At 66.4% G+C, this 57,298-nt stretch carries 47 protein-coding genes (1 of these 47 cut by a window edge); 30 read left to right on the top strand and 17 right to left on the bottom strand.

What is annotated here, in order from left to right; translation table 11 throughout:
• Window positions 1–101 precede the first annotated feature (101 nt).
• The gene (locus B0E41_RS12005) at window positions 102–1,286 is read left to right on the top strand and encodes an MFS transporter (protein ID WP_077331389.1); all 1,185 of its coding nucleotides are present in this window, start codon (window positions 102–104) and stop codon (window positions 1,284–1,286) included.
• Window positions 1,287–1,292: 6 nt separating this feature from the next.
• Here B0E41_RS12005 and B0E41_RS12010 read toward each other — a convergent pair whose 3' ends face one another.
• The 3 genes from B0E41_RS12010 to B0E41_RS12020 form a co-directional block, all read right to left on the bottom strand.
• The gene (locus tag B0E41_RS12010; protein WP_171984741.1) at window positions 1,293–2,087 is read right to left on the bottom strand and encodes a cupin-like domain-containing protein; all 795 of its coding nucleotides are present in this window, start codon (window positions 2,085–2,087) and stop codon (window positions 1,293–1,295) included.
• On the bottom strand, window positions 2,084–3,535 hold the full coding sequence (locus B0E41_RS12015) for a metal-dependent hydrolase (protein WP_077331391.1): 1,452 nt from the start codon (window positions 3,533–3,535) through the stop codon (window positions 2,084–2,086). Before B0E41_RS12015 ends, B0E41_RS12010 begins: the two co-directional genes overlap by 4 nt.
• A 114-nt stretch (window positions 3,536–3,649) precedes the next feature.
• Window positions 3,650–5,050, bottom strand: coding sequence for a chloride channel protein (locus tag B0E41_RS12020; protein ID WP_077331392.1), 1,401 nt, complete (start codon window positions 5,048–5,050; stop codon window positions 3,650–3,652).
• 146 nt (window positions 5,051–5,196) lie between these two features.
• Here B0E41_RS12020 and ssb point away from each other — a divergent pair, with 146 nt between their 5' ends.
• Together ssb and B0E41_RS12030 are read left to right on the top strand one after the other, a co-directional pair.
• A complete protein-coding gene (ssb, locus tag B0E41_RS12025) occupies window positions 5,197–5,694 on the top strand; it encodes a single-stranded DNA-binding protein (RefSeq protein ID WP_077331393.1) in 498 nt (165 codons plus the stop codon).
• Window positions 5,695–5,830: 136 nt separating this feature from the next.
• Window positions 5,831–7,150, top strand: coding sequence for a DUF3422 domain-containing protein (locus tag B0E41_RS12030; protein ID WP_077331438.1), 1,320 nt, complete (start codon window positions 5,831–5,833; stop codon window positions 7,148–7,150).
• A 17-nt stretch (window positions 7,151–7,167) separates the two neighbouring features.
• On the opposite strand, the gene B0E41_RS12035 is transcribed toward B0E41_RS12030, so the two are convergent.
• From B0E41_RS12035 to B0E41_RS12050, 4 genes are all read right to left on the bottom strand, one after another.
• Complete coding sequence (locus B0E41_RS12035; RefSeq protein ID WP_077331394.1) at window positions 7,168–11,295, bottom strand: ATP-binding protein; 4,128 nt, start codon at window positions 11,293–11,295, stop codon at window positions 7,168–7,170.
• 2 nt (window positions 11,296–11,297) lie between these two features.
• Window positions 11,298–12,668: an AAA family ATPase gene (locus tag B0E41_RS12040; RefSeq protein ID WP_077331395.1), complete on the bottom strand. Its 1,371-nt coding sequence runs from the start codon at window positions 12,666–12,668 to the stop codon at window positions 11,298–11,300.
• A 73-nt stretch (window positions 12,669–12,741) separates the two neighbouring features.
• Window positions 12,742–14,943 carry a penicillin-binding protein 1C gene (gene pbpC, locus B0E41_RS12045; protein WP_171984742.1) on the bottom strand — a complete coding sequence of 734 codons (2,202 nt, stop codon included), beginning with the start codon at window positions 14,941–14,943 and terminating at the stop codon, window positions 12,742–12,744.
• A complete protein-coding gene (locus B0E41_RS12050; protein WP_077331396.1) occupies window positions 14,940–20,924 on the bottom strand; it encodes an Ig-like domain-containing alpha-2-macroglobulin family protein in 5,985 nt (1,994 codons plus the stop codon). The genes pbpC and B0E41_RS12050 overlap by 4 nt, the downstream gene beginning before the upstream one ends.
• 185 nt (window positions 20,925–21,109) lie before the next feature.
• Here B0E41_RS12050 and B0E41_RS12055 point away from each other — a divergent pair, with 185 nt between their 5' ends.
• The 4 genes from B0E41_RS12055 to B0E41_RS12070 all read left to right on the top strand — a co-directional run bounded on the left by B0E41_RS12055 (window position 21,110) and on the right by B0E41_RS12070 (window position 25,841).
• A complete protein-coding gene (locus B0E41_RS12055) occupies window positions 21,110–22,084 on the top strand; it encodes a LysR substrate-binding domain-containing protein (protein WP_077331397.1) in 975 nt (324 codons plus the stop codon).
• 106 nt (window positions 22,085–22,190) lie between these two features.
• Window positions 22,191–23,624: an FAD-dependent tricarballylate dehydrogenase TcuA gene (gene tcuA / locus B0E41_RS12060; RefSeq protein ID WP_077331398.1), complete on the top strand. Its 1,434-nt coding sequence runs from the start codon at window positions 22,191–22,193 to the stop codon at window positions 23,622–23,624.
• A complete protein-coding gene (gene tcuB, locus B0E41_RS12065; RefSeq protein ID WP_077331399.1) occupies window positions 23,611–24,792 on the top strand; it encodes a tricarballylate utilization 4Fe-4S protein TcuB in 1,182 nt (393 codons plus the stop codon). The genes tcuA and tcuB overlap by 14 nt, the downstream gene beginning before the upstream one ends.
• A gap of 71 nt (window positions 24,793–24,863) precedes the next feature.
• Window positions 24,864–25,841, top strand: coding sequence for a tripartite tricarboxylate transporter substrate binding protein (locus B0E41_RS12070; protein ID WP_077331400.1), 978 nt, complete (start codon window positions 24,864–24,866; stop codon window positions 25,839–25,841).
• 151 nt (window positions 25,842–25,992) lie between these two features.
• On the opposite strand, the gene mnmA is transcribed toward B0E41_RS12070, so the two are convergent.
• Window positions 25,993–27,114, bottom strand: coding sequence for a tRNA 2-thiouridine(34) synthase MnmA (gene mnmA, locus B0E41_RS12075; protein ID WP_077331401.1), 1,122 nt, complete (start codon window positions 27,112–27,114; stop codon window positions 25,993–25,995).
• A gap of 116 nt (window positions 27,115–27,230) precedes the next feature.
• Between mnmA and B0E41_RS12080 the strand changes: the two genes are divergently transcribed.
• The gene (locus B0E41_RS12080) at window positions 27,231–27,497 is read left to right on the top strand and encodes a type II toxin-antitoxin system prevent-host-death family antitoxin (protein ID WP_077331402.1); all 267 of its coding nucleotides are present in this window, start codon (window positions 27,231–27,233) and stop codon (window positions 27,495–27,497) included.
• Window positions 27,481–27,915, top strand: a complete 435-nt coding sequence (locus B0E41_RS12085; protein WP_077331403.1) for a putative toxin-antitoxin system toxin component, PIN family — start codon at window positions 27,481–27,483, stop codon at window positions 27,913–27,915. Before B0E41_RS12080 ends, B0E41_RS12085 begins: the two co-directional genes overlap by 17 nt.
• 162 nt (window positions 27,916–28,077) lie before the next feature.
• On the opposite strand, the gene B0E41_RS12090 is transcribed toward B0E41_RS12085, so the two are convergent.
• Both B0E41_RS12090 and B0E41_RS12095 read right to left on the bottom strand, forming a co-directional pair.
• Entirely contained in the window at window positions 28,078–28,497 is a 420-nt protein-coding gene (locus B0E41_RS12090; protein ID WP_143433801.1) for a hypothetical protein, read from the bottom strand.
• 50 nt (window positions 28,498–28,547) lie between these two features.
• On the bottom strand, window positions 28,548–29,105 hold the full coding sequence (locus tag B0E41_RS12095) for a DUF2127 domain-containing protein (RefSeq protein WP_077331405.1): 558 nt from the start codon (window positions 29,103–29,105) through the stop codon (window positions 28,548–28,550).
• Between the two features lie 274 nt (window positions 29,106–29,379).
• Here B0E41_RS12095 and B0E41_RS12100 point away from each other — a divergent pair, with 274 nt between their 5' ends.
• The 10 genes from B0E41_RS12100 to arfB all read left to right on the top strand — a co-directional run bounded on the left by B0E41_RS12100 (window position 29,380) and on the right by arfB (window position 36,845).
• Entirely contained in the window at window positions 29,380–30,207 is an 828-nt protein-coding gene (locus tag B0E41_RS12100) for a class III extradiol ring-cleavage dioxygenase (protein ID WP_077331406.1), read from the top strand.
• Window positions 30,207–30,851, top strand: coding sequence for an esterase (ypfH, locus tag B0E41_RS12105; RefSeq protein WP_253194808.1), 645 nt, complete (start codon window positions 30,207–30,209; stop codon window positions 30,849–30,851). Before B0E41_RS12100 ends, ypfH begins: the two co-directional genes overlap by 1 nt.
• 15 nt (window positions 30,852–30,866) lie before the next feature.
• Window positions 30,867–31,352, top strand: coding sequence for a hypothetical protein (locus B0E41_RS12110; RefSeq protein WP_077331408.1), 486 nt, complete (start codon window positions 30,867–30,869; stop codon window positions 31,350–31,352).
• Between the two features lie 150 nt (window positions 31,353–31,502).
• Window positions 31,503–32,567, top strand: coding sequence for an extracellular solute-binding protein (locus B0E41_RS12115; RefSeq protein ID WP_077331409.1), 1,065 nt, complete (start codon window positions 31,503–31,505; stop codon window positions 32,565–32,567).
• 4 nt (window positions 32,568–32,571) lie between these two features.
• Window positions 32,572–33,693, top strand: a complete 1,122-nt coding sequence (locus B0E41_RS12120; protein ID WP_077331410.1) for an ABC transporter ATP-binding protein — start codon at window positions 32,572–32,574, stop codon at window positions 33,691–33,693.
• Window positions 33,694–33,697: 4 nt separating this feature from the next.
• The gene (locus B0E41_RS12125) at window positions 33,698–34,570 is read left to right on the top strand and encodes an ABC transporter permease (protein ID WP_077331411.1); all 873 of its coding nucleotides are present in this window, start codon (window positions 33,698–33,700) and stop codon (window positions 34,568–34,570) included.
• Between the two features lie 16 nt (window positions 34,571–34,586).
• Complete coding sequence (locus tag B0E41_RS12130; protein WP_077331412.1) at window positions 34,587–35,456, top strand: ABC transporter permease subunit; 870 nt, start codon at window positions 34,587–34,589, stop codon at window positions 35,454–35,456.
• 139 nt (window positions 35,457–35,595) lie between these two features.
• Entirely contained in the window at window positions 35,596–35,853 is a 258-nt protein-coding gene (locus B0E41_RS12135; RefSeq protein WP_077331413.1) for a PepSY domain-containing protein, read from the top strand.
• Between the two features lie 13 nt (window positions 35,854–35,866).
• Window positions 35,867–36,406 carry a cytochrome b/b6 domain-containing protein gene (locus B0E41_RS12140; RefSeq protein WP_077331414.1) on the top strand — a complete coding sequence of 180 codons (540 nt, stop codon included), beginning with the start codon at window positions 35,867–35,869 and terminating at the stop codon, window positions 36,404–36,406.
• A gap of 37 nt (window positions 36,407–36,443) precedes the next feature.
• Complete coding sequence (gene arfB / locus B0E41_RS12145) at window positions 36,444–36,845, top strand: alternative ribosome rescue aminoacyl-tRNA hydrolase ArfB (RefSeq protein WP_077331415.1); 402 nt, start codon at window positions 36,444–36,446, stop codon at window positions 36,843–36,845.
• Here the strand turns inward: arfB and B0E41_RS12150 are convergent, their stop codons facing one another.
• Window positions 36,846–37,328 carry an NUDIX hydrolase gene (locus B0E41_RS12150; protein WP_077331440.1) on the bottom strand — a complete coding sequence of 161 codons (483 nt, stop codon included), beginning with the start codon at window positions 37,326–37,328 and terminating at the stop codon, window positions 36,846–36,848. It lies immediately after the preceding gene.
• 212 nt (window positions 37,329–37,540) lie between these two features.
• Here B0E41_RS12150 and B0E41_RS12155 point away from each other — a divergent pair, with 212 nt between their 5' ends.
• Window positions 37,541–39,154 carry a Re/Si-specific NAD(P)(+) transhydrogenase subunit alpha gene (locus B0E41_RS12155; RefSeq protein ID WP_077331416.1) on the top strand — a complete coding sequence of 538 codons (1,614 nt, stop codon included), beginning with the start codon at window positions 37,541–37,543 and terminating at the stop codon, window positions 39,152–39,154.
• A 14-nt stretch (window positions 39,155–39,168) separates the two neighbouring features.
• A complete protein-coding gene (gene pntB, locus B0E41_RS12160; protein ID WP_077331417.1) occupies window positions 39,169–40,590 on the top strand; it encodes a Re/Si-specific NAD(P)(+) transhydrogenase subunit beta in 1,422 nt (473 codons plus the stop codon).
• Window positions 40,591–40,758: 168 nt separating this feature from the next.
• Here the strand turns inward: pntB and B0E41_RS12165 are convergent, their stop codons facing one another.
• Entirely contained in the window at window positions 40,759–44,004 is a 3,246-nt protein-coding gene (locus B0E41_RS12165; RefSeq protein WP_077331418.1) for a sensor histidine kinase, read from the bottom strand.
• A gap of 141 nt (window positions 44,005–44,145) precedes the next feature.
• Window positions 44,146–45,546 (bottom strand): ATP-binding protein, encoded by a 1,401-nt coding sequence (locus tag B0E41_RS12170; protein ID WP_077331419.1) that lies wholly within the window; start codon window positions 45,544–45,546, stop codon window positions 44,146–44,148.
• 281 nt (window positions 45,547–45,827) lie between these two features.
• On the opposite strand from B0E41_RS12170, the gene B0E41_RS12175 reads away from it, so the two are divergent.
• The 4 genes from B0E41_RS12175 to B0E41_RS12190 all read left to right on the top strand — a co-directional run bounded on the left by B0E41_RS12175 (window position 45,828) and on the right by B0E41_RS12190 (window position 50,436).
• The gene (locus B0E41_RS12175; protein ID WP_143433802.1) at window positions 45,828–47,066 is read left to right on the top strand and encodes a response regulator; all 1,239 of its coding nucleotides are present in this window, start codon (window positions 45,828–45,830) and stop codon (window positions 47,064–47,066) included.
• A 175-nt stretch (window positions 47,067–47,241) separates the two neighbouring features.
• Complete coding sequence (locus B0E41_RS12180; protein WP_077331421.1) at window positions 47,242–48,939, top strand: long-chain-fatty-acid--CoA ligase; 1,698 nt, start codon at window positions 47,242–47,244, stop codon at window positions 48,937–48,939.
• A 64-nt stretch (window positions 48,940–49,003) separates the two neighbouring features.
• Window positions 49,004–49,753 (top strand): 5'-methylthioadenosine/adenosylhomocysteine nucleosidase, encoded by a 750-nt coding sequence (locus B0E41_RS12185; protein ID WP_077331422.1) that lies wholly within the window; start codon window positions 49,004–49,006, stop codon window positions 49,751–49,753.
• Window positions 49,750–50,436: a dihydrodipicolinate reductase C-terminal domain-containing protein gene (locus B0E41_RS12190; RefSeq protein WP_077331423.1), complete on the top strand. Its 687-nt coding sequence runs from the start codon at window positions 49,750–49,752 to the stop codon at window positions 50,434–50,436. Before B0E41_RS12185 ends, B0E41_RS12190 begins: the two co-directional genes overlap by 4 nt.
• Window positions 50,437–50,457: 21 nt before the next feature.
• Here the strand turns inward: B0E41_RS12190 and corA are convergent, their stop codons facing one another.
• Together corA and B0E41_RS12200 are read right to left on the bottom strand one after the other, a co-directional pair.
• On the bottom strand, window positions 50,458–51,444 hold the full coding sequence (gene corA / locus B0E41_RS12195; protein WP_077331424.1) for a magnesium/cobalt transporter CorA: 987 nt from the start codon (window positions 51,442–51,444) through the stop codon (window positions 50,458–50,460).
• A 183-nt stretch (window positions 51,445–51,627) separates the two neighbouring features.
• The gene (locus tag B0E41_RS12200; protein ID WP_077331425.1) at window positions 51,628–52,896 is read right to left on the bottom strand and encodes a patatin-like phospholipase family protein; all 1,269 of its coding nucleotides are present in this window, start codon (window positions 52,894–52,896) and stop codon (window positions 51,628–51,630) included.
• Between the two features lie 66 nt (window positions 52,897–52,962).
• Between B0E41_RS12200 and B0E41_RS12205 the strand changes: the two genes are divergently transcribed.
• The 4 genes from B0E41_RS12205 (at window position 52,963) to hprK (ending at window position 56,272) form a co-directional block, all read left to right on the top strand.
• A complete protein-coding gene (locus tag B0E41_RS12205) occupies window positions 52,963–54,195 on the top strand; it encodes an MFS transporter (protein ID WP_077331426.1) in 1,233 nt (410 codons plus the stop codon).
• Between the two features lie 151 nt (window positions 54,196–54,346).
• The gene (gene raiA, locus B0E41_RS12210; protein WP_077331427.1) at window positions 54,347–54,676 is read left to right on the top strand and encodes a ribosome-associated translation inhibitor RaiA; all 330 of its coding nucleotides are present in this window, start codon (window positions 54,347–54,349) and stop codon (window positions 54,674–54,676) included.
• A 143-nt stretch (window positions 54,677–54,819) separates the two neighbouring features.
• Window positions 54,820–55,290, top strand: coding sequence for a PTS sugar transporter subunit IIA (locus tag B0E41_RS12215; RefSeq protein WP_077331428.1), 471 nt, complete (start codon window positions 54,820–54,822; stop codon window positions 55,288–55,290).
• A 31-nt stretch (window positions 55,291–55,321) separates the two neighbouring features.
• Window positions 55,322–56,272 carry an HPr(Ser) kinase/phosphatase gene (gene hprK, locus B0E41_RS12220; protein WP_077331429.1) on the top strand — a complete coding sequence of 317 codons (951 nt, stop codon included), beginning with the start codon at window positions 55,322–55,324 and terminating at the stop codon, window positions 56,270–56,272.
• A gap of 21 nt (window positions 56,273–56,293) precedes the next feature.
• Here hprK and fur read toward each other — a convergent pair whose 3' ends face one another.
• Entirely contained in the window at window positions 56,294–56,728 is a 435-nt protein-coding gene (fur, locus tag B0E41_RS12225; protein WP_077331430.1) for a ferric iron uptake transcriptional regulator, read from the bottom strand.
• Window positions 56,725–56,970, bottom strand: coding sequence for a hypothetical protein (locus B0E41_RS26580; protein ID WP_143433803.1), 246 nt, complete (start codon window positions 56,968–56,970; stop codon window positions 56,725–56,727). The genes fur and B0E41_RS26580 overlap by 4 nt, the downstream gene beginning before the upstream one ends.
• Here B0E41_RS26580 and B0E41_RS12230 point away from each other — a divergent pair.
• Window positions 56,969–57,298, top strand: partial view of an outer membrane protein assembly factor BamE gene (locus B0E41_RS12230; RefSeq protein ID WP_143433804.1) — the 5' portion only. It continues 165 nt past the right edge of the window; the window shows 330 of its 495 coding nt (coding positions 1–330); the start codon lies at window positions 56,969–56,971; its stop codon lies beyond the right edge, outside the window. The two genes, B0E41_RS26580 and B0E41_RS12230, sit on opposite strands and share 2 nt — an antisense overlap.

Below are 57,298 nucleotides of genomic sequence, written 5' to 3' on the forward strand. Positions count from 1 at the left end.
GTATGGGCCGGCCCTTCCGGTCGGCGGCGTGCCGCATGACCGTGCCTTCAAGCTCCGCTTCCCCCCTTTCCAGCGAATCCCCCGCCCCCGATGCCCATCGCATGACGGGCGACGAGCGGCGCGCCAGCGGCGCGTTGGCGCTGGTGTTTGCTTTGCGCATGCTGGGCCTGTTCATCGTGTTGCCAGTGTTCGCGCTCGAAGCCGCCCGCTTGCCGGGTGGTGACGACCCGGCGCGGGTGGGGTTCGCCATGGGGCTGTACGGCCTGACGCAGGCCTTCCTGCAAATTCCTTTCGGCATCGCTTCCGACCGCTTCGGCCGCAAGCCCACCATCGTGGCCGGTCTGCTGCTGTTCGCGGCGGGCAGCGCCATCGCCGCCTGGGCGCCCGATCTCACCTGGCTGGCCGTCGGCCGCGCGGTGCAGGGCGCGGGCGCGATCTCGGCCGCGGTCACCGCCTTCCTCGCCGACGTGACGCGCGACAGCGTGCGCACCAAGGCGATGGCGATGGTGGGCGCGAGCATTGCGCTGATGTTCGCGCTCTCGCTTGTGATCGCGCCACTGCTGGCCGGCTGGGTGGGCCTCTCCGGCATCTTCCTCATGACCTGCGCGTTGGCGCTGCTGGGCATCGCCGTGGTGCTGTGGGTGGCGCCGCCCGAGCCACTGGTGCACAAACCGTCGGACATGCAGCAGGTGCGCGGCAGTCTGGGCGAGGTGCTGCGCCACGCCGGGCTGCTGCGGCTGAACCTGGGCGTGTTCGTGCTGCACGCGGTGCAGCTCGCCATGTGGATGGCGCTGCCCGCGATGCTGGTGCAGGCCGGGCTGGCCAAAGCCGAGCACTGGCAGGTGTACCTGCCGGCGGTGCTGGCCTCGCTGGTGGTCATGGGCGGGGTGCTGTTCCCCCTGGAGCGCAAGGGTCGGCTGCGCGTGGCCTTCCTGGTCTCCATCGGGCTGATCCTCGCGGTGCAGCTGGGCTTGTGGGCGATGGCGGAGGCGCAGCCGGGACTGTGGACACTGGGCGGCCTGCTGTTCGTGTTCTTCATCGGCTTCAACATGATGGAAGCCAGCCAGCCCAGCCTGGTGTCCAAGCTGGCGCCAGCGCACGCGCGCGGCGCGGCGCTCGGCGTTTACAACACGCTGCAGTCGGTGGGCTTTTTTGTGGGCGGCGCGGTGGGCGGCTGGCTGGCCCGCGCGCACGGCCCGAGCGGCCTGTTTGCCGCCTGCGCAGTGGCCTCGCTGGTCTGGCTGGTGGTGGCCTGGCCGATGCGGGCGCCCGCCGCGCAGCGCTGAGCCTCCTCAGTTGGAGCCGGTGGCTCGGCTGTGGCAGGTGCAATGGCCGCGACGCCACAGGCCGGCGTTGTGCGCGAGCTGCCAGGCGCCCGTTTGCAGCCAGAGACCCCAGGTGCGCCGTCGGCTGCCGAAGAAGCCGCTGAGCAACACGCTGGCTTCGAGGTTCACCACCTCGTGCCACCAGCCACGGGGCAGGTACAGCGCGTCGCCGGGGCCCAGGTCCACCACCTGAGGCGCGGCCAGGCCCAGTGCGTGGAGCCTCGGCGCGAGGGCATCCACTCCCAGCACCGACAGCCTGGCCCAGCGGTCGAACTTGCGCGACACCAGCTGCGCCGCCTCCACGCTGCCCGGTGGCAACAGGTAGAACCGTTTGCGCCCACGCAGCGTCAGGGCCACGTTGTCCAGCAGGTCGTGGTGCAGGCCGGTGCGCGCATGGGCGGGCCCGATCCATGCTTGGTGCGAGACCACCGACCCGGGCGGGAACAGCGCGCTCGGGTCGAGGTCGTTGCGCAGGGCCGGAAAGTGCTTCAGGAGATCGAACTCTTTCAGATGGCCCACGGGTTCGTGGGTGGCGCGCGGGTCTTGATCGAGCCGGGCCAGGTGCTCGCCCCAGGTGGTGCTGACCAGGTGGGCGGCGTCGATTTCGCGGTTGCCCTGCACCACCTGGACGGGTCGATGGGGGTCGAGTGCGCCCAGGTGCGCGAAGGTCCAGCGCTGCAGGGCGGGCCAGTCTTGCGCGGCACCGCGCCACAGCTGCGGTGTGCGGCCCCATTCGCGGGGCGTTGGGAAAGGTTGTGTCACGGCAACCTGGACAGCCAGCGCTGCATCGCCTGAATGTGGCCCAACGACAGGCGGCGCCACAGTGGCGCCCAGCGAGCGCCCGGCACCTGGCCGCGCAGCAACACCCCGTGGTCCAGTGAGCGGGCATGCGGAAAGTAGTTCGGCAGCACGGCTTCGATGTGCCGGAAACCTTTGCCGTGGTAGTAGCGCAGTTGGGGGTCCAGCGGCAGGCCGCGGCGCCGCTGCCGAACGTAGGTCTGGGCGTTGCCCTGGGGATGGCGCTGCAGCCAGTTCGCCAGACCGGGAATCGGTGAGCCCAGAAAGATGTAGCGCCAACCGCCCTTGAGCGCGTGGGGCCAGAAGTACCCGAAGATCGCTTTCACGGCCGCCGGGTCGATGCTGCTCAGGCTGATGCCGAACAAGGCATTGCCGGGCCCGGCGGCGGCATTCCCCGCGCTGCCCTCGATGCAGTCGCGCCATGTTCTGGCCTGCGACATGGCTTGGGCGCTGCTGGGCTTCATGAACAGCGAGGCCAGGGCTTTGCCGGTGCGTGGGCAGAACGCGCCCAGGCAGTACCCGGGATGGCGGCGCATGCGGTCGAGCAGGTCCGGTGCCTGGGCGGCTTGCTCAGGCGTCCAGCACGCGTGCTCCAGCGCCATCAGGGTCGGCACGTCGGCGGGCCGCAGCTCACGAACGGTGATCGGCGCCGCGGCCGCGGCTTTCGTCGACGAGCGCCTGGGCAGCAGGTACGAGGCCCAGCCCACCGTGGTGGACCACAGGTCCGGGAGCGCTTGCACCGCGCCGGCGAGGTGGGCGGCCCAGAACCGGGGCGCGCTCAAGCGCCCCGTGCCCACGTCGTGCCGGTAGAAGGCATGCATGTGGCGCAGCACGTCGCCCAGCATGACGGCCGAGGCCCCCAGAAACCAGCCCACCCGGGCGCCGTAGGACAGGTCCCGGGCCGCCATCAGATCGACCGTGACACCCAGGTGGGCCATCTCTTCGGCGCAATGCCAGCGCCACAGACGCGTCTGCGCGTTGGGGGTTGCCGTCAACATGCGCTCGCTGCGCAGGGCCACCGCTGAAATGGTGGCCGTGATGTGCTCGAAAGCCGCCGCCAGGCACAGGCGCTGGTCCGCCGACAGACGGGTCTGGATCGCGCGCAGATCGTGCGCGATGCGCGCTTCCATGGCCGCCACGCCGTGACCCTGTTGGTCCAACCGTGCGTTGTAGAGCCGGTGCGCGCGCTGGTGGGCCTCTTCTTCCTTGACGAACCGGGCGCACTCAAGGCGCAGTTCGGCGCCCGGGGGCAGGTGCTGGGCGGCTTCTGTCACCGCGTCCATCACAAAAGCTTCCCCCTCCGGAAGCATCACGGAGAACGCGTCGAAGAGGTAGGTGCGGGCGGGGGTCCGGTTCCAGAAGATCGTGGGTGAATCGGTGGCGGCCGGGTTCGTCGTTGGCGGTGAAAGCATGGATGTGAGAAGGCAGACAGAGCCCGCGACCGTAGCGTCGCCATGTTTCATCTGCGTGACGGTTCACACACCGTTACCCGCAGACCCGCACCGATCTGGGTTGATCGGACCGGCCTATCGGTCTGTGGGGGGTGTCGGCGCCGGCGACCCCACCAGCGGCGCGAGGTCGGTGCTGCGTGGCGCCACGTTCGTGTCGCCTCGCAGCGACCGCATCATGAGCAGCGACATCGTGCTGTAGAGCGGCCGGCTGATCATCCGGGACACCAGGCTGGAGAGCAGCGCACAGGTGATCAGGCTCAACACCATGCTGTGGCCGTCGGTCATCTCCATCACGATGATCATGGCGGTGATGGGCGTCTGCGTGACGGCGGCGAGAAAGCCGCACATGCCCAGCGCGATGAGGGCAGGCGCGTGCGGCGAGTCGAACAACCAGGCCACGTCCGCGCCCAGCCCCGCACCGATCGACAGGCTCGGGCCGAACATGCCGGCGGGCACCCCGGCCCACGACGACAACCACGACGCGATGAACTTCAGGCCGGTGAACACCAGCGGGCGGTGGTGCTCGCCGCCGTCGGCCGCCAGCAGCGCGTGGGTGTTCTGGTGGCCGATGCCCACCGCGTCGCCCTGGGTGATCACCGCGATCACCGCGACCACCAACCCGCAGGCGGCCGCAAAGGTCACCGGCCGCTTGCGCCGGTAGGCGCAGAAACGGTCGGGCAGGCCGGTGAACGAGGCCAGTAGCAGGCGCGACATCAGCCCGCCGAGCAGGCCGCTGGCCACCGATACCACCAGCGCCGGCCCGATCAACACCCACCACGACAGGTTCTCGGCCCGCACACGACCGAAATACGAGAGGTTGCCGAAGGCCGAGACCGACACCAGGCCGCCCACCACGATGGCGGCCAGCATCAGGCCGCTGCTGCGGTCCTGCAGACGGCGCGACAGCTCCTCGATGGCGAACACGATGCCGCCCAGTGGCGTGTTGAACGCCGCCGCGATGCCCACCGCGCCGCCGGCCACCAGCAGTTCACGCGTGCTGATGTCGGTCTTGGGAGAGAGCCAGCGTTTGGCGTGCAGCATCACGCCGGCGGCGATTTGCACGGACGGGCCTTGCCGGCCGATCGACAGGCCGGCCAGCAAACCGCCGGAGACCCCCACGATCTTGACCATGGACAGCCTCAGCGACACAAACCGGGAGCGGCTGGCGATGGGGGTTTCCGGGGCCAGCGCTGTGAGCACCTGCGGCACGCCCGAGCCGACCGCGCCCGGTGACCAGCGCCGCACCGACCAGACGATGAGCGCGGTGAGCGCCGGGGTCCAGAGCAACGGTGCCCACCAGGCCGCACTGCGCAGGCCCTGGTAGAGGTCAAAGGCCGCGTCGGCCAGCAGCGTGAACACCACGATGGAGAGACCTGCGAGCACCGCGTAGGCGATCACGATGGTCCGGTCCAGCCACTGCCGCCCGTCGCCGATCTCGTTGCGCAGGTTCTGCAGGAAGTCCGGTTCGCCTTTCATCGGGGTGCAGTGTAGGGGCTGGCGAGCCCCAAAGACCATATCGGCCCGTGACGGATTGGGCCTGAACGGTAGTTGCGGCACAATGGTTGACCGTTTTGCGGCCCGGGCTCCCGGCGCCGACCGCTACATCCCCTTAGGGCACACACATGGCATCCGTCAACAAAGTCATCCTCGTCGGCAACTGCGGCCGCGACCCCGAAATCCGTTACCTGCCCTCGGGCGGTGCCGTGGCCAACGTGACCGTGGCCACCTCCAGCCGTCGCAAAGACAAGAACAGCGGCGAAACCATCGAAGAAACCCAATGGCACCGCGTCACGTTTTTTGAACGCCTGGCCGAAATCGTGGGTGAGTACGTGAAGAAAGGCAACCCGATCTACGTCGAAGGGCGGTTGCGTTACAGCACTTACACGGACAAGACCACGGGCGTGGAAAAGAACTCCGTGGAAATCGTGGCCACCGAAATGCAATTGCTGGGTGGCCGTGAAGCGCGTGGTGGCGGCGAAGAAGGTGGCGGCGGTGGCTACAGCCGCCCCGCACCGGCCTCGCGTCCGGCTCCCGCCGCACGCCCGGCCCCCGCGCCCGCCCCGGCAGCGGCCCGCCCGGCCAGCGGCTTCGACGACATGGACGACGACATTCCTTTCTAAGGACCCGATCCCTGATGCCACGTCTTCCCTCCCGGACGTGGCCCTTCACAACCCGCTGGGCTTGCGCCCGGCGGGTTTTCTTTTTTTGAGCCAGGGCGCGACGCTGCGGGCCGCCAGGTTTCGTCACAATCGCCGCATGAAACCCACGCCCAGCCTGTTGCCCGCCAACGACCCCCAGCGCGAGCTGCTGCACAACGAGGTGCATGCGCGTCCACCGGCTCGCATTCACCTGCCTGCGCTCGTGACCTACCTGGCGGTCTTCAATGAAGGCGTGACGCGCGAAGCCGAGTGCGCGGTGCTGCGCCAGCTGCCCGGCCAGGCCGCGCTCACGGTGGACGAGCTGCAGGGCAACTTTCTGCGCCTGCGCCTGCCGGGCTACACCCTCAAGTGGGAACGCCACACCGAGTTCACGCGCTACTCCATCGTCCAACCCTTGCCTGCGGACGGCGGCCTGGGCGGACGGGAGCCCGATCTGAGCGCGCACATTGCCACGCCCCCGGGCTGGTTGGCGGGAATTCCGGGCCGCACTTTTGCCGCCATCCAGCTCGCCATGGTCGAAGACGCCATCGACCCACCGGCGCCCGCGCTGGCCCAGGCCCGCACCTGGCTGGGCGAACACACCGTGGTGGCCTCGCTCATGGGCAACAACGCCCACTCCATGGCAGTGACCGATTTCTGGCTGCGCCCCGACGGCTTTGAACGCATGCTCGCGATCTGTCCGCCCGGCACCTCGGGAACCCGTGCCGGCCGCATCGCCTCGCGCCTGTTCGAACTGGAAACCTACCGCTTGATGGCGCTGCGGGCCTTGCCAGTGGTCAAAGCGCTGGCGCCCTTGCTGGCCGATTCCGAGCGGCAGCTGGCCGACATCACGGCGCAGCTGGAAAACAAGGGCGCGTCCGACCAGACACTGCTCGACACGCTGGTCTCGCTGGCCGGTGGCGTGGAGCGCGCCACGGCCGAAAACGGCTACCGCTTCGCGGCCACGCGCGCCTACGACACGCTGGTGAGCCAGCGCACGACCGAGTTGCGCGAGCAGCCCATTCCCGGCACCCAGACCCTGGGTGAATTCATGCAGCGCCGGCTCTCGCCCGCCATGGCCACCGTGGCCGCCACGGCGCAGCGGCTGGCCGCCCTGTCCGAGCGCATCACGCGCACCAGCGCCCTGCTGCGCACGCGCGTGGACATCGCCACCGAGGTGCAGAACCAGCAGCTGCTCGCCAAGCTCACGCGCGGGCAGGAGCTGCAGCTGCGCCTGCAAAGCACTGTGGAAGGCCTGTCCATCGCGGCGATCTCGTACTACGTGATCAGCCTGCTGCTCTACCTGGGCAAGGCCGGCAAGGCCGCGGGCCTGCCGATCAACCCCGAGATGGCGGCGGGTGCCCTGATCCCGCTGGTGCTGTGGGCGGTGTGGCGGACCACCAAGAAGATCCACGAGAAGCTGCACGCGGACCACTGAGCGCGCAGCAACCGCATTCAGCGGTTGGGAATCGAGAGGTCCAAGACGATCACCCGAATCCGCACCGGGCCGCCCCGCTGGTCTTCCTGTTGTTGAAGCGCTCGTTGAAGTTCTGCGGCGGTCTTCACCTTGAGGTTGTGTGCTTGCTGGAGCTTTTGGAGGTCGCCCATCCAGAGCACCAGATAGATGCCTTGATTCAGACAGCGGTTGTCGCTGGCGTACTGCTGACCAAGCTGCAGATGAGCGGCGGTCCACAGCGCTTCGTGCCAGTCGCCCTTGACCTCGATGGGCAGCAGCATTTCTGGAGCGCCCACGTTGTGGACCAGCAAACCCAGGTCGGACCGTTTCTGGTCACCGTGCTGCAGCTCCGGCAGCACTGTCACGGACATGGCTGATAAACGAGGGCTGAGCCACTGCGCGATCACGTCGCGACAGGTGTTCTCCGGGCGGTGTGGGGGTTGAGGGACCTTGCCGTTTTTGTCAACGGTCCAAAAGTTGTTGATCAGGTTCGAGGGGTTGTTGCGAATCTCACGCTGCAGATCGCCCAACGCGTCCAGCGCGACCGCCATCAAATCCGAAGGGTTGGCGGGAGCCTTGTTGTGCAGCGTGAGCGCGACCTGGCGGGGTGTCGGGACGACAAAGGACTTCTCGGCTCTGGCCTGGGCCTGCCGAGAGGCTGTCTCTTCCAGTTGGGAGCGCCATTCGCTCAGGGACGGCTCCGTGAGCAGTGCGGCAAGCACTTTTTGCGCGGCTTCGCTGGTGTCGTTGCGGAATGACGCTAGCAATTGATAGAGGAAATCGCGTCCCGCGTCCTTGATTCCCGGCGAATAGGTGCCGACCGGGTGCACCGGGGAACACAGTGGGGCGAAAAGGCGGAACAGCAGGTCAAGAGTGCCAGCATCCCAAGCGGGCAAAGATTTGGACTCACTGCCGTACCGGCGCAGATGCCCTAAAAAACCGAGCAGTTCGGTCTGCACGAGCTGCTTGCTGATCAAACCTTTTTGGACCTTTGGCGTGAATTCCAGGTGATCGACCCAAAGGCCCGCCATCAGCAGGTAGGCCGTCTGCAGCGACCCGAGTGACTTGCGCTGAAGTCGAGTCTGAATCAACCGGCTCAACTCTGGGGCAGGGCATTGGCGCAATACTGCTTCCAGAAGTTCTGCGAATTCGGAGAAATTCCGTTCGGCGAATTTGACCGGCCACGCAGCGAGTGCCTGCGACAGCAGGCGAACCGCTAGAGGAGATGCAGCCAGCTCGTATCTGAGCAAGCCCATTTGCGGAATGCGAAGTTCTTTCTTTGACCGCAGCTGGCGCTTGCATAAATCCCACCATGCGTCTTCCACCCAGCTCGGGTACCGCTCCACGAGAGCGAGAAACCAGTCGTGTTGTGCGCTGTGGTTGAGTAGGTGAAGGGTGACAAGCGCCTTGAGGCGCTCTTCGCCCAGGTTGAAGAAACGGTCTGTTTGTTCAGAAAACAAATGGTGAGCCGCGAGCAGACAAGGTAAATCGATGTGCAGGATTTCCCCATTCTTGCGGGCGCGGACGGCCGCATTGGCTTGCACCGCAGTGAGCTGTCCGAGCACTGCTTGGTAACCCTCGCGGGTGGCCGAGTCCAGTTCGGGGTATGCCTCACGCCATTGCCCGATCAGCTCGGCGTCATCCCCTCCGTCATAGCCATCATCTCGCAGATCACGCCATGCGGCGGCACTGAGATAGGTCAGAAGCTTCCCGTTGCGAATCTCCTCAAGGTGGTCCAACAAGTAGCGCCGATTCTGCTCATTGAGATCTCCGTTTGCGAGTTGTTCCTTGCGGTACGTTTGATCTTGAAGCCAGTTTTCACGTTGCCAGTTCTCTTCGCCCAGTGGGGAGCTCAGAAGCGGCTCCAGCGCCTGCTGGAGCGTCGAGCTGAGCGCGGCGGCTTCTTCGAACTCGTTGAGAGAAACTCCGCCGCCTTCTTGGGCTACCCACCAGAACGCCGTTTCAAGGCAGTCTTTCGCTTTTGCAGCGTCATTTGTGAAATCCCATGCCTTTGCTTGCTTAAGCCAAAACTGACCCAATCCAACCATTCGTCTGGCGCTCGGAATCCTGTTTTGTGCGGTCCAGCTCTTGTCGCCGTGTCTGACCCAGTGGGCAAGAACGGCCTCGACGCGCTCTGGTTGGACAGCCGTCCATTGATCCAAACGCTGCGCGAGTTGAGGTTCCAGGTGTTTGAACGGTGATGTCTTGTGATCGGTGCACAGCTTGATCCAGTTGGCGAGCCTTTCGATGGGTATCGTGGTGCCGTACCTTTCAATTGCATCGACCGCCGATTTGGCCAGTCCCTCAAGCCTATGCCCTGTGACCCTGGCGGGCGGTTCGGCAAAAAGGCCGTCAGTGGACGCCCGTTCCACAGCGTCCATGAGTTCGGGAAGCAGGTTCGGTGTTGTGAGCCTGGCAATGTCGTATGTCCAGAACATACGAAGCTCAGTGACTTGTCGTCCTGAGGTGCGTAAATTCATGAATCGGAGGACCTGACTCGGTGGGATGTGCTTCGGGTACAGGTGCTGCAAAAGGCGTCCCGTTAACCGTCCTTCCTCATCAGGCCTTGTCCCGTGTTGCAGCCGGTCCAGAAGTTCAAGGGTTTCGGCAGGGGAGGAGTGAACCACCAAGGCGTCCAGCGCTTGAACCCGGACGCCGATGTATACGGACTCATCCCGTATCAACCCGAGAAATGGCGCCACCCACCGCTCATCCACAGGCACATGGTGCAGGGCATTGAGCAGTACGTATGCAACCGTCGTTTGGCTGGACGAAGTCGGTCGCTCAGAGCGATATGTGCTGAACCAGGCAGTCACAAATCCGCTCATGTCCGGCTGCACCAGCGGCACGTACAAGACGGATTTTTGCCAGACGTTGCTCAGGTTGCTGGTCCTGGGGTGTGCGCTCAGTTGCTCGATCAGGGTTTGTTTGGCGGGCTGCGGCAGCAGGTAAAGATCGCCGTAGTCGAGCACGGCGGCAGGGTCTGCTTGGAACACCGCTGCGCGCATCGGCTCGCTCAAAGTGGCCAGCCATCCCGCCAGACCCCGCAGGTTGCTGATCAGGTGTTGCGGTGAGGCCAGCATCAAGGCCGACAACCGCCCCGGGCTCAGTCCGGCGTTCGTGATGCGGTGGGCCAGGTAACGCCCTGCCAGAAATTCGGCGACGGTGCGGTGACTGGCGGCGTAGCCATGTGGTTTAGCAAACACGCGGCGGCGCAGGACCTGCTGGACGGACGTCTCTGAAAAGTCAGTTCTTGGCAGGCTGTCCAGCACATCGGTCAACCGCACACTGGCTTCAGGTTGGTTCGTCAGCGTGTCTTCGGCGATGTCACTGGCGTTGCTCAGCAGTTGCAGCGAACAGAGCCAGCCTGCGGCGTAGAGCAGGGTGTCGTGTCCCTGGGGCGGCCCCCAAACCCGGGTTTGCTTGTGGTGGGGGTTGGTTTCCCCCACCAGTTGCTGACAGGCCATCTCATAGGCTTCGTGTCGGGTCTGAGGCCAATGATTGGCATTGCCCCGCACGGCGGCCGCCAGCAACTTCAGCGACTGCGGGTTGCGCAACATGTCGCCGAACCCCAGGCGCTGGGCTTGTTCTTCAAAACCGTCGATGTCCGGAACCTGTTCGTGCGCCAGAACGGCTCGCGCTTGTTCAGGACTGAGCGGATCCAGCGAGAAGACCCGAACGCTGCGGCCAGGGACCACCGCTCGAATGTCCTGTGCGTCGGTGGTCAACCAGTCGGCCACGCGGCAGGCGATGCCAAAGCGCAGCAGGCGGGCTTCCGCAATGCGGGTACGCAAGGCGCGCCACACGCCGTTGTCTCCACTGGCGCGGGCTTCGTCCAGTGCGTCGATGAAAACGGGGTGCTCTGCGTTGTGTGGTGAAGCCGGTAGAACGATGAAGTCGTTGGCTGCGATGGGCGTGCCTTGCTCGCCCAGGACGAGCGTGGCCAGCGCTTTCATCGTCTCGGACTTGCCCATGCCCGGCTCACCCAGCAGCACAAACACGGGGACCTCTGCCAACTCGCGAACGGTGATGACGGGGGCTGGCTCTTGGCTGGACCGGGCTGCCCCGTCGTCTTCGTTGGGCAGAAGCTCTGTGCAGGTCCGCTGCAACGGATCGACGGGCCACATGGTCAGGGCTCCGGCAGCCAATGGCTGGCGGGGTGTGTGAGCGCGTCGGCCAGGGCGAAGTCGTCTCCGCCGAGCACCTCGGTGCGGACATTCAACCGGTCGTGCTTTTCAGCGAAAGCACGCAAGCCCTTTCGGGCGCTCTGGTCGTGCGCGGCGGACTTCACTTCCAGCGCGCAAATGCGGTCGCCTTGCTGCAAGACGAAGTCCACCTCGTAGGGGCTCTCTCGCCAGTACGCCACGCTCATGCCATCGGCGGCGGAGTTGAGCAAGTGGGCGCCGATGCTGCTTTCCACCAGGTGGCCCCAGAAGGCGTGGTCGTTGCGAGCTTGCGCGAAGGTCTTTCCGCAGTACACCGACACGAACGCCGTGTTGAGCACGTTCAACTTGGGTGGGGCGGCGCGCTGCCGGATCATCTGCGCAGCGTATTTTTCCAGCCCGGCCAGCAGCCCTGCGGCGCGCAGCAGCTTGAGGTAGTGCGTCAGGGTGGTGGTGTTGCCCGCGTCGTTGAGTTGCACCAGCAGTTTGGTCAAGGCGACGATCTGGCCTGAATACGAGCACCCCACCTCAAAGAGCTGGCGCAGGACGGCGGGCTTTTCGATGCGAGCGAGCGCCAGGATGTCTTTCACCAGATTGGGCTCGATCAGGCTGTGGAGGACTTCGTTGCGCCAGCGAAGCTCTTGCCCCTGGACGACCAGCGGGGCCGGACCCGGGTAGCCGCCGAAGTAGATGTACTGGTCCAGCGTGAAGCCGAAGCAGTCGCGCATTTCGCTGTACGACCAGTGCGTCATTTCCAGCAATTCAAAGCGCCCCATCAGGCTCTCGCTCAAGCCCCGTTGCATCAGCAGCGGCGCTGAGCCCAGCACCACGACGTGCATGGGTAGGTTTTGGGCGCGGTCCTGGTCCCACAGGCCTTTGACCACGCTGGACCAGCCGGGGATGTGCTGGATTTCGTCGAAGACCAGAACATAGGGGGTGGGGCTGGTTTCTTTTTCTGTGGCGTGGGTCGAGGGCGGCCTGCCTGCCAACAGGGCTTCGATCGACTGGTGGTGCCAGGAACGGGCGGCGTTGCGTGCCGTTTGCCAGCGCTCGATCAGCCAGTTTTCGTTGCGTTGGGTGGGTGAATCGCTGCCGGCGCGAAACATCAGGCTGCGACCGACATCGACGCTGAAATCCGTGGGCAGCTCGTTTCCGGTGGATGTGGGGGCGTCGACCGCGTGGAATTGATAGGACGCCGGTTGCCGACCCCGCAGCACCTGTTGGACGGCGGTGGTTTTGCCAATCTGGCGTGGACCGGCCACGACGATGAGGCGGCGGACGGTTTCCGATACCCGCTCCTGAAGCAGGAGGGTGGCGGTGCGTTGGTAATTTTCCATGATTGAGTTATTTTACTCAATCATGGAAAATTGAGGATAGACGCCAGCAGAGATGGGCGAACGGGGCAAGTGTTCAGGGACCTGCAGAGGCCTTGCTTTTTGGGGCACCCGCTCCCTTCACCCCCGCCCCACGCACCTCGATGCGCACGCTGTCAATCACCTCGCCGCGTGCGGTGGTGAGTTCAATCACATGCCGGCCCGGCCAGGGCATCCATTGCACTTCTTTGCCGCGCCCCAGCGGCTGGCCGTCCAGGCGCCAGCGCACGTGGCCCGCTTCGGCCTTGAGCGTGAGGCGCTGGTGGCGCGGTGGGATGTCCGGGTCCAGCGCGAGGACGGTGCCGCTGGTAGGGCTGAGGATGCGTGGTCGGCCACCCGCCGCCGGGCCGTCGTCCGGCGAGCTCAGTGCAAACAGCGGCTGCTCGGTGCCGGCGAGAAACCACTCGCGCCGTGCTGGCTCGATGCGGTCGCCGAAGCGCACGTCCTGCGCCACCAGCCCGGCGGGCGGCCGGGGTGCGCGGCTGGGCTGGCGCTCGTGCAGCCAGCGCATCACGCCCGCCCACACCGGCGCCGCGCCGCTGGTGCCGCTCACGTCGCCCATGGGCGCGCCGCTGGCGTTGCCCACCCACACGCCCACGGTGTAGCGCTGCGACCAGCCCAGCGCCCAGTTGTCGCGCATGTCTTTGCTGGTGCCGGTTTTGACGGCGGTCCAGAAGCGGGTGGCGAGCAGGCTGTCGCTGCCGAAGGTGGCGGCGCGGGCGTTCGCGTCGCTCAGGATGTCGCCGACGATGAAGGCGGCGCCCGCGTCGATGGCCTGGCGCGCTGAGCCCGCGCCCGGCCCCCCCGCCAAGGGCGCCACGCCGCCGTGCCGTCCCTGGTTGGCGAGCGTGCGGTAGGCGTTGGTGAGCGTGAGCAGGCTCACCTCGGCGCTGCCCAGCGCCAGCCCCAGGCCGTAGTGGTCGCCGCTCTCGCGCAGCGGCAGACCCAGCGCCACCAGCTGGCGCGCGAAGGCGTCGGGCGAGACCATGACCAGCGTGCGCACGGCGGGGATGTTGAGCGACGAGGCCAGCGCGCTGCGCACCGAGACCCAGCCCCGGAACTGGCGGTCGTAGTTCTGCGGGATGTACAGGCCGGCGGCGGTGGGGATGTGGGTGGGCGCGTCTTCGATCAGCGAGGCCGCGCTGAGCCGCCGTTCGGCGATGGCCTGCGCGTAGAGCAGGGGCTTGAGCGTGGAGCCGGGCTGGCGCAGCGCGAGCACGGCGTCCACCTCGCTGGCCTGGCTCAGGCGCCCGGACGAGCCCACCCAGGCCAGCACCTCGCCGCTGGCGTTGTCGAGCACGAGCACGGCGCCGTCTTCCACGCGCTGCATCTGCAGCTCGCGCAACTGGCGCTGCAACAGCTCTTGCGCATGGCGCTGCAGCGGTGCCCACAGCGTGGTGCGCAGCTGCGGCGGCACGGCGCCCTTGGCGGGCTGGGCGCGCCATTCGGCCAGGGCGCGTCGCGTGGCGTGCGGGGCGATGCCGTCGCTGGGGCTCCAGCGGCGCTCGCGCAAGGCCATGTCCGCCAGCAGGCGGATGCCGAGGCAGCCCGCTGGGGCGGCGCCGCTGGCGCGCTGCATGGCCTGGCGCACCGCACAGGCGCGCTCGGCCACACGCTCGCGGCCGGCGTTGGGCGCGCGCACCAGCGCGGCGGTGAGGGCCGCTTCGTCGGCGTCCAGCCCGTGCGGGGCTTTGTTGAACAGGCTGCGCGACAGCGCGTCAATGCCGATGATCTCGCCGCGAAACGGCACGCGGTTGAGGTAGGCCTCCAGGATCTGGTCTTTGCGCCAGCGCGTCTCCAGCCACTGCGCCCAGACCGCCTGCCCGGCCTTCTGCGTCCAGCTGCGGCCCTGCTGGCCGGCTTTGAAATCGGCGTCGAGCAGGCCGGCGAGCTGCATGGTGAGGGTCGATGCGCCGCGCGTGCGGGTGTTCCAGAGGTTGCCCCAGGCCGCCGAGGCCACGGCCTGCCAGTCGACCCCGGCGTGTTCGTAGAAGCGCCGGTCTTCGCTGTACACCAGGGCCTGGCGCAGCGCGCTCGACACCTCGGGCAGCGCCACCCATTCGCCTTGGCGCACCGTGGTGTCGGTGCGCAGACGCTGCAGCAGCTCGCCATGGCGGTCGAGCACCCGGGTTTCGGACGAGGGGTGCGAGGCCTTCACCTCGGCAAACGTGGGCAAGGCCTGGGCCGGCAGCGCGAGGCTGCCCGCCAGAAGCGCCGTGACCCATGCGCGCAGCTTCACTTCACCGGCTCCACGGTGACACGCGCGTTGGGCAGCTCGCCGAACACCTCGGGCGCGTACATGGCCTCGATGCGCGTGGGCGGCAGCGCGAAGCTGCCGGCGTTGTTCAGGCGCAGGGTGTACTCGGTCTTGAAGCTGCCGGCGCTCAGGTGGTCGTAGTAGCTGCGGAAGGCCTCGAAACTGCGTTCCTCGAACACCGGCCAGCCCTTGCCCGAGCGCTTCTCGCCGGCGGTCGCGATCTGTGAGTCGCGCCCCAGACCGCTGCCGAGGATGCTCGCGCCGCCGGGGATCGGGTCGCTCAGCACCACCCAGGTCATGTCGGTGCTGGCGGTCACCTCGATCTTGACGCGCAGGATGTCGCCCCGGCTGTAGCGCCCGGCCACCGCCTGCTCCACGGGCGTGATGGTTTTCTTCACCTGGTAGCCGGCGAACATCGGCGCCTTCAGGTCGACCGCCGCGAGCGATTGCAGCGTCACCCACGGCTTGCCCGTGCCGGTGTGCGTGGCGGTCAGCGTCCCGGCCTCTTTGGGCCAGGGCAGGGTGGCGCTGTTGTGGCGCCAGGGGCCGGAGGGGCTGTTGGGTGAAGCGTTGGTGGGACTGACGGTGGCGAAGCCGGCGGCCACCGGGGCCTGGCCGTCGGCGCGCACCACCTGGCTCCAGTCCACGGCGGCGCTGGCCGTGCCCAGGGTGGCGCGCGTGCTGCCGGTCACCGGCGTGGCCTCGAAGCGGGCCGAGAATTTCTGCAGCGCCAGGCCGCCCCAGAGGTTGGCGGTGGTGGTCTGCCAGGTGCCGCGCTGCTGGCGGGCTATGAAGCCGCTGGCCAGGCGGCCCATGTCGTCTTTCCAGGCCGGGTCGTCCATCACGGCCAGCAGCAGGCGCGCGGTGTTCACGTCGCCGTTCTGCATCAGCCACCACCAGTGGTCGTCGGCCTCGGTGCTGAACACCAGTTTCGTGCCCTGGTACGACAGCCGCGCGCGCAGGATCTGGTTCGCCTCTTTCAGCCGCTCGGCGCGCTGCGGCACATCGTTCACCCGCTTCAGGATCTGCAGCCAGTCGATGACCGCGTGCGTGGGCCACTGGTTGGGCGCGATGTCGATGCTTTGCAGCAGCCGCGCCGAAGCCCGGCCGTGGCGCGACAGGGCCTCGATGGCGGCGAGCTTGCGCACCGTGAGGTCCTGGCGCGGGCTCCAGAAGCGGCGCTCCACGCGGCCCTGCACAAATCCTTCGAGGCCGCGCAGCAGCGTGTCGCGCGATGCCTCGGGCAGCGCCCAGGCCGGGTCCAGGGCCGATGCTTCGTGGCTCGCGGCCAGCAGGTAGGCGCTGAGCGTGTCGCTGCCCGAAGGCGCGTCGCCGTCGCGCGGCGGGAAGTAGCTCGCGAGGCCGTCGGCGTCGAGGTAGGTGGGCAGCTGCGCCACCACGGTCTGCCACAGGGCCGCGTCGCGCAGGCCGATGGACTTGGACGTTTTCTGCTCCAGACAGGCAAACGGGTAGTTGGCGAACCACTCGCGCACCGCCGGCAGGCCCTCGGCCAGCGTGGGCTGCAGGCTCATGCGGATGCCGCCGCGCAGCGCGCCCTGCGGGTCGGCCTGTGCGCCCGCGGGCGGCGCCACCGGCAGGGTCAGCGGGCCATCGAGCTGCGCCAGCGTGGCCTGCTGCACGGTGATCGGCACGGCGGGCACGATGCGCTGGCTGGCCTTGAGCGCGTCGCGCGCGCCACCCGCCTGGTCTTGCACCTGCACCTCCCAGAGCAGCGCTTCCTGCCGGGTCATGCCCAGCGGCACCGGCGCGGTCACGTCCCACGTCACCTCGCGCGTTTCTCCGGCGGGAATGGCCAGCGTCTGTGGGGGCGTGTCCAGCAGCGTGGCGCGCGCCGACACCGCCACCTGCATCGCTTTGGGTGTCGTGTTGCGCAGGCTGAACATCGCGGTGAAGCGGTCGCCCTCGCGCACCAGGGGCGGCAGGCCGCTGATGATCTGCAGGTCTTGCGTGGTTCGCATCTGCGCCTTGCCGGTGCCGAACAGGCCGAGGCCCGAGTCGGCCACCGCCACGACCTGGAAGCTGGTGAGCGAGTCGTTGAGCGGCACGCTCACGGTGGCGCGGCCCTTCGCGTCCAGCACCACCGAGGGGTTCCACAGCAGCAGCGTGTCGAACAGCTCGCGCGTGGGGCTGTGGCCGCCGCCGCCGCCCGCCGGCACGGCCTTGCGACCGTAGTGGCGCCGGCCGATGATTTCCATCTGCGCGGTGGCCGTCTCCACACTCCAGTTGCGCCGCTTCCACATGCCGGCCAGCAGGTCCCAGCTGGGGTTGGGGCCGAGTTCGAGCAGGGCCTGGTCCACCACCGCGAGCGCCACCTCGGCGTTCGCCGCCGGTTGCCCGTTGGGCAGCGTGGCTTGGATGGTGACCAAGGCCTTGCCGCGCACGGCATAGCTCTCGCGGTCGGTGCTCACCGCCACTTTGATTTCGTGCGCCGCGATGCCCACTTGCAGCTCGGTCACACCGAGCCGGTAGGCGGGTTTGCTCAGGTCCACCAGCGCGGTCGGCGCCACGTACTCTCGGCCCTCGTACCAGAAGGCGTTCCACCACTCGCGCGGGGCCTTGTAGCCCCAGGTGAAGGCGCTGTACCAGGGCACATCGCGCAGGCGCCCGCGCAGCGCCATCACGCTCACGAACACATTGGGACCCCAGTCGGCCTCGACCTTGAGTTCGATGGTCGGGTCTTCGCCGTTGAGTTGCACCACCCGCGTCTCGACGATGCCCTCGCGCTCGATGCTCACCAGCGCGGTCGCGAAGCGGAACGGCATGCGCACCTGCAGGCGCGCGGTCTCGCCGGGCTGGTAGCGCTTTTTCTCGGGCAGCAGGTCCATGCGGTCGTGGTCCTCGCCGCCAAACCACAGCTCGCCCTGGCGCGTCACGTACACCGAGGCCACGCTCTGGTGCTTGCGCCCCTCTTTGTCCTGCGCGGTCGCGGTCAGCTCCACCTCGCCGGCCTCGTCCAGCCCGGTCTCGCACAGCAGCAGGCCGCGCGCGTCGCTGTGGCCCGAGCACACCAGGCCCAGTTCTTTTGTTCTGGTCTGGTTGTCGTACGAATAGAAGCCGCCCACCAGACGCTTGCGCGTGCTGGTGGTGGTACGCACCGTGGCTCGCACTTCCAGCCGCACATTGGCCGCTGGCTGGCCGTCGATGCCGAGCGCCAGCGCCTGGAAGCGCGCCTGCTGGCGGGTGGACACCCAGCCCTCGGTCTTGATGCCCGCCACCACCGCCGCCGGCCAGAGCGTGCCCACCTGACGCAGGGTCTGGGTCTCGCCGTTGGGGTCGGCGTAGCTGGCCTCGATCAGCAGCTGCTGCGGCGAGCTCACCACCGGCAGGTCTTCAATGACCGTGCGGCCCCGGCCGTTCTTGTCCAGGGTCAGCGGCAGCTTGTCGGCCACCAGCGTCTGGCCGGCGCTGCCGTCGTCGCCATCGTCACGCTCGCCCTCGTTGGCCTGCGGCCCGCGCGGGGGCCGGAAGCTGAAACCCTCGTAGCCGTCGAACGCGAGGGAGCGGGGCCGCAGCAGCGCCGACACCTGCGTGGCGAGGTTCGAAGCGCCGCCGCCCGAGAGGTAGTTGACTTGCAGGTCCACCGGCGCGCTGTTCACCGCGATCAGCGGCTTCTTGTCGTTGGCGCTGAGCTGGCCTTCGAGCACCGGCAGGCGGAATTCCTCCACCCGGAACTGCGCGGTCTCCACCTGTTCGGTGCCTTGCTGGCCCGCGTCCTGCAGCAGCTGCACGGTGTACAGCCCCAGACGCGCGGCCGGCGGAATCGACCACTCGCTGACCGCGCTCAGGCCGCCAGTGGCGGTCTTGCGCCAGGCCACGGGCTGCTTGAATTCCTGTCCACTGCCCTGGTGGGTGATGACCAGCTCGCCGGTCTTCAGCTCCGGCAGGCGAAAGCCCTTCAGGCTCTCCAGCCGCGCGAAGTGCTTCATCGACAGCTTCTCGCCCGCGCGCAGCAGGGCGCGGTCCAGTACCGTGTGGGCGCGCAGCGTCGAGCGGCTGAGGTCGCCGGTGGGCTGGTCGAAGCGCCACGACTCGATGCCCCGGTTCCAGTCGCTCCAGGTGAAGGCGAGGTCGTCCACGCCGTCGGGCGATTTCGCGCGTGCGCTGACGAACCAGGCGCCGGCGCCATGTTCGTCGTCGCCCTCGGTCTGGCCCATGGCGCACGCGGGCGCGCGGGCCGGAAGGCCGTCGAGCCGCACCACGCCGGTCTTGTCGGTCACGCCCTGAGCCACCACCTTGCCTTGGCAGTCCGACACCTTCACGGCGGCCCCGGCCACCGGCTTGCCTTTGTCCAGCGTGGTCACCCAGGCCAGTGCGTTCTCCTGGCCCAGCTTGAAATGCACGCCCAGGTTGGTCACCAGCGCCGAGGTGCGCACGTACATGGTCCGCCGGGCGCCGTGGCGTTCGTCCAGCAGGCTCTGGCCCAGCCGGGGCGAAGCGATCTCCAGCACATGAAAGCCCGGCTGCAGCGGAATACCGACCACCTCCATCGGGCGCGGGTCGCCGGCCGCCGCCTGGGGCAGGGTGACGGGTCGCACCTGTGGCAGGCCCTGCAGCAGGCCCAGCATGCGCGCGTCGACCCACTCCTTGTTGTCCTTGTCGACCACCTTGGGCAAGGGCGTCTTGACCCACTGGCTGGCCAGCTTGCGCGACACCTCGCGGTCGTTGAAGGTGGCCACCCGCTGGTACCAGGCAATGATCTCGGCGTCGTCGGCCAACTTCAAGTCGCTGACCTGGCTGGCGCCGAGCCGCAGGCCCATGGCTTTGAGCTCGGGCTCGACCTGGCGCACCGTCACCGCCAGCAGCGCGGTACCGCCCGGTTCGGCCAGTCGCTCGACCACGCCAAACGGCGCGGCGGCGAACTTCACCAGCGGCGGCATCAGGCCGGTGGCGACCTTCAGCGGGAACGCGCTGGCGTTGGCCGGCGCGCGGCCCGAGGCGTCCACAAAACCGCTGGGCAGCGCGACCGTGTAGGCCGTGTTTTCTGCCAAGGTCGGCGCGAACTCAATGCCTTCGACCACGGCCTCGCCCTCGCTGCCGTTCTCCAGCCTCGGGGCGATGGCCTGGCCAGCGCCCGTGGGCTGCAGGCGCACCGCCAGCGCCTGGCTGGCGGTGACCGGCGTGTTGAAGCGCAGCGACATCGGGCGCAGCGGCAGACAGGCCGACTGGGCGTTTTCGCGTTCACAAGAAAACTCGATGCGGAACGGTTCGCGCACGCTGAAGTTCAGCGTCTGCGCCTGGCGCGTGGCGACGCCGCCGGGCGTGGCCACGCCCTTGCCCAGCACCAGCCGCACCTGGGCCGAGGGCGTGAGCTGGCGCTGGCAGGCGAGCGCCACCAGCTGGTCAGCGGGAGTGTCTTTCGTGTTCCAGCCGCGCGCCTGAATGAGCTGATCGCGCGGCTCGCCGGTCAACAGCCGCACGGCGATGCGCTCGCCCAGCCCGTCCATGGCGCAGTGCGCGTGGGCCTTGACGCTCTCGGGCGCCACCGCTCCGTTGAAGCGCAGCAGGAAATATTGGCCTTCTTCGATGGTGGCGCCGTCGCCAGGGAACGACTGCCGCACCACCGGCCCGCCGGTCTGGAATGCGAAGCGCTGCGTGCCGCTCAGCGCCTGGCCCGCAGCGCTGCGAAAACCGGGTGCCACCTGCAGCGTGCACGTCACCCCGGGCGGCAGCATCTGGTTGAAATCGAAGACCCAGGAGCGGTCCGAGGTCCAGCGGCCCTGGCCGGCCGTGGCGGCCGCATCGTTGCAGCTCAGGCTCAGCGGCGGCGGCCGGTTCTGGCTGCCGAAATTCACGGCTGGGGCGTCGAACTGCGCCACCACCTGCCGCACCTTGGCGACCTCGCCCTGCGGGCTCAGCTGGGTGATCTGCAGCGCCGATGCCGTGCCGACCAGCGCCCCCCAAACACACAGAACTTCCGCACCATGGCGCCAATGGAACAGCATGAAAGTTTCCCCTGTATGAATCAGGCGATGAGCCTAACCCAGTTCAGAGAAACACAGGCCCGGTGCCCGCCCCGGGTCTTGAAATCGGGCGTAGAGCGCATCGCCGGCCAATAATCCACCGCGTAGAACACCGACCGATCCCGCAGCGCGGGCGCCGGTTGTGCCACCTGAAACAAGGACGCTTCATGGAACTGCGGCAGTTGCGCTACTTCGTTCGCATCGTCGAGCTCGGCTCCATGAGCCGGGCGGCGGCGGACCTGGACATGGTGCAGTCCGCGCTCAGCCAGCAGATCACGCGGCTGGAGGGCGAACTCTCCACGCGCCTGCTCCACCGCACGCCGCGCGGCGTGTCGCCCACCGAGGCGGGTGTGGCGTTCTTCCGCGAGGCCCAGCTCACCCTGCGCCATGCCGAGCAGGCCATGCGCGTGGCGCAGCAGGCGCGCCTGTCGGGCACCGTCAGCGTGGGGCTGGCGCCCACCACCTCGGCGGTGCTCGGACTACCGCTCATGCAGGCCATGCGCGAGCGTTACCCGGACGTGCGCCTGCACATGGTGGAGAGCATGTCGGGCCATCTGACGGCCATGCTCAACGCCCGCCAGCTCGACCTGGCGGTGCTGTTCGACACGCGGCTGCACCAGACCCGGCAGGCCGGTGGCGGGCGGCGCTGGGGCGTGCAGCCGCTGCTGGAGGAAGACCTGTTTCTCGTGCGCCGAGCCGCCGCGCCGCGCCTGCCCGCCGAGATCGCCATCGCCGACCTGGCCGACGAGCCGCTGATCCTGCCCACCGGCCCGCACGGTCTGCGCAGCACCCTGGACACGGCGTTTGCCGGCGCCGGCATCGCCCCGCGCGTGGTGCTGGAGGTGGACTCGCTCGCCATGGTGATGGCGGCTGTCGACGCTGGCCTGGGTTCCACGCTGCAGCCCTGGGCGGCCCTGGGCCGCTACCCGGACGCACCGCAGCGCTTCCAGTGCGCGCGCCTCACCGACGCCCCCGCGCGCCGCGTGAACCTGCTGTGCACCCTGTCGGACGACGAGCTGACCCCCGCAGCACTGGCCGCGCGCGTGGTGCTGCTGGACTGCGTGCGCTCGCTGCTGAGCGACGGCCGGTGGTTCGGTGCCACCGCCCTCGCCGCCGCGCCTGCCACCCATCACACTTCGTGATGCCCCCATGACGTGAGCCCGCTGCACAGCGGGCGCTGCTCTTTCTACATTCCCTCATGCGCCGGATGGATTCCGGCGCCCCACGAGAGAAAGCAGAAGGAAACCCATGTCAACGGACCCCGATGTCCTGGTGATCGGCGGCGGCAACGCCGCCCTGTGCGCCGCCCTCATGGCCCGCGAGGCCGGCGCCAGCGTGCTGCTGCTCGAAGCCGCGCCGCGCGAATGGCGTGGCGGCAACTCCGCCCACACCCGCAACCTGCGCTGCATGCACGATGCGCCGCAGGATGTGTTGGTCGATGCCTACCCCGAAGAAGAGTTCTGGCTGGACCTGCTGAAGGTCACCGGCGGCAAGACCAACGAGGCACTGGCCCGGCTGGTGATTCGCGCCTCGGCCACCTGCCGGCCCTGGATGCGCCGCCATGGTGTGCACTTTCAGCCCGCGCTGGCCGGCACGCTGCACGTGGCGCGCACCAACGCCTTCTTCATGGGCGGTGGCAAGGCGCTGGTGAACGCCTACTTCCGCAGCGCTGAAAAACTCGGCGTGCAGGTCCGATACAACGCGCCGGTGGACCGCATCGAGATGCACGAGGGCCGCTTCGTCGCCGCCCACGTGAACGGCGAACGCATCACCGCCAAGGCCTGCGTGCTGGCCGCCGGCGGTTTTGAATCGAACCGCGACTGGCTGCGCGAGGCCTGGGGCCAGAACCAGCGCGGCGAATGGCCGTCGGACAACTTCCTGATCCGCGGCACGGCCTTCAACCAGGGTGTGCTGCTGCGCCACCTGCTCGACGAGCACGGCGCCAACCGCATCGGCGACCCGACACAGGCGCACATGGTGGCGATCGACGCGCGCGCGCCGCTCTACGACGGCGGCATCTGCACGCGCATCGACTGCGTGTCGCTGGGCGTGGTGGTGAACCGCGAGGCCGAGCGCTTCTACGACGAGGGCGAGGATTTCTGGCCCAAGCGCTACGCGATCTGGGGCCGCCTGGTGGCGCAGCAGCCGGGGCAGATCGGCTATTCGATCATCGACAGCAAGGCCATCGGCCGCTTCATGCCGCCGGTGTTCCCGGGCGTCAAGGCCGACAGCCTGCCCGAGCTGGCGCTCAAGCTCGGCCTGGATGTGGACACCTTCATGCGCACGATGGACGGCTACAACGCCGCCTGCCGCGTGGGCACCTTTGACCACACCGCGCTCGACGACTGTCACACCGAGGGCGTCACCCCGGCCAAGACGCACTGGGCGCGGCCGATCGACACCGCGCCCTATTACGGCTACGCGCTCAAGCCCGGCGTGACCTTCACCTACCTGGGCCTGCACACCGACGACACGGCGGCCGTGCGCTTCAACCACCAGCCCAGCGACAACCTCTTCGTCGCCGGCGAAATGATGGCCGGCAACGTGCTGGGCCAGGGTTACACGGCGGGCGTGGGCATGAGCATCGGCACGGCGTTCGGCCGCATCGCCGGCACGAACGCGGCCCGGGCCGCCCAGGCCACCCGCACCACCGCCACAGGAGCCCACCATGCACACGCTTGAAGCCCTCGCGCGCGACGCCAGCGCTCTGGCGAACGGCGAGACCGTGCTGTCCGCCCCCGAAACCGAGGTGGCGCGCCAGATGCAGATCTGCAACGCCTGCCGCTACTGCGAAGGTTTCTGCGCCGTGTTCCCGGCCATGACGCGCCGGCTCGAATTCGGCAAGGCCGACATCCACTTCCTGGCCAACCTCTGCCACAACTGCGGCGCCTGCCTGCACGCCTGCCAGTACGCGCCGCCGCACGAGTTTGCGGTGAACGTGCCGCAGGCCATGGCCCAGGTGCGCGGCCAGACCTACGTGGACTACGCCTGGCCGCCGGCGCTGGGCCGGCTCTACCAGCGCCAGGGGCTCACGCTGTCGCTGGCGCTGGCGGCCGGTCTCGCGCTGTTCCTGGTGCTGGCCGTGGTGCTCAATGGGCAAGGCCTGGGTGCGCTGTGGAGCGCGCCGGGCGGCAACTTCTACGGCATCTTTCCGCACAACCTGCTCGTGAGTCTGTTCGCGCCGGTGTTCCTGTTCGCCACGCTGGCACTGGCCCTGGGCGTGCGCCGCTTCTGGCGCGATGTGACACCTGCCACCAGCGGCGCCCCGCTGTCGGCGCCAGCCACCGCCGAGGCGGCCGATGCCGTGCTGCGCCTGAAGTACCTGGACGGTGGCCACGGCGAGGGCTGCCACAACGAGGACGACGCTTACACGCTCTCGCGCCGGCGCTTCCACCACCTCACCTTCTACGGCTTCATGCTGTGTTTTGCCGCCACCAGCGTGGCCACGCTCTACCACTACCTGCTGGGCCAGCCCGCGCCCTACGACCTGCCCAGCCTGCCCAAACTGCTGGGCGCGGTGGGCGGCGTGAGCCTCGCGCTGGGCACGGCGGGCCTGTGGCGCCTGAACCTGAAGCGCCACCCGCAACACGGCGACGCCGCGCAAAAGCCCATGGACCTTGGCTTCATCGCCCTGCTGTTCCTCACCGCCACCAGCGGCCTGGCCCTGTGGGCCGCGCGCGGCACACCGGCCCTGGCGCTGACCCTGTGCCTGCACCTGGGCGCGGTGATGGCGCTCTTCGCCACCATGCCCTACAACAAGTTCGGCCACGGCATCTTCCGCACCGCCGCGCTGCTGCGGCACGCGGTGGAGAAGCGCCTGCCCAACCCCGTCGGCCTGAGTGCCGACTGAGCCGCAGCGCTGTTCGACCGTTTTCTTCCCCACGATTTCCACCCCAAGAACCTCACCGAGGAGACCTCACCATGCAAAAACGATACTTCCTGCGCGCCACCACGATCGCCCTTTCCTCCGTCGCGCTGGGCAGCCTGGCCCGGGCCCAGGACTTCCCGCCCAAAAAGCCCGTCACCCTGGTGGTCGGCTTCGCGGCCGGCGGCGCCGCCGACGCGGCCGCGCGCCTGATCGCCAAGAAGCTGGGCGAGAACATCGGCCAGACCGTGATCGTGGAGAACAAGGGCGGCGCCGGCGGCAACATCGCGCACCAGTTCGTCGCCAAGGCGGCGCCCGACGGCTCGGTGCTGCTGTTCGGGTCGGTTGGCCCGCTCACCATCGCCCCACATCTGATGAAGCTGGCCTACGACCCCTTTGTGGACCTCACCCCCATCTCGGGCGGCGTGTACTTTCCCAACGTGCTCGTGGTGCACAAAGGCCTGGGCGTGAAGACGCTGGCCGAGTTCGTGCAGCTGGAGAAGAAAAAACCCGGCAGCGTGGACTTCGCCTCTACCGGCCCCGGTTCGGCCTCGCACCTGGCGGGCGAGCTGTTCAACCAGCGCGCGGGCATCGACATGGTCCACGTGCCCTACAAAGGCGGCGCGCCCGCACTGCAGGACCTGCTGGGCGAGCGCATCGCCTCGTACTTCTCGGCGCCGCCCACGGCCATGCCGCACATCGAGAGCGGCAAGCTGGTGCCGCTGGCCACCACCGGCCTCACGCGCCCGGCCTACCTGCCCCACATCCCCACCGTGGCCGAGGCCGGCTACCCCGGCTTTGAGGCGCTGAACTGGTACGCCTTCGTGGCGCCGGGCAAGACCCCTGTCCCACTGCTCGATCGCTGGAACCAGGAGATCGTGAAGGCGCTGAACGACGCGGGCGTGAAGGACGCGTTGAAGCACCACGGACTGACCCCACAGCCCACCACGCGCGCCGAGTTCGCGGCGTTCATGAAGAAAGAATCTGCCCAGTGGGCCGCCATCGTCAAGGAGCGCAAGATCACGGCGGATTGAGCGCTGTCAAGCTCAATCAGTTTTCCACGGCGCCGGAGCGCAACCCAGCTGCATGACGGTGGGCCACCGAGGGCACCGCCGGGCCGGCTTTGCCGGGCGGCCAGTGCCGCCCCCTTTTGAGGGGGTCGCGCGAAGCGCGGCGGGGGTCACTTCAAGGGTGGTTGGCCGCCTCGGTGTGGATCACTCCGCCGCCCAGACAGACCTCGCCGTCGTACAGCACGGCGCTCTGCCCCGGCGTCACGGCCCACTGCGGCTCGGCAAACCGCAGCGTGATGCCGGTGGCGTCGGTCGCCAGCGTGCAGGGCGCATCGGCCTGGCGGTAACGCGTCTTGGCGGCGATGTCGGTCACCTGCGGCGCCTCGCCCGCGACCCAGCTCAGGTCCTCGGCGCGCAGCGCAGGCGAGAGCAGCCAGGGGTGGTCGTGGCCCTGCACCACCCACAGAATGTTCTTCTCCATGTCCTTGCGCGCGACGAACCAGGGCTCGTGCTCGTTGCCGCCTTTCTGCGCGCCCTTTTCTCGGATGCCACCGATGCCCAGGCCCTGGCGCTGACCCAGCGTGTAGAACGAGAGGCCCACGTGCTGCCCGATGGTGCGGCCCGTCGGGTCCTTGATCGGCCCCGGTTCCTTGGCGATGTAGCGGTTGAGGAAATCGCGAAACGGCCGCTCGCCGATGAAGCAGATGCCGGTGCTGTCTTTCTTCTTCGCGTTAGGCAGGCCGATCTCGGCCGCGATGCGGCGCACCTCGGTCTTGGGCAGCTCGCCCACCGGGAACAGCGTCTTGCTCAGCTGCGCCTGGTTCAGCCGGTGCAGGAAGTAGCTCTGGTCCTTCAGCGGGTCCAGGCCCTTGAGCAGCTCGTGTTTCCCGGTGGTGTCATTCAAACGAACCCGTGCGTAGTGCCCGGTCGCGATCTTCTCGGCGCCCAGGCGCATCGCGTGGTCGAGAAAGGCCTTGAACTTGATCTCGGCGTTGCACAGGATGTCGGGGTTGGGCGTGCGCCCGGCCGAGTACTCGCGCAGGAACTCGGCGAACACGCGGTCCTTGTACTCGGCGGCAAAGTTGACGTGTTCGATCTCGATGCCCAGCACGTCGGCCACCGAGGCCGCGTCCACGAAGTCAATGTTGGACGAGCAGAACTCGCTGTTGTCATCGTCCTCCCAGTTCTTCATGAAGATGCCGATGACCTCGTAGCCCTGCTGCTTGAGCAGGTGCGCGCTCACCGCAGAGTCCACGCCCCCGCTCAAACCGACCACCACACGTTGCTTGTTTGCCATGGGGTGGATTATCCCAGCCGGGCCTTTGAGGGGCGGGTCTGGGGCTTAGGCCAATGGCTTGACTTGTTGTCTATGTTGGGTAACATGGCCATTTCAACCAACTTGTGGGTAACGGCATGCAAACCCTCACCTCAGCCAAGGTGCAAGCCAACTTTGGTGCGGCGGCAGATATCGCCAAAAGCGGCGAAGTGGTCACCATCACCCAGTACGGGCGTCCGGCCCTGATGCTCCTGTCTTACAAGGAAGGGGAAGAGCTGCTGCGCCTGCGCGCAGCCGCCACGATGAATCGCTACCTTGAAGGGCGCGCCCAGACCATGCCGCAGGGCGAGCCTGATCTGAGCATGGACGACATCAACCGACTCGTCCATGAGCTCCGTACCTGAAAAGGTCGTCCTCGACACCAGCGTCCTCATCAGCGCCGCCATCTATCCCCAGTCGCCCGCCGCGCAGGCGGTGATGGCAGCTTTGCTGATGGGCCGCGTGTATCGATCAGAGGACACATTCGAAGAACTGCGGTCGGTGCTCACTCGCCCGAAGTTCGACCGCTACTTCATTGAAAAGGTGTTCACCCGGTTTGATTTCCTGGCCAGTTTTGAACAAGCCAGCGAGATCGCGGAGGTCAACCAGGTCTGCACCGATTGCGCGGACCCCAAGGACAACATGTTTCTCTCGCTGGCGGTTTCGGTTGGTGCGGACTGCATCGTGTCCGGCGACAAGGCGCACCTGATCTCGATGCACCCGTATCGGGGGATCGAGATTCTTTCGGTGGGGGACTTTCTGCGGAGGGTGCAGCGGCAGTAGTGCTGCGGCGAATGACCGTCATTTTCACCGCACTAAAAGCGGTGAATGCGGCACATAAATCGGGAAGCAACCCGCTTGCTCAAGATCACACCCGGAAGACGGACTACGCGCTGCAGAAGCATGGGATCGAGGTGAGGAAGTTCAGCCGGCTTCGATGCGTTGTCAATCGTCCAAATGAAGTGGGTGGACGTCTGCCCCGCTCACCTGTACGGAGAAGATTGCATCTGGCCAGACCTCGCCCTTGAACGCGTACAACAGAACGATTTCACCGGACCGCTGAACCTCGATCCCATCAAGTTTTAGCTGCGCCCACAGCATCTCGGGTGAGGTCGGCCATTCTTCTTCCCACAGGCGCTGAGCAACGTACGGTTGCCACAAGGAGAAGGGGGCACTGCGCAGGCGGCCCGAGAGCGTGGAGTAGTTGCCTAAACAGGCCCATACGGCCGTTCCAACGCTGTCATTTGGTGGTTCGCCTGTGCTCTCAATTCGCAGGGAGATGCGTTGCGAGCTGTCCGGCCAAGGCAAGTGGCCGCTCCAGCCACGCCGGTCTTGCGTCAACAACCCGAGGTTGGGATCGGTCATCTGCTTTTTGTTCGACCGGCCAAATAGCCTCATGTGGAGCCCCTTGCAACTCAAGGTGCAGTACCAAACTCTGCCTTGATCGGTGCCGAGCTCAAACGCCAGATCAGCCAGACCGACACCGCCGAAAAGGCCACCGCGATGGCGATAGAAACAATCCACATCGTCGACGCCATGCTCGCAAACTGGGCGTTGAACTCAGGGGGCACGTCTGCCATCGAGGGGATGGCAGAGAAGAACGATTGCTGGATGAAGACCCCGGCAATGTTCCACACGATGCTCAGCCCCATCAGGGCGATGAAGAACAGCCGGGCCCATTCCTTCCGACGAAGAAGGCCAATGCCCGATGCCAGCGAAACCACGGTCATCAGCCAGAACGCCACAAACATCGCGCGCATGTGGGCCAACATGAAGGTGACGAACGCTGGCATCTGCTCCATTTGCGGCCCGGACGGCATGGACATCTGGTCCATCGGCATCACGGTGAAGAAAAAGATGTTTTGCAAGGTCGAAATGACGACACCCAGCCCCGCCGGGATGATCGTGATCCAGGCGAGCGTGGTCACGAAGCTGGATCGCTGGGCGGGTGGGTTTGGTGTGAGCGTTGACATCTGTGTTCCTCCTTGTGTTCTGAGTCTACGGTGGCTTTGAAAGTTGTTGCCATCGGGCAGCGCAGGAGTCTGTTGGCTCAACAAATCGCTGGTTGGCAGGCTTGATATGCCGCATGCGCGAAGTGAGGTCTGAGCTACCGGCACCACGAACAAGGCCCGTTCGGACCTTCAACGCTTTTGACGCCAACCTGCAAACCGCCAGAACCCACGCACCCGGCCTGCGTCCTAAAGTCTGATCCATCGCCGCCGCAAGGTGGCTCTGTGAAAGACCCCCATGACCCGCCTCCCCACCCTGTTCATTTCCCACGGCTCTCCCACCTTCGCCATCGACCCCGGCATCGCCGGCCCGGCGCTCACGGCGCTGGGCAAGACGCTGCCACGCCCCAAGGCCATCCTGATCGTCTCGCCGCACTGGATGACGCGCGAGCCGCGCGTGGCGACCAGTGCCGCGCCGCAGACGGTGCACGACTTCGGCGGGTTTCCGCCTGCGCTGTACCAGCTGAACTACCCGGCCCCTGGTGCGCCCGCCGTGGCGCAGCGCGTGATCGAGGTGCTGGGCGCTGCCGGCTGGCCGGTGGCGGCCGATGCCCAGTGGGGGCTGGACCACGGTGCCTGGGTGCCGCTGCTGTACCTGTTCCCGGCGGCCGATGTTCCGGTGTTCCAGGTGTCGCTGCCCGCGCGGCTGGACGGTGAGCGTGCCTACGCCTATGGCCAGGCTTTGGCGCCGCTGGCGGAAGAGGGCGTGCTCATCATCGGCTCGGGCAGCCTCACCCACAACCTCTACGAGGTGCGCTTCGACGCACCCGACGCGCAAAGCGAAACCTACGCGGCCGAGTTCGCGGCCTGGATTCACCAGACACTGCGCAACGGCGACCACGCGCGCCTGCAGCAGACGATGGCGGCGGCGCCGCACGCCCAGCGCTCGCATCCCACGGCCGAGCACCTCTGGCCGCTGATGGTGGCCGCTGGTGCGGCGGGCGCCGAGGTGCCGGTCACGCGCATTGACGGCGGCATCACCTACGGCGTGCTGTCGATGGACTCGTACCTGTTTGGCGCCATTCCGTCGGTGGCCGAAGCGCCGGCCCTGGCCGAGGCCGCCTGATGGAACCGATGATGAACACCGACGACCTGATCCTTCATCAGCCCAGCGAGGCTGCGCGCCAGCTGGTGCTGCTGTTCCACGGCGTGGGCGCGAGCCCCGAGGGCCTGTTGCCGCTGGGCCAGGTGCTGGCGCGATCCGACCGCTGGGTGGTCAGCGTGCGCTCGCCGTTTCCGTCCGACATGGGCAGTGGCTGGCAGTGGTTTTCGGTGCGCGGCATCGATGAGGCGAACCGTGTCGAGCGCATCGCGGCGGTGATGCCGCGTTTCGTGCAGACCGTGAAGGCCTGGCAGGCCCGCACCGGGCTGGACGCCACGGCCACGGCACTGGCGGGCTTTTCGCAGGGCGCGATCATGGCGCTGGAGTCGACGCAGCAGGCGGTGCCGCTGGCCTCGCGCGTGGTCGCGATGGCTGGGCGGTTCGCCGAGCCGCCGCGGGTGGCGCCGGTTGGCACGGCGCTGCATTTCATCCACGGTACGCAGGACCCGGTGATCCCCGCGGCCCACAGCGTGGAGGCGGCTGAGCGCCTGCGGGCGCTGGGCGCGAGCCCGACGGTGGACGTGCTGCCCGGGCTGGGCCACGGCATCGACGAGCGGGTGCTCGCGCTGTTGGTGCGCGCGCTCGCGCCGGATGCCGTCGCGGCTTGACTTGAGGAGATTGCGATGAACGCCCCTGCCTTGCCCAGCACCCTGCACCTCGCCATCGGTACCGCCGAGACCACGGCGGTGCTGTCGCTGCCGGACGGAAGCGAACAGCGCTGGCGCCTGCCCATCGGGCTCGGCACGCTCTGGCCCGTGCCTGTCTCGAAGCAAGGGCCGTCGGCGTTGGCCATCGAGCACGCGATCCAGACCGTGGAAGACGCGATCCAGCCGCTGGCGGGCCACATTCCCGCGGGTGCCCGCCTGGGGGTCGCGGCCGGGGCCATGGCACCGTTGCAACGCGCTGGTGCCATTTGGGGCCTGACGCACGAGGCCATTCCGCTCGCGCAGATCGAGCGCGAGTACCAGCAGCTGGCGGCGCGGGCGGTGGGTGCGCCCCAGGCGCACGGCAGCGGTTTCGACGATCCAGCGGGTGACGCGCTGGTGCTGATCCTGCGCGAATGCCTGCACCACCTGGGTTTTGACGCGGTGCATCTCACCGCAGCGTGAGCGAGAGCGCCACAGGGGCCGCGGCTGTCACGCGGTTTTCACGGTATTGACTTATGGTGGGCTTTGCCGGATTCTGCGTCTGGCCGTCACCGGGCCCACACGCGCTGTGGCGCCATCCCAACCCAAGCACACCCTGAAAGCGATCTCCCCATGAAGAGCAAGTTGTCCCGCGTTGTTCTGGCCACGCTGTTGCTGGCCGCCGGTGCCGCACAGGCCCAAGACAAGACCCTGCGCCTGCTGACCTGGGCCGACTACGTGCCCAAGGACGTGCTGGAGCAGTTCACCAAAGAGACCGGCATCAAGGTCGAGGTCACGCTCTCGAACAACGAAGAGATGATCTCCAAGCTGCGCGCCACCGCCGGCGCCGGCTTCGACCTCGCCCAGCCCAGCCAGGACCGCATCGCCGGCCCGCAGAGCGAGTTCAAGATCTACAAGCCCATGGACCTGAGCAAGATCAAGTCCGACCAGTTCATCGCGCCCATGCTCGAAGCCACGCGCCTGAACACCAGCATCGACGGCAAGGTCTATGGCCTGCCGCACATCTGGGGCACCGACGGCCTGGTGATCAACACCAAGACCTCCAAGGCGGCCGACTACACCGACCTCTGCGCGGCCGACAACGCCGGCAAGGTCAGCATGCGCCTGAAGCGCCCCACGCTGATCGCCTTTGCCTTCGCCAGCGGCAAGAACCCGTTTGCGCTGTACAGCGACGCCAAGGCCTACGGCGCGCTCATGGACGACGTGGGCAAGGCGCTCACCGAGTGCAAGAAGAATGTGAAGTTCTACTGGGACGGCAAAGACCAGCTGCTCGCCGGCATGCGCTCGGGCGAGCTGACCACCGCCATGATGTGGGACACCGGCGGCTGGGGCCTGAACAAGACCCACGCCGACATCAAGTTCATCGCGCCCAAGTCGGGCGCGCTGGGCTGGGTCGACACCTTCGCCTTGCCGGCCAAAGGCAAGAACGACGAGGCCGCCTACGCCTGGATCAACTTCAACATGCGTCCCGAGATCGCCGCCAAGGTGGCCGGGTCGGCGGGCAACTTCACCGCCAGCAAGGGCGCAGACCAGCTGATGGACCCGGTGCTCAAGAAGCAGTTCGCCGAGAGCTTCCCCGAGGCCGCGATCAAGAACATCAAGTGGTACCCGGCCGTGCCTGCTGGCATTGAAGACATCGAAGGCCGCGTGCTCGACCGCGTCAAAGCCGCCAAGTAAGCCCATGCCCGCCGCCGTGAACGCCACGGACCGCGCGGGCACACCCGATCTTCAGATCCAGGCCGTCCGCAAGCGCTATGGCGCGTTTGCGGCGGTCGACGATTTGAGCTTCGAGGTGCGCCAGGGGTCCTTCTTCTCCATCCTGGGCCCCTCGGGCTGCGGCAAGACCACCTTGCTGCGCATGATCGCGGGCTTCATCGCCCCCGACGCGGGCGACCTGCGCATCAAGGGCGTGTCGATGAACGGCGTGCCCCCTAACCGGCGCCCGGTGAACATGGTGTTCCAGCACCTGGCGCTGTTCCCGATGATGAATGTGGGCGAGAACATCGCCTACGGCCTGGAGCGCCGCGGCGTGAAGGGCGCGACCGCCAAGGCCAAGGTCACCGACATGCTGCGGCGCGTCGGCCTGCCCGGCAGCGAGGGCAAGCGCATCGATCAGCTCTCGGGCGGACAGAAGCAGCGTGTGGCGATCGCGCGCTCGCTGGTGCTGGAGCCCGCGCTGCTGCTGCTCGACGAGCCGCTGGGCGCGCTCGACCTCAAGCTGCGCGAGCACATGAAGGTGGAGCTCAAACAGTTGCAGGCCGAGGTTGGCACCACCTTCGTCTACATCACGCACGACCAGTCGGAAGCGCTGGTCATGTCGGACCAGGTCGCGGTCATGAACCACGGCCGCTTCGAGCAGCTGGGCACGCCCCAGCAGCTGTATTACCAGCCGCAGACCGCGTTCGTCGCGGGCTTTGTCGGCAACAACAACCGCTTTGAAGGCACCATCGAATCGCGCAGCGGCGAGCAGGTCTTGCTGCGCACACCGAGCGGCATGGGCCTGTGGTCGCAGCGCGTGGGCCAGGTGGACGTGGGGCAGCAGGCCCTGCTGTTCATCCGCCCCGAAGCCATCGAGATCGGGCGCAGCGCGCGCGAGCTGCCGGCCGGTGAACCGGCCTGGACAGCGAAGGTGCAGAGCGTGCTGTTTGACGGCGGCAACTCCACCGTGCAGGTGCGCGAAGACAAGAGCGACACAGCGCTGCAGATCGCGCTGCCGCTGACCGGCCGCCTGGCCGACCTGAAGACGGGCGAGACCGTGCACTTCGGTTACCAGCCCGCGCAGGCCTGGTGTTTCAGTGCCTGATGCCATGAGCGACATCGCCACCCACCGCCGCTGGATGCTCGGCCTGCTGCTGGCCCCCGCCTTGCTGTGGCTGGGCGGGCTGGTGATCCTGCCGCACGTGGAGCTGCTCGTGCTCTCGCTGCAGGCGCGCGTCGGCCCCGGCGAGTACGCGGCCAGCCTCGACCAGTACCGCACCTTCGTGGACGAGCCGCTGTACTGGAACACCTTTGTGCGCACGGCCACGGTGTCGGTGCTGGCGACGGTGTTCACGCTGCTGCTCGCGTTCCCCGCCGCCTGGTACATCGCCAAGGTGGCGCGCGGGCGCATGAAGATGGTCTTGCTGGTGCTGTGCCTGCTGCCCTTCTGGGTCAGCGAGATGGTGCGCACGCTGGGCTGGCTGATTTTGCTGCGCGAGACCGGCGTGGTCTCGGGTCTGCTGCAGGCCACGGGTCTGGCCGACCAACCGGTGGAGCTGCTGTACCACGACGCCACCATCCTCGTGGGCCTGGTTTACGCCTCGCTGCTGTTCATGGTGATCCCGCTGGTCAACAGCCTGGAGAGCCTGGACGACAGCCTGATCGAAGCGGCCTACGACCTCGGCGGCAGCACGGCCAACATCGTGCGCCGCATCGTCATCCCGCACGCCGCGCCGGGCATCGCGGCCGGCTGCATCGTGGTCTTCATGCTCTGCCTGGGCAACTACCTCACGCCCACGCTGCTGGGCGGCAAAAACTCGCTCTGGTTCACCGAGCAGATCTACACCCAGTTCATCACCCGCTTCAACTGGAACCAGGGCGCGGCCTTCGGCTTCCTGCTGCTGGCGCTGTCCAGCCTGCTGGTGTGGATCGGACTCCGACTGACCGGGCAGCGCTTCGGTGCCGTCATGAAAGCTTCGTGATGAAAGAGGCTCGCCCATGATCCCCAGTCTGCCCCGTCCCCCGTTGCAACGTTTCGGCCTTGGTGCGTTCGTCGCGGCCTTCTTCGTGTTCCTGTTCGTGCCGCTGGTGGTGGTGGCGGTGTTCGCGTTCAACAACGCCGACTACCCGACCCCGCCGTGGATGGGCGTTACCTTCGACTGGTTCACTGCGAACACCGACGCGCGCACCGGCCTGCTGTTCGACGCCGAGCTGCTGCAGGCTATCGGCGTGAGCGCCTGGGTGGCCGTGTGGGTCACGCTGCTGTCGGTGGGGGTGGGCACCTGCAACGCCTTCCTGTTGGAACGTTTCGAGTTCCCGGGCAAGAGCGCCATTGCGCTGCTGAGCATGGTGCCGCTGGTGATTCCGGGCGTGATCCTGGGCATCTCCATCCTCGCGTTCGCGAGCCGCATCGCCAACTTCGCCGACGAGACCTGGGGCCTGGAGCTGGACTTCCTGCGGCCCGGGCTGCCGCTCGTGATCCTGGGCCAGTTCTGCTACATCGTGACCATCGCCACGCTCACCGTCTCGGCCAGCCTGCGCCGCTTCGACCGCACGCTGGAAGAGGCCGCCTACAACCTCGGCGCGAGCCGCCTCGCGGTGCTCTGGACCATAACCTTGCCCTACCTGCGCCCGAGCATGATCGGTGCGGCCGCGATGGCCTTTCTGATGTCGTTCGAGAACTTCAACACCACGCTGATGCTGGTGGGCTCGGACGCGCCGCTCACCGTGCTGATGTACGGCCGCATGCGCGAGGGCGCGACGCCGGTGCTCAACGCGGTGAGCCTGTTCCTGATGATCGCGTCGGCCCTCTTGGCCGTGCTGATGCTGTGGCGCAGCGGCGCTCGGGCATCCACCGAAAGCGCCTGACCCGTCTCGCTGCGGCGCACCTGTAACGGAGCACACCGGTGCTCACACTTTCACACAGGCTACTTAAGGTTGACTTCATGTGAAACCCTTTCAATACACCCACCAGCACTTGCTGGGTTGCTATTGAAAAGGATGTTCCATGAAATCGTTTGTCGTCTCCGCCCTGTTGATCGCTGCCTCCGGTGTCGCCCTGGCCGGCCCCATCTGCAATGTGCCCAAGGAGAAGTGGATGCCCGAAGCCACGTTCAAGAAGGGCCTGGAAGAGAAGGGTTACCAGATCAAGACCTTCAAGGTCTCCAAGGGTGAGTGCTACGAGATCTATGGCTTCGACAAGGCCGGCAAGAAAGTCGAGATCTACTTCGATCCCGCCACCGCTGCCGTTCTCGAAACCAAGTGATCCCGATTGAGCGATGAAGCCTTCTGCCACCCTTGACGCCAGCCGACCGGTCTGGGACCTGTTTGTCCGCGTGTTCCACTGGACCCTGGTGGTCTGTGTGCTGATGAACAGCTTTGTGCTCGACGACGGCGAGACCGTCCACCAATGGGCGGGCTACCTCGCTTCGGCCCTGGTGCTGGCGCGGGTGGTGTGGGGCTTTGTCGGATCGCGCCACGCGCGGTTCGCTGATTTTTTTCCGACGCCGGGGCGCATCGCGCGCCACGTGCGCGGCATGTTCTCGGGTCACGCCGAGTTTCACTGGGGGCACAACCCGCTGGGCGCGCTGATGATGATGGCGCTCATGGGCATGGTGCTCGCGCTGGGCGTCACCGGCTGGATGCAGGGGCTCGACGCCTACTGGGGCGAAGAGTGGCTGCAGGAGCTGCACGAGGTGATTGGCGAGGCGCTGATCATCCTGGTGGGGCTGCACGCGGCGTCTGCGCTGATCATGGGGCGCATCGAGCGCACCCGGCTGTTGAAGGCCATGGTCACAGGCGTCAAAGAACGCTACTGATCGAGCGCCTCCACCACGGCGTGGCACACTGCCGCGCATGTCCCGCGTCGATCCTTCCGAAGTTGAATTCACCGCCATCCGCGCGCAAGGCGCGGGCGGGCAGAACGTCAACAAAGTGTCCAACGCCGTGCACCTGCGTTTTGCGGTGCACGCTTCGTCGCTGCCCGAAGCGATCAAGGAGCGCCTGCTCGCCTTGAGCGACCAGCGCATCACCACCGAAGGCGTGGTGGTCATCAAGGCGCAGACCAGCCGCAGCCTGGAGCAGAACAAGGCCGAAGCGCTGGAGCGGCTGCAGGCGCTGGTGGACAGCGTGGCCACGCTGCCCAAGGCGCGCAAGCCCACCAAACCCAGTTTCGGATCTAAACAGCGCCGCCTTGAAGGCAAGTCGAATCGCTCGCAAGTCAAACAGCTGCGTGGCCGTGTGGGTGGCGGCGACTGATCAGCCCTTGCGTTGCACCGAGGGATCGGTGTGCACCGTGTTCAGAGGAAAGCGGTGCCCCGCCTGGTGGTCGTCGATGCAGCGCTGCACCAGCGGGCTGCGGTGGCGTTCGGGGCATTCCCGCAACTCGTCGGGCGTCATCCACAGCGTGCGCACGATGCCGGTATCGAGATCGCGTTGCACATCGAAGTCGCCCAGTTCGCCGCAGTAGGCAAAGCGCAGGTAGGTGATGTCTTCGCCGGTGGCCGGGCGCTGAAAACGCGAGAGGTAGATGCCGACCAGTGCCGTGGGCGTGAACCGGTGGGCGGTCTCTTCCAGTGTTTCGCGGGCCACGCCCTGCTCGGGGCTCTCGCCCGGGTCGAGGTGGCCGGCCGGGTTGTTCAGGCGCAGGCCTTCGGGCGTGTGTTCTTCCACCAGCAGGTAGCGACCATCGCGCTCGATGATCGCGGCCACGGTGGCACTGGGTTTCCATCGGGTGTTCATGGCCTGCATTATCCCGACCGACCGTTCGGGTGTTCCTTGGCGCGGGAGGTCTTGCCGCATCGTGAAATGTCCCGTGCGCCGCGTGTGGGTGACGGTCACCGGGCTCCGTGCAAACCCTTATGTGACAAGGGCTTGCGCAGGGCGGGGGTTCCGCGGTCGTCGGTTAAGCTGCCTCGCAACCTTTTTTAACGCCCCTGCATCAAGGACTCTTTATGACTTCTGGCGCTTTGACCGACACAGCCGCCCCCACCCCGCAGCGCATTGGTGTGCCGCGCGAGATCTTCACTGGCGAAAAACGGGTGGCCACCGTGCCCGACGCTGTGGTCAAGCTGGTCAAGCTGGGCTTTGGCGTGGTGGTGGAAAGCGGCGCGGGCGAGCTGGCCCAGCTCAGCGACGACGACTACCGCGAGGCCGGCGCCAGCATCGCGCCGACCGCGGCCGAGCTGTGGAGTGGCAGCGACATCGTCTTCAAGGTGCGCCCGCCCACGCCAGATGAGGTGGCGCTGATGCACGCAGGGCAGACGCTGATCGGCTTCATCTGGCCGGCCCAGAACCCGGAGCTGATGCAGCAGCTCGCGGCCCAAAAGGTGACGGCGCTCTCCATTGACGCGCTGCCGCGCACGCTGAGCCGGGCGCAGAAGATGGACGCGCTGACTTCGATGGCCGGCGTCAGTGGCTACCGCGCGGTGGTCGAGGCGGCCAACGCCTTCGGCCGTTTCTTCAACGGCCAGATCACGGCCGCGGGCAAGGTGCCGCCGGCCAAGGTCTTCATCGCCGGTGCGGGCGTGGCCGGTCTGGCCGCCATCGGCGCGGCCGCCAGCCTGGGCGCCATCGTGCGCGCCAACGACACGCGCGCCGAGGTGGCCGACCAGGTGGTCTCGCTGGGCGGCGAATTCGTCAAAGTCGACTATGAAGAAGAGGGCTCGGGCGGCGGCGGTTACGCCAAGGTCATGAGCGAGGGCTTCCAGCAAGCGCAGCGCGAGATGTACGCGAAGCAGGCGCGCGAGGTGGACATCATCATCACCACCGCCCTGATTCCTGGCAAACCGGCGCCCAAGCTGATCACCGCCGAGATGGTGAAGACCATGAAGCCCGGCAGCGTGATCGTCGACATGGCGGCCGAGCAGGGCGGCAATTGCGAGCTCACCGTGCCCGGCGAAGCGGTGGTGCGCCACGGCGTGACCATCGTCGGCTACACCGACCTGGCCTCGCGCATGGCGCGCCAGTCGTCCACGCTGTACGCGACCAACCTGTTCCGCCTCAGCGAAGAGCTGTGCAAGACCAAGGATGGCGTCATCAACGTCAACATGGACGACGATGCGATCCGCGGCCTGACCGTGGTCAAGAACGGCGAGATCACCTGGCCGGCCCCGCCGCTGGTGGCCGCACCCAAACCGGTGGCCAAGCCCGCCGCCGCGGTGGTGAAAAAAGGCGGTGGCCATGGCGAACCGTCGGGCCCCATGCCCGCGGGCAAGCTGGCCATCGTGGCCGGCGTCACGGCCGTGCTGTTTGCGCTGGTGGGCGCCTACGCGCCGGCCTCGTTCCTGTCGCACTTCACGGTGTTCGTGCTGGCCTGCTTTGTGGGCTACATGGTGGTGTGGAACGTCAAGCCCGCGCTGCACACGCCGCTGATGAGCGTGACCAACGCCATCAGCTCGATCATCGCCATCGGGGCGCTGGTGCAGATCTCGCCCATGGCCAATGCCACCGAGCGGCCCAACACGCTGATCATCGGCCTGGCCGCTGCGGCGCTGGTGCTGACCGCCATCAACATGTTCGGCGGCTTTGCCGTCACCCAGCGCATGCTGGCGATGTTCCGCAAATAAGAAGGAGACCCTGAATGTCTGCAAGTCTGGCCACGGTCTCCTACATCGGAGCGACCATTCTCTTCATCCTCAGCCTGGGCGGCCTGTCCAACCAGGAAACCTCGCGCCGCGGCAACCTGTTCGGCATGATCGGCATGGCGCTGGCCGTGGCGGCCACGGTGTTTGGCCCGCAGGTCACCGCCGCCGGGCTGCCCTGGATCATTGGTGCCATGGTGTTCGGCGGGGCCATCGGCCTCTATGCCGCGCGCACCGTGCAGATGACACAGATGCCCGAGCTGGTGGCGCTGATGCACAGCATGGTCGGCATGGCCGCGGTGCTGGTCGGCTACGCCACCTATGTGGACCCGGAAGCCACCAAGGGCTTCGAGGGTGCGGCGCACACCATCCACGCGATGGAAATCTACATCGGCATCTTCATCGGCGCGGTCACCTTCTCGGGCTCGGTCATCGCCTTCGGCAAACTCTCGGGCCGTGTCGGCGGCAAGCCCATGTTGCTGCCCGGGCGCCACTGGATGAACCTGGCCGGCCTGATCGCGGTGATCTACTTCGGCCGCCTGTTCCTTCAGGCCGAGACGCTGCAGGACGGCATGCTCCCTCTGTTCGTGATGAGCGGCATTGCGCTGCTGTTCGGCATCCACATGGTGATGGCCATCGGCGGCGCCGACATGCCGGTGGTGGTGTCCATGCTCAACAGCTATTCGGGCTGGGCCGCCGCGGCCACCGGCTTCATGCTGAGCAATGACCTGCTGATCGTGGTAGGCGCACTGGTCGGCTCCAGCGGCGCCATCCTGTCCTACATCATGTGCAACGCGATGAACCGCAGCTTCATCAGCGTGATCGCCGGCGGCTTCGGCACCACCGCTGCCGCGCCCAAGGCCCCGGGCGGTGCGGCCGCGGAGCCGGTGGGCGAGGTGACCCCCATCCTCGCTGCCGAAACCGCCGAGATGCTGCGCGAGGCCAAGAACGTGATCATCGTGCCCGGCTACGGCATGGCGGTGGCGCAGGCGCAGCACACGGTGTTCGAGATCACCAAACACCTGCGCGAGAAGGGCGTGAACGTGCGCTTCGGCATCCACCCGGTGGCCGGCCGTATGCCCGGCCACATGAACGTGCTGCTGGCCGAGGCCAGGGTGCCCTATGACATCGTGTTCGAGATGGACGAGTTGAACGACGACTTCCCGGACACCGATGTGACCATGGTCATCGGCGCCAACGACATCGTGAACCCGGCGGCGCAGGATGATCCGACCAGCCCCATCGCCGGCATGCCGGTGCTCGAGGTCTGGAAGGCGCGCACCTCCATCGTGATGAAGCGCAGCATGGCCTCAGGCTATGCGGGCGTGGACAACCCGCTCTTCTACAAGGACAACAACCGCATGTTGTTCGGCGACGCCAAGAAGATGTTGGACGAGGTGCTGGTGGCTCTCAAGAGCTGAGTCCCCGGTCCACCAAAGGAAGGGGCCGTTGGCCCCTTTTTTGTGTTCGCGGCTTGCGCGCCTGGTGCATTCGAAAACATTCTGGCCGTGGCACGTGCGAAGGTGCGGGCGCGTTGAAGCGTGGGGCACGTTCGGCATGAACCAATCCGTGTGTCAGGCTCCCATGACCTAGCGGTCAGAATTCTCCGCGGGCGCTCGCTCGCGCCGGAATGCATCCCACCAGTGCCTGGTGTGCGTGGCCGCATCGTAGGCCTTGCGGCCGGGCACCCGGAGCTCCACCTCGGTGCCGCGCCCGTGCGCGCTGCGGACGTCCAGCTGCCCACCGATGATGGCGGCGCGCTCTCGCATGCCGGGCAACCCGAAGTGGCTGGCCGGCTCCTGGCCTTCGATCGTCGCCGCTTCGATGCCTTTGCCGTCGTCTGCGACCGTCAGCCGGAACTGCCGCACGCCGTAGTGCAGCGTGACGGTGATGTGCCGCGCGCCGGCGTGGCGGAAGCTGTTGCGCAGCGCCTCGCCTGCGATGCGGCACGCCTCCTCTCGCGCGAGCGGGTTCAGGTGGCGCGACGGCCCGTCGACCGCGACGCCGATAACGGGAGCGTCGGCCGCCGGATGGGCATTGGTCAAGTCGGCGCCAATCGCAGCGATCGCCTCGGCGAGGTCGTTGACCTCGACGGTCGAGGCACGCAGGCCCCGCACGGTGTCGCGCCCTTCGACGATGGCCGCCTCTGCACGGTCCAGGGCGAGCTCGAGCCGCTGTTTCGCTTCGATCGGCCGCTCCGGCAGGGCATCGATGGCCGTGCGGAACCAGAGCAGCGACGCCTGGTACGTCTGCAGCAGGGTGTCGTGCAGGTCGCGTGCGATGCGTGCACGCTCGCCGAGTCGCGCATAGAGTGCGATCTCGAACCGGCGGTGCAACTGGCGCACGCGCAAGCGGTACGCGAGCCAGAGCGCCGTGAGCAGCAATGCGGCGACCAGGAGCCGGAAATACCACGTCGCATACCAAGGCGGTGGGACGCGGATCTTGAGCTCGCTGCCGTTCCAGTCTCCGCGGGCACCGCGAGCCTGGACCCGAAACGTGTAGTTGCCCGTCGGCAGCATCGTGTACGTCGCGCTGCGCCGGGCGCTGTCGGTCTCGTTCCATTTCTCTTCGAGCCCTTCGAGCCGGTACCGATAGCGCGTGCGCACCGGATCGACATAGTTCAAGGCGGCGAAGTCGAACGACACGATGCTGCGCGGTTCCAGCTCCAGCGAAGCGGCGGACCAGATGGGCTGCTGTAGCGGCGCGCTTCCCGGCAGCACCGGCTCGCCGAACAGGCGGAAGTCGGTCAGGAACACCGGCAGAGCGGGCTCGCGCGCGACGACCTGCCCGGGGAAGAATGCCACCAGCCCCTTTTGCGAGCCGAAGAACATCTCACCCCCCGAGCTTTGGGCGGCGACCACGGGGTTGGCGAACCGATCGGTCAACAGACCATCCGATGCGTGATAGTTCGTGAAGGTCTCGGCGTGCGGATCGAACCTCGACAGCCCGTTCGGGGTGCTGAGCCACAGGCGTCCGTCGTCTTCTTCCAGGATGCCGATGACCGTGTCTGCCGCAAGCCCGGAGCGCGAGGCGTAGGACGTGAATGTCGCGTTGCGTGGATCGAGCTTGCCCAGCCCGCGGAAGGTCGCGGCCCACACCGTCCCGGAGCGGTCGACGTGAACCGAATTGACGCGGTTGTGGCCGGGCGGTTGCGCGGCGCGGAGCTCGGCATCGAAGACCTTGAAGGTGCCCGAGCGCGGATCGAAGCGGTGCACGCCGCGTGACGAGGTCGCCAGCCACAGCACACCGCTCGCGTCCTCCGCGATCGAGCGGTATTGGACCAGACCTTTCGGTTGCGGCCTGAAGGTCGAGAAGTCCTGCGTCGCTGGCTCCCAGCGGCTCAGGCCGAAATCCGTCCCGACCCACAGGCTGCCACCGCGATCGACCCGCAACGCTGCGACGCGGTTGTGGTTCAGTGATCGCGGGTTGGAGGGATCGTTGGCGAAGTTCGTGTACCCGCCCGAACCGGGATCGAAGCGAACGACACCGTTGCCGTTCGTGCCGAACCACAGATGGCCGGCGCTGTCCTTCGTGATCGCGCTGACGCCTCGCGCGAAGGCCGGCTGGTCGATCTGTGTGACCTGATCCGTCGTGCGATCGACACGGTTCAAGCCGCGGTCGGTGCCGATCCACAGCGTGTCGGGGTCTTCCGCGTACGCCGCAGTCACCGCGCCTTTGCCGAGGCTCTGCGGGACCGCCTGCTGGTGGCGGTACGACCGGAACCGCGGGCGCTCGGTGTCGAAGCGGTAGACGCCCCCCGCTCTCGTCGTCGACCAGAAGCGCCCGTCGCGATCCCTGAACAGGCCGATGACGAGGTCGTCGCGCAAGCCGTCGGGATCGTCGGGGTTGCTCTGGTACCAGATCGCCTGCTTGCGGTCCGGCGTCAGTTTCACGAGACCGAGCTTGTTGGTGCCGAGCCAGAGCGCCCGGTCGTGGTCCTCCTGGATCGACACGACGCCCGAGGACGCGTTCGGCGCCAGTCCGCCGTTGCGAAACTCGTAGACCGTGACTTCGCCGCTGGCGACGTCGACCGAGGCCAGATCGCCTCCGGCGGACAGACCGAACCACAGCTTTCCGCTGCTGTCCTGGAACGGCCTCGATGGAAAACCCGTGCTGACGAACTTGCGTCCGGACGCCGTCTCAAGCTTGATGTGACGCGTGACCTTGCCCGAGCGCCGGTCGAGCACGTAGAGCCCATCGCTGCTGGTGACCCACAGGGTGCCGTCTGGCACGGCCGCCATTGCGATGACGCGCGTCTCGCCGACCCCGGGCGTGTAGCGCGGCCGATGACAGGAGGTCTTTGACGTGGCCGGATCCAGGGCCGTCAGGCCGTCGTCCGTCGCGAGCCAGATCACCCCATCCTGATCCTCGACGATGTCGTGGGCGATCCTGACGGTGCCACAGGCCTCGTTGGGCGACCGGTATTGCGTGAAGCTGCCGGTCGCAGGGTCGTATCGATTGAGCGAGTCGTCGGCGCCGATCCACAGCCGACCCGCGCGGTCACTCGCCAGCGACTGGCCGATGATGAAGCCGACGCTGTTCGCGCTCTGGCCATCCGGAACCTTCATGAAACCGTAGCCGTCGTAGCGCTGCAATCCGTCGGCGGCGCTCAGCCAGAGAAACCCGAACCTGTCCTGCGCGATCCGTTGCAGCGGAAGCGGCGCGGAGGGCGCCTGCATCGGGTGAAACTGGATCGGTGCGCCCGTGACGAGCGCAACGTCGACGACGGGAATGTCTTGCGCCCGAGCAAGCCCGCAAGTCGCCAACGCGGCCAGTGCGGCAAGGGTGGAGAACAACGCAAGTGCGTTAAGGCTCCGCCTCTTCTTTTCATGCATCACACGCCTCTCAGCCCTCTGGCAGCCCCAATTCCGCAAATCGAGCGGTGGAACGTGCGTTGACGGCGACTTGAATTTTAGGCGCTTCGGGTAGGCGATGACCAGTGCGGCCCACTTCGAAGTTCTAGTTGCGGCGCCGATTCAAAGGTCGGCACTGTGGTCGACACCAGCCGCCTCCGGCTGCACCACCGGCAATGGCAGCTCCACGCGGAACCGGGTGCCGTGGCCGAACTCGCTGCTCACCTGCACCCGTCCGCCCATGTCGCTCACCAGCGCGCGGGTGATCGCGAGTCCCAGCCCGGTGCCACCGCTGCGGCGCTGCACATCGCCCACCTGCTCGAAGGGATCGAAGATGCGTTCCAGGTCGTCGGGTCGCATGCCGACGCCGGTGTCCTCGACGTCCAGCTGCAGCAGCACCTGCGCCGGGCCTTTCGGCTCGGCATGGGCGCGCAAGGTGACCGTGCCTTGGTCGGTGAACTTGATCGCGTTGCCTATCAGGTTCAACAGCACCTGCCGCAGCCGGCGCTCGTCGGCCAGAACCGCCTGCGGCAAGCCTGCCCCGGCATCGAACACGAACGCCAGGCGCTTCTCTTGGGCCTTGACGTGCATCAGGTTCACCACCGTCTGCAGGGAGTTCGCCAGGTTCACCGGCTCCGGGTTCAGCTCCGTGTGGCCAGCCTCGATACGTGCCAGGTCGAGGATGTCGTTGATCAGCGCCAGGAGGTGCTTCCCGCTCTGGTGAATGACGTCCAGGCGGCGCGCTTGCTGTGAGCTCAAACCGCCCTCCATGGTCAGCAACTGCGCGTAGCCGAGCACGGCATTCAGCGGTGTGCGCAACTCGTGGCTCATGCTGGCGAGGAACTCGCTCTTCGCGCGGTTGGCCGCCTCGGCGGCATGCCTGGCATCGCGCTCGGTCTGGACCATGCCCCGATGGAGTTCGGTTACTTCGGCCTGCTCACGATCCTGGGCATCCAGCTTCGACAGGATGGTTCGCACCTGGCTTTCAACCGTCTCTTCGCTGAGCCCGACCGCTTGCGCGATCTCCTTGTAAGCGTTGCCCTGCGCGATGAATCGCAGGACGCCGATCTCTGCCGGCGTGAGGCCCTCGTCCGTGCCCTGCATGGCCTGCTCGAACGACACTTCCGAGGGCAGCACCTTGCGGCCGGCGTGCACTGCGCGTATGGCGTCGCGCAGCTCCTTGTGCAAGGCTGTCTTCAGCAGGTAACCGCGAGCGCCGGCCTGCAGGGCGCGCTGCGCCTGAGCGTCGTCGGCGTAGGTGGTGAGCACGATGATCCGCGCGTCGGAGAACTCGGCCCGGATGGCGCCGATGGCGTCGAGCCCACCCATCCCGGGCATCTGCAAATCCATGAGCGTGACGTCGGGGCGGTGGGCGCGGAACTGCTCGATCGCCTCGCGGCCGTTGGCCGCTTCGGCCACGAGGGCCATGTCCGACTCCGTGGACAAGAGCATCTCAATACCCTGCCGCACGATCGGATGATCGTCGACACAGAGAACCCGGATGCGAGTCAGTTTTTCGGTCATTTGCAGATATCGAAGGGTGCAGATTTCTTGCGCAGAATGTCCGATCAGGCAGTCGACGATCTACTGTACTCCGCTCCGTCTGGGGCACCAAATTCAGCCTCCCGCTCCGGTCCTGCCGCCATGGGGGCAGTGGGTGCCTTGGTCTGCATTGGGAAAACCAGTATGGTGGGTGGCTGCAACCTGATGCAAACTGAAAAACTCATCATCGCAAGACGCGAGGCACTGTGACACCTCGGGACGAACAAGCCGGTAGAGAAGCGACATCTGACCTGGTAACGGAGTTGCTCCTGGAATGGATCGGCGGCCATGCGTCGCCGGTCATGGTTGCGGATGGGTCAGGGCAGGTGGTGTTTGCGAACGATGCGGCCTGCGCATGGCGCGGCCATGACCGCAAGGAGGTTTTGCAGGAGCGCATTCAGGACATCGATGACGCCCTCTGGCGCGCGTGGTCGGACACCGACCACCCCCATTGGCAGCCGGGGCGATTCTCCGAATGGCAGTCGTGGCACGAAACCGAAGACGGTCGTCGCGTTGCGACGAGCTTTCGCCTTCAGGCGCTGGCATTGCGCGGGCAACGCTTCCTGATGCTGGTGTCCGGCGAACTCAATCCCCATCAGGAGGTTGAGCAGGAGCGATCACTTGCTTTCGTGCAGGGCGGGGACTTCTCTAGGATCGAAACGGGTCTGCTCAACAGTGCCGGCCGCTCATTGACCAGGAAGCCCAGGGGCACCAACGAGTCGACCCCCCTTCAAGGCATGCACGTGTTGGTGGTGGATGACAACGAAATCAACCGGGAACTGGCCACCAGCATCTTGGCCAGCCACGGGGCTACCGCTATCACAGCCAACGATGGACAGGCTGCGGTGAAGATGCTGGAGAGCGACGCGAGTGCTTGCGATGTTGTCTTGATGGATCTGCAAATGCCGGGTATGGACGGTATGCAGACGACTGCGCAGATACGCCAACTGCCTGGATGCAAGCGCCTGCCCATCGTGGCATTGACGGCCAGTGCTTTCAATGAACAGCGTGTGGCTGCGCTGCGTGCCGGTATGGACGCCGTGGTCACCAAGCCGTTTGATGTCAGCGGCCTTGTTCGTCTGCTGCTCCGACTGGTCAGGGGCGTTGCCGGGGATGATGGTCGCGACACCGACAGCTCGTCTGCCCGGCCACCTGCGGTGCCTGCCAGTGCCCCGTTGTTGGTGGACTTCGATGCGGGCCTTGCGTTGTGGCAGGACGCCGAGCAATACCGCCACCACCTTCATCGGTTTGTGAAGGAGCATGAAGGCGAGGCGCAGCGTGCCGGCACGTTGCGGGACGAAGACCTCATCCTTTTGGTGCACAAGACGCGAGGCAGCGCCGCAGCGCTGGCGTTGGCAGCGATTGCCGAGGCGGCCAGCCAATTGGAGGATCACTTGCGAACGGGCGCACGCGACCTCAATGCGATCACCCGTTTTGCCTCGGTGATCAGGCGTACCTGTGTGGCCATCAACAAATACCTGGGCGTTTCTAACACCGATTGACCGCTCCCTTTCGGGCCTGCGCTGATTCGAATCAGCGTTGATAGAGGCAGCGAGTTGAAAAGGGCAGCTTCAAGGCTTGTGTCAGAATTCTGTCAGGGAAAGCACGCGCTCGGGTTGTGGGCCGGAACGTGAGAATGCGTGCTGTACAACAACATCGATCCTGGAGACTTTTTTGATGACTGATTCGACGCAGGCGTCCGCCGTTCGTCCCTGGCTCAGCGCCTATCCGCCTGGCGTACCGGCCGACATCGATGTCGCCCAGTACCCGTCGCTGGTGCACTTGCTCGAAGAGAGCTTCCAGAAAAACGCCAGCCGCCCGGCCTACAGCTTCATGGGCAAGGAACTGAGCTTTGCCCAGACCGACAGCCTGTCGCAGGCCTTTGCGGCCTACCTTCAAGGGTTGGGGCTGGTCAAGGGTGACCGTGTGGCGATCATGATGCCCAACGTGCCGCAGTACCCGGTGGCGGTCGCTGGCATCCTGCGTGCGGGCTTCGTGGTGGTGAACGTGAACCCGCTCTACACGCCGCGCGAACTGGAGCACCAGCTCAAGGACTCGGGTGCCAAGGCCATCGTCATCATCGAGAACTTCGCCGCCACGCTGGAGCAGTGCCTTGCCAACACACCGGTCAAACACGTGGTGCTCGCCGCCATGGGCGACCTGCTCGGCCTGCTCAAAGGCGCGGTCGTCAATTACGTGGTGCGCAACGTCAAGAAAATGGTGCCGACCTTCGACCTGCCCGGCGCGGTGCGTTTCAACGACGCGATTGCCAAAGGCACGCGCGGCACGCTCAAGCGTCCCGACATCAAGCCCGACGACGTGGCCGTCTTGCAGTACACCGGTGGCACCACCGGTGTCAGCAAGGGCGCGGTGCTGCTGCACCGCAACGTGATCGCCAACGTGCTGCAGTCCGAGGCCTGGAACGACCCGGTGATGAAACAGGTGCCGGCCAGCGAGCAACCCACCAGCGTGTGCGCGCTGCCGCTGTACCACATCTTCGCGTTCACGGTGAACATGATGCTGGGCATGCGCACCGGCGGCAAAGTGATCCTGATCCCCAATCCGCGCGATCTGCCGGCGGTGCTCAAGGAACTGAGCAAACACACCTTCCACAGCTTCCCGGCGGTCAACACGCTGTTCAACGGCCTGGCCAATCACCCCGATTTCAACACCGTCAACTGGAAGAACCTCAAGGTCTCGGTCGGCGGTGGCATGGCGGTGCAGGGCGCCGTGGCCAAGCTCTGGCTGGAGAAGACCGGCTGCCCGATCTGCGAAGGCTACGGACTCTCGGAAACCAGTCCCTCGGTCAGCTGCAATCCGACCACCAGCACCGAATACAGCGGCACCATCGGTGTACCCCTGCCCAACACCCTCATGACATGCCTGGACGACGACGGCGTGGAGGTGCCGCAGGGCCAACCGGGCGAGATCGCGATCAAAGGCCCGCAGGTGATGGCCGGCTACTGGCAGCGGCCCGACGAGACCGCCAAGGTCATGACCGCCGATGGTTTTTTCAAGAGTGGCGACGTGGGCATCATGGATGCGCGCGGCTATTTCAAGATCGTTGATCGGAAGAAGGACATGGTGCTGGTCAGCGGCTTCAACGTCTATCCGAATGAGATCGAAGACGTGGTCGCCCAGCTCCCCGGCGTGATGGAGTGCGCCGTGGTCGGCGTGCCCGATGAAAAATCGGGCGAGGCCGTCAAACTGGTCATCGTGAAGAAAGACACGGCGCTCACCGAAGCGCAAGTGCGCGACTTCTGCAAGAGCAACCTCACGGGCTACAAGCAGCCCAAGGTGATCGAGTTCCGAACGGAGCTGCCCAAGACGCCGGTGGGCAAGATCCTCAGGAGAGAGTTGCGCGACAAGAAGTGACGCAGCGCCTGCGACACAATGACAGGGCGGCTTCGGCCGCCTTTGTCTTTTCCGGAGCACCCGAATGACCCTCACCGCCATCGTCGCCGCCTTGCACGACGAACTTGCCAGCGTGCTGGCGCTCATGCCCGACGAACACAAGCAAGTGGTTGGTGGGCGCGAGTGTTGGGTGGGTCACCTGCACGGGCAGGACGTGGTGGCCGTGCTCAGTGGCATCGGCAAGGTGGCGGCGGCCACGACCGCCACGCTGCTCATCGAGCGTTTTGATGTGAAGCGCATCGTGTTCACGGGTGTGGCCGGCGGACTGGGGCAGGGCGTGAGGGTGGGCGACGTGGTGTTGGCGCGCAGTTTCCTGCAGCACGACATGGACGCCTCGCCCCTGTTTCCGCGCCATGAGGTGCCGGGTTACGGCCGCTCGCGTTTTGAAGCCGATGCGGGGTTGACCGATGCGCTGGAGCTGGCCTGCGACCGCATGCTGCACACATTGCCGCAGCGACTCGGTGCAGAGACAGTGGCTGCCTTCGGCCTGCAAACGCCTCGTTTGCACCAAGGCTTGCTCGTCAGCGGCGACCGTTTTGTGGCCACCACCGCCGAAAGCGAGGCCTTGCAGCGCGAGCTGCCCGAGGCGCTGGCGGTGGAGATGGAGGGCGCCGCCTTCGCGCAGGTGTGTCACGATTTTGACGTGCCCCTGGCGGTGGTGCGCACCATCTCCGACCGTGCCGACGACGCCGCGCACGTGGACTTCCCACGTTTTCTGCGCGAGGTGGCCAGCCGCTACAGTGGTGCGGTGATCGAAGCCTTGTTCCAGCCATGAGCACACCCAAGACGTTGGTGGCGGGGGCCGGCAAGCTGGCCAACGAGGTGCGGGTTGGCCTGGGGGCTTCGGCCGGCCACTGGACCGACCGGCATGCCCTGCCGCCGAGCGCGATCAGCAAGGTCACCGCCGTGGTGCACGCTGGTTCGGGGCGTGAGCTGCCCGAGATCGTGGGGTTCTGCCGCGAGCGTGGCGCGGTGTTGATCGAGCTGTCCACCGGCACCGACGTGGCCGCGCTGGCGCAGGGCATGCCCGTCGTCATTTGCCCCAACGCCAACATCCTGATGATCAAGTTCATGGCCATGCTGGCGCGCAACGGGCATTGGTTCAGGGACTGCCAGATTGCCATCACCGAATCGCATCAGGCGAACAAGACTTCGGTGCCCGGCACGGCGGTGGCCATGGCCGAGGCCCTGGGCGTGGCCCCTCAGGCCATTGTGTCGGTGCGCGACCCGGCGGTGCAGACCAGCCAGCTCGGCCTGGCACCAAAAGACCTGGCGCGGCACGCGTTCCACCGTATCCAGATCGACGACGGCGCCTGCGCCATCACCCTGGAAACCCGTGTACAGGGCAACACGCCCTATGTGGACGGCGTGCGGCGCATCATCGGCGCCGCGCTGTCTCACCCGCTGGAGAACCGCCCCTACGATGTGCTTGAATTCATCGACAACGGGTGGCTGTGAGCCGGCGGCGCCCCACTCGGTTTACTTCAACCAGCCGCGTTTGCGGAAATAGAACATGGGCACCACCGCCGACAACACCATGAGCCCGAGCGCAAACGGGTAACCCCATTTCTGGCTCAGCTCGGGCATGTACTGGAAGTTCATGCCGTAGAGGCTGGCGATCAGGGTGGGTGGCAGCAGGGCCACGCTGGCCACCGAGAAGATCTTGATGATCTTGTTCTGGTTGATGTTGATGAAACCGACCGTGGCGTCCATCAAGAAGTTGATCTTGTCGAACAGAAAGGCGGTGTGGCTGTCGAGCGAATCGAGGTCGCGCAGGATCTGGCGCGCGTCTTCGAACTGCTCGGCGCTCAACATGCGGCTGCGCATCATGAAGCTGACCGCGCGGCGCGTGTCCATCACGTTGCGGCGGATGCGGCCCGACATGTCTTCGTGGCGCGCAATGGCCGAGAGCACCTCGCCGGCCTTGTTGTCCGTCACGTTGCCGGCGAGCACCTGGCGGCTGACCTGCTCCAGGTCGTCGTAAATGTCTTCCAGCGTATCGGCGCAGTACTCGGCGTCGGCGTCGAACAGCATCAGCAGCACGTCCTTGGCGTTCTCGATCAGGCCCGGCATGCGACGCGCGCGCATGCGCAACAGGCGGAACACCGGCACGTCTTCGTCGTGGATGGAGAACAGCACGCCCTGACTCTTGAGCTCGGCGTTGTGCTCGTTCAGGATGAAGGCCACGCGGATCGCGCGCGGGTTTTCGTCATCGTCGATCAGAAAGTCGGAGCGGATGTGCCGTTCGCCGTTGTCCTCTTCGAAGAAACGCGCCGACTCTTCGATGTCCTCGTCCATCGCGTCTTCTGGGATGGACAGGCCGAAGTGCTGTTTGACCCAGCGGCGCTCTTCGAGGGTGGGTGCTTCCAGATCGACCCAGATCGGTTTGAACCGGGCCAGCTCTTCGAGCGACTCGATTTCTTCCTGGAACAGGCGGCCATTGGCCAGGGTGAAGACGTTGAGCATGGGTGCTCCCGGGCGGTGGGTCTGAGAAACGCCAGCGCGGGGCGCGCGCGGCGTGGGGCGGTTCGCGGGCGGCGCTTTCAGCCGGCCGTCCGCCTGGCGTCAGACGGGTGCGGGGGAGGCTGAAAGCACACAACTGGGAGGTGTGCTGTCCATGGGGCTCTCGGTGGGTGGAAACTGCGGCGATTATGTCACCGCAGCCTGCGCTGCGGTCTGCGCGGGCATGGCAAAAAAGTCCATCAATTCGTCCTTTCGACGCCAGGCGTCGGCCTCGCCCAGCTGGATCAGCGCGTTGACGAAGTCCGGTTCGAAGAGCAGGTAGCTCGCGAGCGATGCGGCGCTGCCGGCCTCGCCTTTTCCCGTGTTGAGCGCGCCCAGACCGGTGAGGGTGTTGCGGGTGGCGGCGGGCAGGGACTTGACATGTTTGCGCGCCAGTTCGTCGAGCGAAAAGCTCGGCTGCAACGCCAGGACCCGAACCGGGTGGTACGGCAAAGCGCCTGCCAGCTCGGGCGGCAGCCTCGACAGCGTCTGGCTGACGCGCTGGGTCTGCTCCACGTCGGACTGCAAGGTGTCGTGGAACACGCTGGCCATGGCATGGCCAGCGATGGTGCCAGCGGTGGGCTCGTTGGCGATCCGCGCCGCCATGCCCGAACGTTGCGGTTGGCCCGCGCCGATGGCGAGGATCTTTCGCGCACCAAACTGAATGGCTGGTGAGAGTGGCGAGAGCTGGCGCATGGAGCCGTCGCCGAAGTGTTCGCGATGCCCTTCGACCCACAGCGGCACGGCCGGGAACAGGAAGGGGATGGCGCTTGAGGCCATGAAATGCTCGATGGTGAGCGACTGAAATTCGGAGCGTCGACCCGGTCGGTGCCAGGGTCGGACCGGGTGGTCTGGGCGGGTCTGGCAGAAGGTCCAGTGTTCGCCGGTGGTGTAGCTGGAGGCGGTCACACCCAGTACGTCCAGGTGTTGGGCCGCCAGAGCCCGCTCCAGGCTCTGCAGATCGATGGCACGGTGAAGCGTGTCGACCAGGGGCAGAGTGTCGAGCAGCGCGTGATGGCGCCGGACTTGCCGTGCCAGCGTGAGCCCCGCCACGATGCGATTGGCGCGAACCCAGCGAGGGGCATCGAGGCGATAGACCTGTTGCGAGCGCAAGCTGCCCCAGAAGGTCGCCAGGTCCAGCAGGGCTTGCACGCCATGCCCGGCTCGGCTGGCGAGGTAGGCGGCGTTGAGCGCGCCGGCTGAGGTGCCGAACAGCCAGCGAAAGGGAAAAGTGGTGTTGGGTGCACCGTCTGTGGTGGCCCAGTGGCTGTGCATGACCGCCAGTGCTTTGAGCACGCCGGCCTGGTAGGCGGTGCGGGCGCCGCCACCCATCAGCACCAGCGCACAGCCATGGGTGGGCGCAAGCGATGCGCCGGCCGTCAGAAGGTTGTGGGTGATCAGCGTATCAAGGGACACTTGTCAAAAACCTTGTGAAGCGGCGTGCCGGTGCGGGGCGGATACATTGGGCAGTTGCCCAAAATCATGACACATCCCTTGCTCACCCCCCGTCGCGAACGCTGGTTGCTGCTCACCATCGCAGGCGTCCAGTTCACCCACATTCTCGATTTCATGATCATGATGCCACTCGGGCCGCAGTTCACGCGGCTCTTCGGCATCAGCGATGCGCAGTTCGGCCTGCTGGTCTCGGCCTACACCCTCGCGGCAGGCGTGTCTGGCCTGGCCGCGGCGACCTATGTGGACCGCTTTGACCGCAAGCACCTGCTGCTCACTTTGTACGTGCTGTTCGCGCTGGCCACACTGGCCTGCGGGCTGGCGCCGGGCTATGGGTTCTTGATGGTGGCGCGGGTCGCCGCGGGTGTGTTTGGCGGGGTGCTGTCGGCCTTGTCGCAGACCATCGTCGCCGATGTGATTCCGTTTGAGCGCCGGGGCCGGGCCATGGGCATCGTCATGTCGTCATTCTCGGTGTCCACCGTGCTGGGCGTGCCGCTGGGCCTGTTCATGGCCACTCACCTGGGCTGGCAGGCGCCCTTCATCGGCATCGCTGTGCTGAGCGGCGCGCTCGCACTGGGCGCCGCCACCACCTTGCCACCGTTGAACCACCATTTGAAGGCAAAAGACCGGCCTTCGGCATGGCGTGGCATCGGCATCGTGCTGGCCGACCGCAACCACCAGCAAGCCTTCGCTTTCTCTGCGCTGCTGATGTTCACCGGCTTCACGGTGTTGCCCTACCTCACCATTTACATGCAGGCCAATGTGGGCGTGTTGCCAGAGCAGATTCCTTACCTCTACCTCTGCGGTGGCGTGGCCACGCTGTTCACGGCGCGGCTGTTTGGCCGCTTGACCGATCGCATGGGCAAGGTGGTCACTTTCAATGCTCTCGCGGTGGGGGTGATGTTGCCGCTGTTGACCACCACGCTCATGCCCCAGTGGCCATTGTGGGCGGTGCTGGTGGTCTCGACCGGCCTGTTCGTTTTCATGAGCGGCCGCATGATCCCGGGTATGGCGCTGGTCACCGGCGCGGCCAACCCGGCATTGCGCGGCACCTTCATGGCGCTCAACGCTTCGGTGCAGTCCGCCGCCATGGGGCTGGCGTCGTTCGTCGGCGGCCTGATCATCAGCCGCGACGCCGCCGGCCTGGTGCAGCACTACTGGGTGAGCGGTCTGGTGGGGGCGAGTGCCAGCATGATGGCGATAGCGCTGGCGCGGCGCGTGCGCGTGCACAGCACTGCGGGGGGCATCCGGCCAGCGGTGTGAATGCCAAGGTTTGCCTTTTCAGCCTTTGTTGCAGCGCAGGCTTGCGCCGCTGCGCTTTCATGGGCATAGTGGGTCCAGACATCCCAGTGGCCGCCGGGAGGTCTATCCGCCCGGCGGTTTGTGTCAACCCGGAGCATTAGGAGGCTCTTCTATGAACCTGACAATCAGCGGTCACCATCTCGAGGTCACTCCCGCCCTGCGCGGATACGTCACAACCAAGCTGGAGCGAATATCACGTCACTTTGACCAAGTGGTCGACATCAAGGTGCTGCTGACAGTGGACAATTTGAAAGAGAAAGACATGCGGCAAAAGGCTGAATGCAATATTCATGTCAAGGGCAAGGACCTGTTCGCCGAATGTGCCAACGCCGACCTCTACGCCGCGGTCGATGAACTGGCCGACAAACTGGACCGCCAGGTGCTGCGCTACAAGGACAAGGCCCAGGACCACCATCACGACTCGGCCAAGCGCCTGATGTGAAGAGCTGGGCGGCCGCCCCATCGGAGGGCCGCCATGCATGCTGCGATGCAACAAGCCGCTTGCAAAGTCAAGCGGCTTTTTTGTGCCCGAAGTCTAGCCAACGCCGCTCAACTCGGCATAATTTGCGGTCCTAAGAGGCCCCCATGAACCGACTATCCGTGATTTTGCCCGCTCCGCAGGTGCTGGTTGCTGTGGACGCTACCAGCAAAAAGCGCGCGTTTGAAGAAGCCGGTTTGCTGTTTGAAACGCTGCACGGCCTCAACCGGGCGCTGATCACCGACAGCCTTTTCGCGCGCGAGCGACTCGGGTCCACTGGTCTGGGCCATGGTGTGGCCATTCCCCATGGCCGCATCAAGGGTTTGAAGCAACCCCTGGCCGCTGTGTTCCAGCTCGCCAGCCCGATCGGTTTCGACGCGCCGGACGAGCTGCCGGTCCAGCTGATGATCTTCTTGCTTGTGCCGGAAGCAGCGACACAGAAACACCTGGAAATCCTCTCCGAAATCGCCGAGCTGCTCAGTGACAGCGCTTTGCGCGAGCAGATGAAGAGCTCGACCGATGCGGGTGCGCTGCACACCCTGATCACCGGTTGGCAGTCGGCCCACGCAGCCGCGTGACCGGCAGCTCCCAAGCGGTCCAGACCGCACCATGAAGCCCACCGTCGTCAGTGCCGACGTTCTCTTTGAGGACCATCGGGACGCTCTGAAGTGGCAGTGGGTGGCCGGGCTCGGGGCCTCCGAACGCAAGTTTGATGAGGTGGCGATCCGCGAGGCGCGCTCCGGTGCCGATCTCGTGGGTTACCTCAACTACATCCACCCTTACCGCGTGCAGGTGTTCGGTGAACGGGAGATGGCCTACCTCACCAGTGCCAGCGAAGAGGACAACCGTCGGCGCATTGCGCGCATCGTGACGCTGGAGCCGCCGGTGCTCATCGTCGCCGACGCGCAGGCCGTGCCCGATGCGCTGATGGCGATGTGTGAACGGGCTCAGATCCCGATGTTTGCCACGCCCGAGCCGGCGGCCTTTGTGATTGACGTGCTGCGGGCTTACCTGTCGCGCCATTTCGCCGACCGATCATCCATGCACGGCGTGTTCATGGACATTCTCGGCATGGGTGTGATGATCACCGGCGAGTCGGGCCTGGGAAAAAGCGAACTGGGGCTGGAATTGATTTCGCGCGGCCATGGTCTGGTGGCCGATGACGCGGTGGACCTCTACCGCATCAATCAGACCAGTATCGAAGGGCGCTGCCCGGAGCTGCTGCAAAACCTGCTGGAGGTGCGCGGCATCGGCTTGTTGGACATCAAGGCCATTTTTGGTGAGACAGCGGTGCGCCGCAAGATGCGGCTTTCGCTGATCGTGCACCTTGTGCGCAAAGAGACCATGGAGCGTGATTACGACCGCATGCCCCACGAGCCGCTGTACCAGGACGTGCTCGGTGTGCCGGTGCGCAAGGCGGTCATTCAGGTGGTGGCTGGTCGCAACATCGCGGTGCTGGTGGAGGCGGCTGTGCGCAACACCATCCTGCAACTGCGCGGGATCGACACTTATCAGGAATTTGTGGCGCGCCACCGCGCGGCGATGCTGCGCGGGGAGTAGGCGGCTGCCCGAAAAATCCGCTCAGTTCTTGCTGCTGCGGTGAGGGCAGGCGGGCTTGCTGCAACTGGCGTACAGAGACAGCGCGTGTTCTTGCAACACAAAGCCGCGGGTCTTGGCAATCAACTGTTGGCGTTTCTCGATTTCCGGGTCAAAAAACTCTTCCACCCGGCCACAGTCCAGGCACACCAAATGGTCGTGGTGCTGGCCTTCGTTGAGCTCAAAGACCGCCTTGCCCGATTCGAAGTTGCTCCTCGTGAGCAGACCGGCCTGCTCAAACTGCATCAGCACCCGGTAGACGGTGGCCAGACCGATGTCGGAGTGCTCGTCCAGCAACACCCGGTACACATCCTCGGCGGTCATGTGGCGCTGCTTGGCGTTCTGGAACACCTCCAGGATTTTCAGTCTCGGCAGCGTGGCCTTCAACCCCGTGCTTTTGAGTTCATCGATATTGGTCATGGACGGGTGGGGAAACGGGCGGGCAGCACGGCTGCGGGCGGAGCCTTTCGGGACCCCGGGGCTACAATGATCGGATCATATCGCCAGCGCGCGCCGACCGCTGCAATGTCCAGCCGTTCACTGCGGTCGAGCGCGCCTTTTGTGGGTTGCTGCATGCTCCAGTTTTTCTCCCTTCCAGCCTCGCGGTCGCACGCACCGGATCGGGACACATTCCATGTGCGCACGTCGTTGGTGGTCGCCATGTGTCTGTGTCTTGGCGCATGTTCCAGCCTGCGCGAGGGGGTGGTCACGCCCTACCGGATCGATATCCTTCAAGGCAACGTTGTCACGCGCGAGCAGGCCAAGGCACTGCAACCTGGGCTGACCCGTGAGCAGGTGCGCGGACTGCTGGGTTCGCCGTTGCTCACCAGCGTGTTCCATGCCGACCGTTGGGACTACGTGTTTTCCTTCAAACGCCAGGGGCAGGCGGCGCAGCAGCGGCGTCTGACCGTGTTCTTCAAGGGGGACGTGCTGGAGCGTCACGAGGCCGACGAACTGCCCAGCGAATCCGAGTTCGTGTCTTCGTTGGAC

Origin of the sequence: Hydrogenophaga sp. A37, assembly GCF_002001205.1 — a bacterium.
Classification (GTDB): Bacteria; Pseudomonadota; Gammaproteobacteria; order Burkholderiales; family Burkholderiaceae_C; genus Hydrogenophaga.

Bases quoted from the DNA above. Each gene is read 5' to 3' on its own strand.
- B0E41_RS12005 (WP_077331389.1), top strand. From the start codon at position 102: ATGACGGGCGACGAGCGGCGCGCCAGCGGCGCGTTGGCGCTGGTGTTT.
- B0E41_RS12015 (WP_077331391.1), bottom strand. From the start codon at position 3,535: ATGCTTTCACCGCCAACGACGAACCCGGCCGCCACCGATTCACCCACG.
- B0E41_RS12020 (WP_077331392.1), bottom strand. From the start codon at position 5,050: ATGAAAGGCGAACCGGACTTCCTGCAGAACCTGCGCAACGAGATCGGC.
- ssb (WP_077331393.1), top strand. From the start codon at position 5,197: ATGGCATCCGTCAACAAAGTCATCCTCGTCGGCAACTGCGGCCGCGAC.
- B0E41_RS12030 (WP_077331438.1), top strand. From the start codon at position 5,831: ATGAAACCCACGCCCAGCCTGTTGCCCGCCAACGACCCCCAGCGCGAG.
- B0E41_RS12035 (WP_077331394.1), bottom strand. From the start codon at position 11,295: ATGTGGCCCGTCGATCCGTTGCAGCGGACCTGCACAGAGCTTCTGCCC.
- B0E41_RS12040 (WP_077331395.1), bottom strand. From the start codon at position 12,668: ATGGAAAATTACCAACGCACCGCCACCCTCCTGCTTCAGGAGCGGGTA.
- B0E41_RS12050 (WP_077331396.1), bottom strand. From the start codon at position 20,924: ATGCTGTTCCATTGGCGCCATGGTGCGGAAGTTCTGTGTGTTTGGGGG.
- B0E41_RS12055 (WP_077331397.1), top strand. From the start codon at position 21,110: ATGGAACTGCGGCAGTTGCGCTACTTCGTTCGCATCGTCGAGCTCGGC.
- tcuA (WP_077331398.1), top strand. From the start codon at position 22,191: ATGTCAACGGACCCCGATGTCCTGGTGATCGGCGGCGGCAACGCCGCC.
- tcuB (WP_077331399.1), top strand. From the start codon at position 23,611: ATGCACACGCTTGAAGCCCTCGCGCGCGACGCCAGCGCTCTGGCGAAC.
- B0E41_RS12070 (WP_077331400.1), top strand. From the start codon at position 24,864: ATGCAAAAACGATACTTCCTGCGCGCCACCACGATCGCCCTTTCCTCC.
- mnmA (WP_077331401.1), bottom strand. From the start codon at position 27,114: ATGGCAAACAAGCAACGTGTGGTGGTCGGTTTGAGCGGGGGCGTGGAC.
- B0E41_RS12080 (WP_077331402.1), top strand. From the start codon at position 27,231: ATGCAAACCCTCACCTCAGCCAAGGTGCAAGCCAACTTTGGTGCGGCG.
- B0E41_RS12085 (WP_077331403.1), top strand. From the start codon at position 27,481: ATGAGCTCCGTACCTGAAAAGGTCGTCCTCGACACCAGCGTCCTCATC.
- B0E41_RS12090 (WP_143433801.1), bottom strand. From the start codon at position 28,497: ATGACCGATCCCAACCTCGGGTTGTTGACGCAAGACCGGCGTGGCTGG.
- B0E41_RS12095 (WP_077331405.1), bottom strand. From the start codon at position 29,105: ATGTCAACGCTCACACCAAACCCACCCGCCCAGCGATCCAGCTTCGTG.
- B0E41_RS12100 (WP_077331406.1), top strand. From the start codon at position 29,380: ATGACCCGCCTCCCCACCCTGTTCATTTCCCACGGCTCTCCCACCTTC.
- ypfH (WP_253194808.1), top strand. From the start codon at position 30,207: ATGGAACCGATGATGAACACCGACGACCTGATCCTTCATCAGCCCAGC.
- B0E41_RS12110 (WP_077331408.1), top strand. From the start codon at position 30,867: ATGAACGCCCCTGCCTTGCCCAGCACCCTGCACCTCGCCATCGGTACC.
- B0E41_RS12115 (WP_077331409.1), top strand. From the start codon at position 31,503: ATGAAGAGCAAGTTGTCCCGCGTTGTTCTGGCCACGCTGTTGCTGGCC.
- B0E41_RS12120 (WP_077331410.1), top strand. From the start codon at position 32,572: ATGCCCGCCGCCGTGAACGCCACGGACCGCGCGGGCACACCCGATCTT.
- B0E41_RS12125 (WP_077331411.1), top strand. From the start codon at position 33,698: ATGAGCGACATCGCCACCCACCGCCGCTGGATGCTCGGCCTGCTGCTG.
- B0E41_RS12130 (WP_077331412.1), top strand. From the start codon at position 34,587: ATGATCCCCAGTCTGCCCCGTCCCCCGTTGCAACGTTTCGGCCTTGGT.
- B0E41_RS12135 (WP_077331413.1), top strand. From the start codon at position 35,596: ATGAAATCGTTTGTCGTCTCCGCCCTGTTGATCGCTGCCTCCGGTGTC.
- B0E41_RS12140 (WP_077331414.1), top strand. From the start codon at position 35,867: ATGAAGCCTTCTGCCACCCTTGACGCCAGCCGACCGGTCTGGGACCTG.
- arfB (WP_077331415.1), top strand. From the start codon at position 36,444: ATGTCCCGCGTCGATCCTTCCGAAGTTGAATTCACCGCCATCCGCGCG.
- B0E41_RS12150 (WP_077331440.1), bottom strand. From the start codon at position 37,328: ATGAACACCCGATGGAAACCCAGTGCCACCGTGGCCGCGATCATCGAG.
- B0E41_RS12155 (WP_077331416.1), top strand. From the start codon at position 37,541: ATGACTTCTGGCGCTTTGACCGACACAGCCGCCCCCACCCCGCAGCGC.
- pntB (WP_077331417.1), top strand. From the start codon at position 39,169: ATGTCTGCAAGTCTGGCCACGGTCTCCTACATCGGAGCGACCATTCTC.
- B0E41_RS12165 (WP_077331418.1), bottom strand. From the start codon at position 44,004: ATGCATGAAAAGAAGAGGCGGAGCCTTAACGCACTTGCGTTGTTCTCC.
- B0E41_RS12170 (WP_077331419.1), bottom strand. From the start codon at position 45,546: ATGACCGAAAAACTGACTCGCATCCGGGTTCTCTGTGTCGACGATCAT.
- B0E41_RS12180 (WP_077331421.1), top strand. From the start codon at position 47,242: ATGACTGATTCGACGCAGGCGTCCGCCGTTCGTCCCTGGCTCAGCGCC.
- B0E41_RS12185 (WP_077331422.1), top strand. From the start codon at position 49,004: ATGACCCTCACCGCCATCGTCGCCGCCTTGCACGACGAACTTGCCAGC.
- B0E41_RS12190 (WP_077331423.1), top strand. From the start codon at position 49,750: ATGAGCACACCCAAGACGTTGGTGGCGGGGGCCGGCAAGCTGGCCAAC.
- corA (WP_077331424.1), bottom strand. From the start codon at position 51,444: ATGCTCAACGTCTTCACCCTGGCCAATGGCCGCCTGTTCCAGGAAGAA.
- B0E41_RS12205 (WP_077331426.1), top strand. From the start codon at position 52,963: ATGACACATCCCTTGCTCACCCCCCGTCGCGAACGCTGGTTGCTGCTC.
- raiA (WP_077331427.1), top strand. From the start codon at position 54,347: ATGAACCTGACAATCAGCGGTCACCATCTCGAGGTCACTCCCGCCCTG.
- B0E41_RS12215 (WP_077331428.1), top strand. From the start codon at position 54,820: ATGAACCGACTATCCGTGATTTTGCCCGCTCCGCAGGTGCTGGTTGCT.
- hprK (WP_077331429.1), top strand. From the start codon at position 55,322: ATGAAGCCCACCGTCGTCAGTGCCGACGTTCTCTTTGAGGACCATCGG.
- fur (WP_077331430.1), bottom strand. From the start codon at position 56,728: ATGACCAATATCGATGAACTCAAAAGCACGGGGTTGAAGGCCACGCTG.
- B0E41_RS26580 (WP_143433803.1), bottom strand. From the start codon at position 56,970: ATGGCGACCACCAACGACGTGCGCACATGGAATGTGTCCCGATCCGGT.